At 61.7% G+C, this 52,047-nt stretch carries 49 protein-coding genes and 1 pseudogene; 17 read left to right on the top strand and 33 right to left on the bottom strand.

Going from position 1 to position 52,047, the window contains the following annotated elements; translation table 11 throughout:
* Positions 1 to 137: 137 nt before the first annotated feature.
* A complete protein-coding gene (locus FJ039_05175; protein ID MBM4405564.1) occupies positions 138 to 1,688 on the top strand; it encodes a recombinase family protein in 1,551 nt (516 codons plus the stop codon).
* Here FJ039_05175 and FJ039_05170 read toward each other — a convergent pair.
* The 4 genes from FJ039_05170 to FJ039_05155 all read right to left on the bottom strand — a co-directional run bounded on the left by FJ039_05170 (position 1,657) and on the right by FJ039_05155 (position 4,482).
* A complete protein-coding gene (locus FJ039_05170) occupies positions 1,657 to 1,899 on the bottom strand; it encodes a hypothetical protein (GenBank protein ID MBM4405563.1) in 243 nt (80 codons plus the stop codon). The two genes, FJ039_05175 and FJ039_05170, sit on opposite strands and share 32 nt — an antisense overlap.
* Before the next feature lie 143 nt (positions 1,900 to 2,042).
* Complete coding sequence (locus FJ039_05165; protein MBM4405562.1) at positions 2,043 to 2,978, bottom strand: TIGR03560 family F420-dependent LLM class oxidoreductase; 936 nt, start codon at positions 2,976 to 2,978, stop codon at positions 2,043 to 2,045.
* A gap of 121 nt (positions 2,979 to 3,099) precedes the next feature.
* Positions 3,100 to 4,113: an acyl-CoA desaturase gene (locus FJ039_05160; protein ID MBM4405561.1), complete on the bottom strand. Its 1,014-nt coding sequence runs from the start codon at positions 4,111 to 4,113 to the stop codon at positions 3,100 to 3,102.
* Between the two features lie 75 nt (positions 4,114 to 4,188).
* Positions 4,189 to 4,482, bottom strand: a complete 294-nt coding sequence (locus FJ039_05155; GenBank protein MBM4405560.1) for an RNA-binding protein — start codon at positions 4,480 to 4,482, stop codon at positions 4,189 to 4,191.
* A 249-nt stretch (positions 4,483 to 4,731) separates the two neighbouring features.
* On the opposite strand from FJ039_05155, the gene FJ039_05150 reads away from it, so the two are divergent.
* Complete coding sequence (locus tag FJ039_05150; protein ID MBM4405559.1) at positions 4,732 to 5,247, top strand: Hsp20/alpha crystallin family protein; 516 nt, start codon at positions 4,732 to 4,734, stop codon at positions 5,245 to 5,247.
* Positions 5,244 to 6,941, top strand: a complete 1,698-nt coding sequence (locus FJ039_05145; GenBank protein MBM4405558.1) for an AarF/ABC1/UbiB kinase family protein — start codon at positions 5,244 to 5,246, stop codon at positions 6,939 to 6,941. The genes FJ039_05150 and FJ039_05145 overlap by 4 nt, the downstream gene beginning before the upstream one ends.
* Here the strand turns inward: FJ039_05145 and FJ039_05140 are convergent.
* Positions 6,938 to 7,834 (bottom strand): sulfurtransferase FdhD, encoded by an 897-nt coding sequence (locus FJ039_05140; protein MBM4405557.1) that lies wholly within the window; start codon positions 7,832 to 7,834, stop codon positions 6,938 to 6,940. The genes FJ039_05145 and FJ039_05140 overlap by 4 nt on opposite strands.
* 567 nt (positions 7,835 to 8,401) lie before the next feature.
* Positions 8,402 to 10,618: an FdhF/YdeP family oxidoreductase gene (locus FJ039_05135; GenBank protein MBM4405556.1), complete on the bottom strand. Its 2,217-nt coding sequence runs from the start codon at positions 10,616 to 10,618 to the stop codon at positions 8,402 to 8,404.
* A 764-nt stretch (positions 10,619 to 11,382) separates the two neighbouring features.
* Here FJ039_05135 and FJ039_05130 point away from each other — a divergent pair.
* Entirely contained in the window at positions 11,383 to 12,060 is a 678-nt protein-coding gene (locus tag FJ039_05130) for a molybdenum cofactor guanylyltransferase (protein MBM4405555.1), read from the top strand.
* On the opposite strand, the gene FJ039_05125 is transcribed toward FJ039_05130, so the two are convergent.
* The gene (locus FJ039_05125) at positions 11,990 to 12,208 is read right to left on the bottom strand and encodes a response regulator (protein MBM4405554.1); all 219 of its coding nucleotides are present in this window, start codon (positions 12,206 to 12,208) and stop codon (positions 11,990 to 11,992) included. The two genes, FJ039_05130 and FJ039_05125, sit on opposite strands and share 71 nt — an antisense overlap.
* Positions 12,209 to 12,232: 24 nt before the next feature.
* Positions 12,233 to 14,047, bottom strand: coding sequence for a hypothetical protein (locus tag FJ039_05120; GenBank protein MBM4405553.1), 1,815 nt, complete (start codon positions 14,045 to 14,047; stop codon positions 12,233 to 12,235).
* Between the two features lie 265 nt (positions 14,048 to 14,312).
* Between FJ039_05120 and FJ039_05115 the strand changes: the two genes are divergently transcribed.
* Positions 14,313 to 14,507, top strand: coding sequence for a hypothetical protein (locus FJ039_05115; GenBank protein MBM4405552.1), 195 nt, complete (start codon positions 14,313 to 14,315; stop codon positions 14,505 to 14,507).
* A 6-nt stretch (positions 14,508 to 14,513) separates the two neighbouring features.
* Here FJ039_05115 and cobA read toward each other — a convergent pair whose 3' ends face one another.
* From cobA to FJ039_05060, 11 genes are all read right to left on the bottom strand, one after another.
* Positions 14,514 to 16,040, bottom strand: coding sequence for a uroporphyrinogen-III C-methyltransferase (gene cobA, locus FJ039_05110; GenBank protein ID MBM4405551.1), 1,527 nt, complete (start codon positions 16,038 to 16,040; stop codon positions 14,514 to 14,516).
* Positions 16,037 to 16,687, bottom strand: coding sequence for a bifunctional precorrin-2 dehydrogenase/sirohydrochlorin ferrochelatase (locus FJ039_05105; GenBank protein ID MBM4405550.1), 651 nt, complete (start codon positions 16,685 to 16,687; stop codon positions 16,037 to 16,039). The genes cobA and FJ039_05105 overlap by 4 nt, the downstream gene beginning before the upstream one ends.
* On the bottom strand, positions 16,687 to 17,037 hold the full coding sequence (locus tag FJ039_05100) for a hypothetical protein (protein MBM4405549.1): 351 nt from the start codon (positions 17,035 to 17,037) through the stop codon (positions 16,687 to 16,689). Before FJ039_05100 ends, FJ039_05105 begins: the two co-directional genes overlap by 1 nt.
* Complete coding sequence (locus tag FJ039_05095; protein ID MBM4405548.1) at positions 17,034 to 17,399, bottom strand: hypothetical protein; 366 nt, start codon at positions 17,397 to 17,399, stop codon at positions 17,034 to 17,036. The genes FJ039_05100 and FJ039_05095 overlap by 4 nt, the downstream gene beginning before the upstream one ends.
* A gap of 87 nt (positions 17,400 to 17,486) precedes the next feature.
* The gene (locus FJ039_05090) at positions 17,487 to 19,310 is read right to left on the bottom strand and encodes a nitrite/sulfite reductase (GenBank protein ID MBM4405547.1); all 1,824 of its coding nucleotides are present in this window, start codon (positions 19,308 to 19,310) and stop codon (positions 17,487 to 17,489) included.
* 45 nt (positions 19,311 to 19,355) lie between these two features.
* Positions 19,356 to 20,090 carry a phosphoadenylyl-sulfate reductase gene (locus FJ039_05085; GenBank protein ID MBM4405546.1) on the bottom strand — a complete coding sequence of 245 codons (735 nt, stop codon included), beginning with the start codon at positions 20,088 to 20,090 and terminating at the stop codon, positions 19,356 to 19,358.
* Positions 20,091 to 20,103: 13 nt separating this feature from the next.
* Positions 20,104 to 21,843, bottom strand: a complete 1,740-nt coding sequence (locus tag FJ039_05080; protein ID MBM4405545.1) for a bifunctional sulfate adenylyltransferase/adenylylsulfate kinase — start codon at positions 21,841 to 21,843, stop codon at positions 20,104 to 20,106.
* Between the two features lie 26 nt (positions 21,844 to 21,869).
* On the bottom strand, positions 21,870 to 22,691 hold the full coding sequence (locus FJ039_05075; GenBank protein ID MBM4405544.1) for an ABC transporter permease: 822 nt from the start codon (positions 22,689 to 22,691) through the stop codon (positions 21,870 to 21,872).
* 1 nt (position 22,692) lies between these two features.
* The gene (locus FJ039_05070) at positions 22,693 to 23,508 is read right to left on the bottom strand and encodes an ABC transporter ATP-binding protein (protein MBM4405543.1); all 816 of its coding nucleotides are present in this window, start codon (positions 23,506 to 23,508) and stop codon (positions 22,693 to 22,695) included.
* 2 nt (positions 23,509 to 23,510) lie between these two features.
* Positions 23,511 to 24,548 carry an ABC transporter substrate-binding protein gene (locus FJ039_05065; protein MBM4405542.1) on the bottom strand — a complete coding sequence of 346 codons (1,038 nt, stop codon included), beginning with the start codon at positions 24,546 to 24,548 and terminating at the stop codon, positions 23,511 to 23,513.
* A gap of 284 nt (positions 24,549 to 24,832) precedes the next feature.
* The gene (locus FJ039_05060; protein ID MBM4405541.1) at positions 24,833 to 25,582 is read right to left on the bottom strand and encodes a hypothetical protein; all 750 of its coding nucleotides are present in this window, start codon (positions 25,580 to 25,582) and stop codon (positions 24,833 to 24,835) included.
* Positions 25,583 to 25,672: 90 nt separating this feature from the next.
* Here FJ039_05060 and FJ039_05055 point away from each other — a divergent pair, with 90 nt between their 5' ends.
* Positions 25,673 to 26,404 carry an aquaporin gene (locus tag FJ039_05055; protein MBM4405540.1) on the top strand — a complete coding sequence of 244 codons (732 nt, stop codon included), beginning with the start codon at positions 25,673 to 25,675 and terminating at the stop codon, positions 26,402 to 26,404.
* A gap of 24 nt (positions 26,405 to 26,428) precedes the next feature.
* Here FJ039_05055 and FJ039_05050 read toward each other — a convergent pair whose 3' ends face one another.
* The 3 genes from FJ039_05050 to FJ039_05040 form a co-directional block, all read right to left on the bottom strand.
* On the bottom strand, positions 26,429 to 26,626 hold the full coding sequence (locus FJ039_05050) for a hypothetical protein (GenBank protein MBM4405539.1): 198 nt from the start codon (positions 26,624 to 26,626) through the stop codon (positions 26,429 to 26,431).
* Between the two features lie 72 nt (positions 26,627 to 26,698).
* On the bottom strand, positions 26,699 to 27,370 hold the full coding sequence (locus tag FJ039_05045) for an NAD-dependent epimerase/dehydratase family protein (GenBank protein ID MBM4405538.1): 672 nt from the start codon (positions 27,368 to 27,370) through the stop codon (positions 26,699 to 26,701).
* A gap of 42 nt (positions 27,371 to 27,412) precedes the next feature.
* Positions 27,413 to 27,748, bottom strand: a complete 336-nt coding sequence (locus tag FJ039_05040) for a carboxymuconolactone decarboxylase family protein (GenBank protein MBM4405537.1) — start codon at positions 27,746 to 27,748, stop codon at positions 27,413 to 27,415.
* A gap of 135 nt (positions 27,749 to 27,883) precedes the next feature.
* Between FJ039_05040 and FJ039_05035 the strand changes: the two genes are divergently transcribed.
* Positions 27,884 to 28,708, top strand: coding sequence for an SDR family oxidoreductase (locus FJ039_05035; protein ID MBM4405536.1), 825 nt, complete (start codon positions 27,884 to 27,886; stop codon positions 28,706 to 28,708).
* A 107-nt stretch (positions 28,709 to 28,815) separates the two neighbouring features.
* Here the strand turns inward: FJ039_05035 and FJ039_05030 are convergent.
* Together FJ039_05030 and FJ039_05025 are read right to left on the bottom strand one after the other, a co-directional pair.
* A pseudogene (locus FJ039_05030) lies at positions 28,816 to 28,974 on the bottom strand (NAD(P)/FAD-dependent oxidoreductase).
* Positions 28,975 to 29,137: 163 nt separating this feature from the next.
* Positions 29,138 to 29,986, bottom strand: coding sequence for an SDR family oxidoreductase (locus tag FJ039_05025; GenBank protein ID MBM4405535.1), 849 nt, complete (start codon positions 29,984 to 29,986; stop codon positions 29,138 to 29,140).
* A 27-nt stretch (positions 29,987 to 30,013) separates the two neighbouring features.
* On the opposite strand from FJ039_05025, the gene FJ039_05020 reads away from it, so the two are divergent.
* Both FJ039_05020 and FJ039_05015 read left to right on the top strand, forming a co-directional pair.
* A complete protein-coding gene (locus tag FJ039_05020) occupies positions 30,014 to 32,656 on the top strand; it encodes a CoA transferase (protein MBM4405534.1) in 2,643 nt (880 codons plus the stop codon).
* Between the two features lie 36 nt (positions 32,657 to 32,692).
* Positions 32,693 to 33,853 carry a hypothetical protein gene (locus tag FJ039_05015; protein ID MBM4405533.1) on the top strand — a complete coding sequence of 387 codons (1,161 nt, stop codon included), beginning with the start codon at positions 32,693 to 32,695 and terminating at the stop codon, positions 33,851 to 33,853.
* A gap of 17 nt (positions 33,854 to 33,870) precedes the next feature.
* Here the strand turns inward: FJ039_05015 and FJ039_05010 are convergent, their stop codons facing one another.
* The gene (locus FJ039_05010; protein ID MBM4405532.1) at positions 33,871 to 34,632 is read right to left on the bottom strand and encodes an SDR family oxidoreductase; all 762 of its coding nucleotides are present in this window, start codon (positions 34,630 to 34,632) and stop codon (positions 33,871 to 33,873) included.
* A 92-nt stretch (positions 34,633 to 34,724) separates the two neighbouring features.
* Between FJ039_05010 and FJ039_05005 the strand changes: the two genes are divergently transcribed.
* From FJ039_05005 to FJ039_04995, 3 genes are all read left to right on the top strand, one after another.
* Positions 34,725 to 35,522 (top strand): SDR family oxidoreductase, encoded by a 798-nt coding sequence (locus tag FJ039_05005; protein ID MBM4405531.1) that lies wholly within the window; start codon positions 34,725 to 34,727, stop codon positions 35,520 to 35,522.
* A gap of 205 nt (positions 35,523 to 35,727) precedes the next feature.
* On the top strand, positions 35,728 to 37,404 hold the full coding sequence (locus tag FJ039_05000; protein MBM4405530.1) for an ABC transporter substrate-binding protein: 1,677 nt from the start codon (positions 35,728 to 35,730) through the stop codon (positions 37,402 to 37,404).
* 225 nt (positions 37,405 to 37,629) lie between these two features.
* A complete protein-coding gene (locus FJ039_04995) occupies positions 37,630 to 38,370 on the top strand; it encodes a hypothetical protein (protein ID MBM4405529.1) in 741 nt (246 codons plus the stop codon).
* Between the two features lie 229 nt (positions 38,371 to 38,599).
* Here the strand turns inward: FJ039_04995 and FJ039_04990 are convergent, their stop codons facing one another.
* The gene (locus FJ039_04990; GenBank protein ID MBM4405528.1) at positions 38,600 to 39,433 is read right to left on the bottom strand and encodes a glucose 1-dehydrogenase; all 834 of its coding nucleotides are present in this window, start codon (positions 39,431 to 39,433) and stop codon (positions 38,600 to 38,602) included.
* A 415-nt stretch (positions 39,434 to 39,848) separates the two neighbouring features.
* Here FJ039_04990 and FJ039_04985 point away from each other — a divergent pair, with 415 nt between their 5' ends.
* From FJ039_04985 to FJ039_04975, 3 genes are all read left to right on the top strand, one after another.
* Positions 39,849 to 41,558 (top strand): ABC transporter substrate-binding protein, encoded by a 1,710-nt coding sequence (locus FJ039_04985; GenBank protein MBM4405527.1) that lies wholly within the window; start codon positions 39,849 to 39,851, stop codon positions 41,556 to 41,558.
* 84 nt (positions 41,559 to 41,642) lie between these two features.
* Complete coding sequence (locus tag FJ039_04980) at positions 41,643 to 41,951, top strand: hypothetical protein (GenBank protein MBM4405526.1); 309 nt, start codon at positions 41,643 to 41,645, stop codon at positions 41,949 to 41,951.
* Positions 41,952 to 41,981: 30 nt separating this feature from the next.
* On the top strand, positions 41,982 to 43,346 hold the full coding sequence (locus FJ039_04975) for a hypothetical protein (GenBank protein MBM4405525.1): 1,365 nt from the start codon (positions 41,982 to 41,984) through the stop codon (positions 43,344 to 43,346).
* Between the two features lie 89 nt (positions 43,347 to 43,435).
* Here the strand turns inward: FJ039_04975 and FJ039_04970 are convergent, their stop codons facing one another.
* The 3 genes from FJ039_04970 to FJ039_04960 are packed head-to-tail and all read right to left on the bottom strand — an operon-like array spanning position 43,436 to position 45,909.
* Positions 43,436 to 44,335 (bottom strand): SDR family NAD(P)-dependent oxidoreductase, encoded by a 900-nt coding sequence (locus tag FJ039_04970; GenBank protein MBM4405524.1) that lies wholly within the window; start codon positions 44,333 to 44,335, stop codon positions 43,436 to 43,438.
* Positions 44,336 to 44,383: 48 nt separating this feature from the next.
* The gene (locus tag FJ039_04965; protein ID MBM4405523.1) at positions 44,384 to 45,160 is read right to left on the bottom strand and encodes an SDR family oxidoreductase; all 777 of its coding nucleotides are present in this window, start codon (positions 45,158 to 45,160) and stop codon (positions 44,384 to 44,386) included.
* Positions 45,157 to 45,909 carry an SDR family oxidoreductase gene (locus tag FJ039_04960; GenBank protein ID MBM4405522.1) on the bottom strand — a complete coding sequence of 251 codons (753 nt, stop codon included), beginning with the start codon at positions 45,907 to 45,909 and terminating at the stop codon, positions 45,157 to 45,159. The genes FJ039_04965 and FJ039_04960 overlap by 4 nt, the downstream gene beginning before the upstream one ends.
* Before the next feature lie 431 nt (positions 45,910 to 46,340).
* On the opposite strand from FJ039_04960, the gene FJ039_04955 reads away from it, so the two are divergent.
* Positions 46,341 to 46,874, top strand: a complete 534-nt coding sequence (locus FJ039_04955; protein MBM4405521.1) for a cysteine hydrolase — start codon at positions 46,341 to 46,343, stop codon at positions 46,872 to 46,874.
* Between the two features lie 489 nt (positions 46,875 to 47,363).
* Here FJ039_04955 and FJ039_04950 read toward each other — a convergent pair whose 3' ends face one another.
* Entirely contained in the window at positions 47,364 to 49,196 is a 1,833-nt protein-coding gene (locus FJ039_04950; protein MBM4405520.1) for an NAD(P)/FAD-dependent oxidoreductase, read from the bottom strand.
* Between the two features lie 428 nt (positions 49,197 to 49,624).
* Between FJ039_04950 and FJ039_04945 the strand changes: the two genes are divergently transcribed.
* Entirely contained in the window at positions 49,625 to 50,059 is a 435-nt protein-coding gene (locus tag FJ039_04945; protein MBM4405519.1) for a hypothetical protein, read from the top strand.
* A 196-nt stretch (positions 50,060 to 50,255) separates the two neighbouring features.
* Here FJ039_04945 and FJ039_04940 read toward each other — a convergent pair whose 3' ends face one another.
* From FJ039_04940 to FJ039_04930, 3 genes are all read right to left on the bottom strand, one after another.
* A complete protein-coding gene (locus FJ039_04940) occupies positions 50,256 to 50,561 on the bottom strand; it encodes a HigA family addiction module antidote protein (GenBank protein ID MBM4405518.1) in 306 nt (101 codons plus the stop codon).
* 12 nt (positions 50,562 to 50,573) lie between these two features.
* On the bottom strand, positions 50,574 to 50,855 hold the full coding sequence (locus FJ039_04935; protein ID MBM4405517.1) for a type II toxin-antitoxin system RelE/ParE family toxin: 282 nt from the start codon (positions 50,853 to 50,855) through the stop codon (positions 50,574 to 50,576).
* A gap of 348 nt (positions 50,856 to 51,203) precedes the next feature.
* The gene (locus FJ039_04930; GenBank protein ID MBM4405516.1) at positions 51,204 to 51,980 is read right to left on the bottom strand and encodes a hypothetical protein; all 777 of its coding nucleotides are present in this window, start codon (positions 51,978 to 51,980) and stop codon (positions 51,204 to 51,206) included.
* Between the last annotated feature and the right edge of the window lie 67 nt (positions 51,981 to 52,047).

Below are 52,047 nucleotides of genomic sequence, written 5' to 3'. Positions count from 1 at the left end.
CAGAGCAACACAGCGCTATGCGCCCACCACGCCGGAGGGCGAGGCGCCTCTGACGACCGCAGTCGTCCAGTTCGCCACGCAGTTCGGACGCTATGGCTATCGGCGCGTGACTTCAACATCATCGACACCCAGAGGTAATGACCATGAAAGCAGTTGTCTACTGTCGGGTCTCGACTGACGCTCAAGAACGCGACGGGACCTCTTTGGAAACCCAAGAGAAGGCCTGCGTAGATTTTGCCCGTTCCAACGGCTGGCATGTAGTCGAGTGTGTGCGCGACTCAGCGAGTGGGTTCACTCTCGAAAGGCAAGGAATTGAGCGTGTTCGCAGCCTTCTGCGGCAAGGCGTCGGGAACGTCGTCATTGCTCATGCCGTGGACAGACTGTCTAGGAACCAAAATCACATTGGCGTTCTGTTCGACGAAGTCCAGCAGGCCGGAGCTCGCCTTGAATTCGTTACCGAGCGCTTTGAGGACACCGCCGTTGGCCGCTTCATCCTGGCTGCGCGTGCATTCGTCGCTGAGGTTGAGCGGGACAAGATCGTCGAACGCACGACTCGCGGAAGGCTTGAACGCGCCAGGAAGGGACGCATCCCGTCAGGATCGGGCAAGGGGTGCTACGGGTACAAATACAACAAGGCGACCGGCGTTCGAGAGGTAGACGACGCCCAAGCATCGGTCGTGGAGCGCATCTTCAAGAGGTTCGCTGAAACTCGAAGCCTGGTGACCGTCGCGACTGAGCTCAACGATGAAGGAATCCCGTCCTTCGCTGTCGGACGATGGGCCCCTATCGTCCTGCGGCGAATACTCTCCAACCAGTCTTACATCGGGCGCTACATGTTCCGGCGCACACAGCGCGTTCCTGCCCCGCCTTCCCAACGGCGACGGCGCAGGAGTCGCCTTGTCCAAAGGCCTGCCGAGGAATGGATGGAGGTTGCAGGAGCGTCGCCGCGCATCATCGACGATGCCACGTGGAATCGGGTGCAGGAGATACTCCACGACCCTGAACGCTCATTCGTCCGCAAAACAACCAACTCCTACCCTTTGCGCGGACGGGCGAGATGCAGCGTATGTGGCGGCTCACTCGTAGGCCAGATGCTGTATTCGTGCGGCAGACCGTACCGCTACTATCGTTGCCGCCACGCTTGGGCAAAGTGGCTAGGCTACACATGTGATTCACGATACGTTCCGGCTGATAAGCTGGAAACGGCCATGTGGGGCGAGATCAGAAAGATTCTCATGAACCCCATGGTCATACCAGGCGCGGTGAAGCTTCGCTCGCATAACAGCGGCCAGGCTGACCCGAAGGCTGAGCTAGAGAAGAAGCTACAGGGTCTAGCAGCACAAGAACACCGCCTTGTACGCCTGTACGCGACGGGTGAAGCCAGCGAAGAAATCATTCAGAAGGAGCTAGCCGAGGTCCGCCGTCAGAAATCGGCCTTGAACGACCGCCTTGCGAAACTCGCCAGCGCCTCAATGCCTGTCCCTGCGATAGACACCGGTCGCTTGACCAAGGCTTGCCAGGCCGTCGCCGCATGGCTGGACAAGGCGGACGCCAACCAGCGCCTAGCCGTCCTAGAGGGCCTCCAGATCAGCCTCCGGGCTGACAGAAACTCCGGCACCGTAAAGGGTGTCCTCCCCGTCGCCATCCCCGCTTTTATCACACTCGAACAATCATCCAGAAGTCCGTGAACATGACGCGCATAAGGTTGATGAACTTGCCGTTGGGCATGGCCGTCCGGTAGACACCCGCGACGGGGTTGCGCCGGGTATCGGCGGCCGCCCGAGGGCGCGTGGTGTAGGCGCCGCTCCCCGGCTCGGGCCCGCCGAGGATGTCATCGCCCGCCATCCCTCCCAAGTGCTGAAGCTTTTCATACCGATCCGGGGTGTGCTGAACGAGCATCTCCCACGTCCTTTCTAGAATGAGAACAGATGTTCTCATTCTAGAAAAGGGATGTCAAGGGGAAGGGCGGCCTGTCGCTGAAGTGAATGCCGGATCGGGCGGTAGGCGCTTTGGACTCGACCCGTTTCTGCGTGATGTGCCCTCTACAGAAGCATCTTCCCGAACGCCTTCATCGTCTCGATATTTCGCCCGTGCTCCTGCAGTTGGATGATGATAAGGCTCACTCCCTGCTTCGCGAAGCGGTCCATCCTATCCTGTATCTCGCGCTTGTCCCCCACCAGGAACCACTCACGCGCCGCCTCCAGCGAGGTCTTCGCCATCGTCGCCCGCTGCTCGATCCACTGCTTCACCTCGGGCGTCTCCTTCGGGTAAAAGGGGATCATCACCGAGCGCCGTATCGCCTTTGGGTCGCGCCCCACCGCCGCGCAATGCGCCTCCAGCGCCGCCGCCTTGGAGGCGTAGCGCTCCGGCGTCGCCGTCGAGTTCCAGTGGTCGGCATGCCTCGCCACGATCTTCAGCGCCACCTTCTCGCCGAATGCCCCGATCGTGATCGGCGGATGCGGCTTCTGTATCGGCTTCGGCATCGCCGGTGCCTTGGTCAGCTGGTAGTATGCACCTTGGAATGTCACCTCCCGTTGCGTCCAAAGCCCCTTGATGATCTGCACCGCCTCATCAAGCCGCTTCAGCCGCTCCCCCGGCGATGGGAACGCTATCCCCAGCGCGTCGTGCTCATACTTGAACCAGCTCGCGCCGATCCCGAACTCCAGCCGTCCATTGCTGATATGGTCCAGCGTCGCCCCCATCTTCGCCAGGATCGCCGGGTGGCGGAACGTGTTGCCGCTTACCAGGGGTCCAAGGCGTATCTTCTTCGTCGCCTGCGCGATTGCCCCCAGCGTCTGCCAGCCGTCCAGAAAGTCCGTCTGCGGGTCCGTCACCAGCGTGCTCGTCGTGCTCACATAGTGGTCCGCCGACCACCCGCTCTCGTACCCGAACTCCTCGCCCTTCTTCCACGTCTCCAAAAACTCCCGCCACTGCACGCCTTCCGAGGCCAGTTGAAAGCCGAACGTGAGTTTTGCCATCGGGACACTCCTCCTGCCAAGCTACGCGCAACTATGCAGAAGCCAAAGCGAGATGGCAAGATGTGAGACTCTGACGATTCCCCCTTCTTTTGGGGGAGAGGGTGGGAAAGCGGTCGGAGGCCTACGGCCGGAGCGGCGCGCTCGCCCGGTGCAGGTGCGCAAAGACCTCTTTGAAAGAGGTGAACGCCCCCGTCTCGTAATAGCTGATGCCCCGCTCTTTGCAGAAGGCCCGCACCGTGGGCTGGATCTTCTTCAGCTGGTAGCGCGGCATGTTCGGGAAAAGGTGATGCTCGATCTGGTAGTTCAGCCCGCCGTAGCAGAAATCCGTCACCGGGTGGCTCACCAGGTTCCGGGCCGTCACCACCTGCTCACGCACATAGTCCGAGCGCTCCTCGTTGCTGATGTGCGCCATCCCCACGTGATTCGGCGAAAAGATCATCCCGTTATACAGCCCCAGCGTCACATGATGGACGACCCCAAAGACCACCGCCATATGCCAGCTCGGCAGTTGCAGCATCAGGAACACGTAGAGCGCGAAGTGCACCGCGATTCCCGCCATCTCCGCCACCGGGTACTTCGCGAACCCCTTCCGGATATGCTTGATGCCGTAATACGTCATGTTCGGCACCTGCAGCATCAGCCAGAAGATGTAGATGTAGGCCTGGATCGCGATCAGCGGTCGTAACAGCTTCGGCCGCGTCTTCGCCTGCGGCGCGAAGAAGGCGATCATCCGGTAGTCCACGTCCGGGTCTTCCTGCAGGTGGTTTGGCGTTGCGTGGTGCTGGTTGTGCTTCTTCACCCACCAGCTGTAGCTGATGCCCAGGAACACGTTCCCCAGCAGCCACCGCGCCGGATGGACGATGCGCCCCTTGCGTAAGAGCTGGTTGTGGCCCGCGTCATGGCCGATCAGCTCGATCTGCCCGCACACCACTCCCATGAAAATGGCGTCCAGGATCAGGATCGCCGGATGGTTGAATGCGATGGCGAGAAAGATGGCAAGCCCAAAGGCCGCCAGCGTCGCCGTGATTTTCACTGGGTAGTAGAGCGGCTTGGGCTTCAGTCCGCTCTGGGAGATCAGGCGGCGCAGCTCCGCGTAGTCCGCGCCGCCGGGGGCTTGTGCCTGTGCCGTGGTCATGCTCGCAGGCCGATTGGGAGACCAGGCGATGGAGCCGCGTTCCGCTTCGTCCGTATTGCGGGCGAAGTGGGGCTGCTAACGGGAGAACCGTCCGCCGCCGCGTGGGGGGCCGCCGGGGCCGCGATCTTCTCGGGCCCGGGCCACATTCACGGTCACCGCGCGCCCTTTCAGCGCCTTCCCGTTCAGCCCTTGGATCGCCGCATTCCCTTCGGTGTCGGACGCCATCTCAACGAACGCGAACCCCTTCGAGCGTCCCGTCTCCCGGTCCATGATCAGCCGCACCGATGTCACCTGGCCGAAGGCCTCGAACGCCTGGCGCAGATCCGCCTCTGCCATCTCGTACGAAAGATTCCCAACGTAGATATTCAACCCGTCGCTCCTTAGTCGTTCTGCTCCCGTCTTCTCGGCTAGCCCGCCCCCGCTTTCGGCACCAGTGACTGGGAGCGTTAAGCCAGGGAGCTATCACTCAGATTCCAGGAGTTTCATTCAGTATATCAGATTCGGACAAATCCCGGCTGCGGCTTCACGCCTTCCTCACAACCGTGGATTGCTCCTTCACGTCCCGTTCACACGCCGTTCCTAGTGTATGAGAGAATCGAAACTTGGTGGAGGTGTGCCATGGCTGGTGAATCGTCCGGTTCTGCGAAAGAGGCTCGCCGCGATCCCTTCCGCATGCCGCGCAGGCTTGAAGAGCTCCTCGATGAGCCCCTTCCTCGTTTCCTGCGCCGCAAGCCCTCCGCCTTCCGCCACTGGGCCTTCTCTCCCTGGGCCCTCCGTGAATGGGCCTACGATGAAGGCGCCTGGCTTCCGCCCATAGACGTCATCGAAAAGAACGGCGTCATGACCATCCGCGCCGATCTTCCCGGCGTGAAGCTGGAAGAGGTCAAGGTCTCCGCCAAGGAGACCTCCCTTATCATCGAAGGCAAGCGCCAGGAAGACCCCGACGTGCATGACGAGGACTACCACGTCGCCGAGCGCATCTCCGGCGATTTCCGGCGCGCCGTCTCCATCCCCGGTGGGATAGATGCCAACGCCATCACCGCCTCTTATAAGGATGGCGTCCTGGAGGTACGCATCCCCCTCGGTCCCAAGCGCGCCTCCGGCGGCACCACCATCAAGGTGAACGCCCAGTGACCTCCGCGACCTCAAATAAGCCGACACCCTCGCCGCCTGCCGCAAAAGGTTCCCACCTTGGCCGCTATCGGGAGATCGCCACCGTTCTCTCCCGACGCGGCCTCGTGCATCTGCTGCACATGGTCACCAATAGATTCACGCCCGCCCGCTTCTTCCGGCGCGGCCGCCCTCCCCTGGCCGATACCAAACCCGAGGAGATCCGGAAAGCTCTCGAGGAGTTGGGAACCACCTTCATCAAGCTCGGCCAGATTCTCTCCACCCGTCCCGACCTGGTTACTCCTGCCTACCAGGCCGAGCTCACCAAGCTCCAGGACACCGCCCCGCCGGTGCCCGCCGCCGAGATTAGGCGAGTGATCGAAGGATCCCTCGGCAAGCCGGCCTCCCAGCTCTTCGCCACCTTCGATGATCGTCCCCTCGCAGCTGCCTCCATCGGCCAGGTCCATGCCGCTACCCTGCACGATGGCACGGAAGTCGTCGTGAAGGTGCGGAGGACCCACGTCGTGGAAAAGGTCGAGCTCGACCTGGAGATTCTCCAGTCCATCGCCCGCCGTGCCCAGCGCGCCTGGGACTGGGCCGAGCGCTACGACCTGGAAGCCCTCGTCCGCGAGTTTTCCGAGACCATGAAGCGCGAGTTGGACTACCGCTTGGAGGCCCGCAACGCCCAGCGCTTCGCCCTCATGTTCGGGCGCTCGAGCGATATCCATATCCCCAAGATCTTCCCCGAGTTTTGCACCGATGAAATCATCACCATGGAGCGCATCCGCGGCATCAAGATTGCCGACCGCGCCGCCCTCGAAAAGGCGGGCATAGACCCCCACAAAGTCGCCGATGCCGCCGTCAACGCCTTCCTGAAGATGGTCTTCGAAGAAGGCTTCTACCACGCCGACCCGCACCCGGGGAACTTCTTCGTCGAAGATGGCGGCCGCATCGGCATCGTGGACTTCGGCATGGTCGGTACCCTCGATCCCGGTACCCTCGAAGGCCTCATGGGCCTCCTCCAGGCCTACCTGGAAGATAACCCGGACCGCCTCGTGGACGCCCTGGAAGACCTCGGCGCCACCGCCACCGATTCCGATCGCGTCGCCCTTCGCGAAGATATCGCCTTCCTCACGGAGAAGGTTAAGACCCACGGATTCGACGAGATCAACATGGCCGAGCTCGTCAATGACCTCATGGCCGTCGCCCGTGAGCACTACCTCCGCGTCCCATCCCGTATCGCCATGCTCTTTAAGGCCCTCGCCATGGCGGAAGCCGTCGGCGCCCAGCTCGACCCCAAATTCAACCTCACCTCGCGCCTGCGCCCCTACGTCAAACGCTTCCTCTGGGGCGATAAGTCCTTCAAGCGTCAGGCCGGCAAGTTCTTCCAGGCCGGCCGCGATATGGTCGCCCTCACCACAGAGTTCCCCGTCCGCCTGCGTCGCATCCTGGGCGATATCGAGCGCGGCGGCATCGGCGTCAACGTCCGCCACGCCGGACTGGAGGATGCCGTGGCCCGTATCGAACGCTCCGTCAACCGCCTCATCGTCGGCGTCTTGGCCGCCGCCTTTGTGGTTGGCCTTGCTGTGGTCCTTGCGGCCACGAACCTGCCCGGCAAGCACCACTGGCTCGTCATATTCTTCGTGGTGGGTTTTGCTCTCGTCTTGGCTATGGGCCTCTACCTAGCCTGGCGACTCTCCCATCAGCGCCGCCGCTAGACCTTCACCGCGATCCGCTCCGCCCCGGCATAGATATTGAAGCTTTCGCCCCGCGCGAACCCAACCAGCGTCATCTTGAACTCCCGCGCCAGCTCGATCGCCAGGCTGGAGGGCGCGCCCACCGCCACAACCATCGCGATCCGCGCCGCCAGCGCCTTCTGCATCAGCTCCCAGCTCGCGCGTCCGCTTAGAACGGCGATGGACCCCTCCGGCAGCGCCGTCCCCTTCAGCACATACGAGCCGATCAGCTTGTCCATCGCATTGTGCCGCCCCACGTCTTCACGGAGGGCCAACAGCCTGCCCTTGGCATCAAAGAGCGCCGCCGCGTGCAGTCCCCCCGTCCTCCGGAAGACCGACTGCGCCTTTACCAACCTCTCGCCAAGCCCGGAGATGACCGAAGCTCCCACGATCGGCCCCTTGCCCGCAATCGGTTGCACTCCCCGTACCCGCAGCGCATCGAGCGATGCCTTCCCGCACACCCCGCAGCTGGACGTCATATAGAAATTGCGCGTCAGCAAGCGCGGATCGAACGGCACCCCAGCCTTCAGGCACACGTGGATGACGTTGTCATCCTCAAAAGGGAGCGGCTCACTCCGCATCCGCAGCACCGGAAGTTTCGCATCGCCCGGCAGCGCCTCCGTCACCTCTTCGATGGCTCCCCCTCCGCCGATGATCCCCTCCGTGAGCAGAAATCCTGCGGCAAGCTCGGCATCATGCCCTGGCGTCCGCATCGTCACCGCCACGCTATGCGCCTGCCGCCCTCCCTTCCCTCGCGTCACCACCCGGATCTCCAGCGGCTCCTCCGTCGTCGCCGCATCCTTGGCCGCGCGCAGCCGCCCGCCCGTCACGCGGCCTATCGCCACCGTCTTCGTCATCATGGCCCTCTTACGCATAGTAGTCCGCTGCAATCCTATCTATCTTATCCCGCTTATACGCCTCCTTCCCGCATCCCCTCTCCCCCAGGTTGCACCCTCAACCCACCCTCCGCCTCCGGTAGGGGCTGGCCTTCCCGCAGGGCTCCGATACGTCGGAGAGGCCAGCCCTCCCCCTCTGCTGCCCTAAGGAGCGGCGATGCTTCTCATCGCCACGACGAACGGGCCTACGCCAACTGGGTTGCCTCGCAACCCAAATCCCCATCTGGCGTAGGGGCGGCCCGATACCATCGGGCGAACGCGGCGCGTGTCCTCACTCCGTGTGTCGCACCGGAGCGCCCCTCTCCAACCCCACCCCCCAGGTTGCACCCGCAACCCTCGCACCGTCTTCCGGTAGGGGCTGGCCTTCCCGCAGGGCTCCGATACATCGGAGAGGCCAGCCCTCCCCCTCTGCTGCCCTAAGGAGCGGCGATGCTTCTCATCGCCACGACGAACTGGCTACGCTGTCCGGGTTGCTCCCGCAACCCCTACCCCTTCCTTCGCGTGCTCGTCTTCGAGCTACGGAAGGGGCCAGGGGTTAGGTCGCCCCTACCCCCGCACCACCCGCACCGTCGTGTTGTAATCCGGTATCCCGCACACGGGGTCCGTCGCTCCTCGGCGCAGCAGCACATTCCCCTCCGGCCAATGCACCTGGATGTTGCGTTCCTTCACCGGCGCAATCTTGCACCGCCCCGCCATCTCCCCCACATCGGAAATAAGCCGTAGCGCATCCCCCTCCTTCAGCCCGAGCGACTCCGCATCCGCCTTGCTCATCAGCACGTCATCCCGTTTTGCCCCCGTTAGCGGGTCCCGCTCCGCCTGCACCATACTGTTGAACTGCCTCCCCCGCCGCGTGCTGAGGAGGAACCACCCCTCGGGTATCACCATCTCCGGCGGCCTCAGCGATGCAAAGTGCGCCTTTCCATCCTTTGTCGGGAACAAAGCTCCTTCGCACAATCGAGCACCGCCCCACTGGAAGGCATCCCCCTGCTTTTTCAGGTGCTGGATGCCCTCATAGAACGGCACCGCTTTGGGGATCTCGTCTCGTATCGCCTGGCAGTCCTTAAAGTCAATCAGATGCCCCATCTCCGGCCGCACGCCCTTGGCGATTTCCATAAAGATGTCGAACTCCGCCTTCGCCTCGCCGATCCGTCTGCCCTGTATCTCCGGGCTGAAATAAACCCGACGCTCCGTAGACGTCTCCGTCCCTCCTCCGCGCTGCTCATACCGCGTCTGCGCCGGCAGCAGCACCACCGTCTCCGCTGGGTCCGTCAGCATCTGCGTCGTCACCACGATGTCCTGGTGCACGCGAAGCGGCACTCGCGCCAGCGCCTCCTCCACGAACTGCGGCTCCGGCAGCGTCTCCAGAAAATTCCCGCCTACGGAGTAGAGCACGTCCAGCTTCCCCGCGTGCGCCGCGTCAATGGACTCCACGGCGGAAAGCCCCCGCCACGTTGGGACCGGGAAACCCCACAGCCGCTCCAGCGCCCAGGCATTCTCTTCGTTCATCGCCATGCCGCCGGGGTAGTCCCACGGCACCGCGCCCATCTCCGCGCCCCCCTGGACGCCGCTGTGCCCCCGGATCGCCATCAGCCCGCACTTCTCTCTCCCCACGAACCCCTTCGCCAGCATCAGGTTCACCAGCGACTTCACATTCTCCACGCCGAAGCGATGCTGCGTGATCCCCATGCTCCATACGATCACCGCGCTCTTCGCCGAGGCGAACTCCTTCGCGAAGGCCAGCATCTCCTCCCGCGACGACCCTGAGAACCGCTCCAGCATCTCCCACGATTGCCCCTCCACCGCCGCCTTCGCCTGTCCATAGTCCGCCGTGTGCTTCGCGATGAACTCGGCCTCCACCCACCCCTGCTCGATCAGGTGCTTCAGCACGCCGTTGAAAAAGGCGATGTCTCCGCCTGTGTGGATCAGGAAAAACCGGTCCGTCAGCTTCGTGCCGAAGACCGCGCTCTCCATCACGGAGGGCACCCAGTACCGCTCCAGCCCGGGCTCCTTATACGTGTTCACCACCAGCACCTTGGAGCCCTGCTGCTTTGCATAAAAGAGATACTTCGTCGTCACCGGCTGGTTGTTCGGCACGTCGCTCCCCACAAAGATCAGCAGGTCAGACCCCATCCAGTCGTTGTACGAACACGTCGTCGCGCCGACCCCGATCGTCTCCTTCAGCGCCGTCGTGCTGGGCGCGTGGCAGATCCGCGATGAGTTGTCTACGTTGTTGCTCCCCATGAACCGCCATGCCTTCTGCGCCGCGTAGTAGGCCTCGTTTGTGATCCCTCTCGAAGTCAGGTAGAGCGAGATGCGGCGCGGGTCCGTCGCCCGGATGCGCTCTGCGATCAGCGTCAGCGCCTCATCCCACGTCACCCGGGAAAAGCCCGCCTCGCCCCTTCGACGTGCCATCGGGTACGGCAGTCTCCCCAGGTCGCGTAGCTCCTTGGAGCTCATGCCCCTCAGCGCCGCCGCGTCCTTCAGCTTGCCGATGTCCATCGCCCCCATCGTGTTCAGGCGCAGGAGATTCAAGCGCACCGTGCACAGGTGGAGCCCCTTCATCGTGAAGTCGTGGAGGCCCGTCGTCCCCAGCGCGCACCCGTCGCATACCCCCTTGGAGAGCACGCGCCAGGCGTACGGCAGCGAATCCCGGTTCGCCCATGCCGCCTTCACCATGTCCTTATAGTGGTTCGGCTTCACCTGGCCCGCGCCGTTGGGCATCAGTCCCGCCCACCGCGAAGGCCGCCACATCGTGAACTTCATCGCTTATGCTCGTTCGGAGAACGAACGCTCCTCAATGCTGTCGTAGCTCCGTCCCGCTCGTCTTCGCTATCCGTCCCTGCCCTACTTCACCATCCCTCTTCCCAGGGGAAATCGCCTAGATTCTACACCACCGCATCCGCCTGCACCCTCTATCCCCCTGCCTCCCCCTCGTTCCTGCGTTCCTCAGTTTCCATGTTCCCTTCCCATCTCTGTGCTCTCCGTGCCTTCGGCGGATTATCTTTCCTTTCCTCCCAATCTTCTTCATCTGTGTAATCTGTGGATAAACATCCTGACCTCCCGCTCTTGACGCTGATGCTTATACTGAAAGTGAAGGGTATAGGCGGCAATGGCGCGTAGCCCTTCCCCTGGCCAGGGAAGCCGCGACGCGCCATGAAACGGCGGAGGCAAAGGAGGATCGATCCGGATGTGGCACGTGGGTTCATCGGCTGCCCAGCGGTCTCCCGGTGAACGGCCGCCGCCCATAAGGCGCTTGCGCCGATGGGCTGTGCGTCTCTTCGAACTACCGCAGGCTCACAAGCGGGATTGGCTGGCAGACAACTGTCGCCATGGGAACGTAGGCTGCTCTTGCCTCGGCAAGATTCCCAGTCCGCCTCCGGCGGACGCTCCATTCTCGCACCCGCGCCTCACTCGTCCCGTCATGAAGGGACCGCCGTCCGCCGCCTGCGCCCTCTCCCACCGCGAATCTCCAAGAAAGGAACCCCGCTCGATAAGCAAACCCGAGATGATGCGCGTACCATAGGCGCATGCCGAAATCACAGCTGAGCCTGGTCATCCTGGCCGGCGGCCAAGGGCGCCGCATGGGCCGCCCCAAGGCCGCTCTCCCATTCCAGGGCCGGCCCATGCTCACCCATATCCTCGCTCGCCTCTCCGGCCTGACCGACGATTGCATCGTCGTCACCAGGGATGGCCGCGCGCCCGTGCCTCTCCCCAAAGGGGTGCGACTCGTCAAGGACCTCTTCCCCGGCCAAGGGCCCCTCTCTGCCGCCGTCGCCGGTCTGCGAAAGGCGCGCTACCCTGTCGCCGCTATCCTCTCCTGCGATCTCCCCCTCGTCTCGCCCCAGGTGCTGGACGCTCTCACCGGGCTGCTCACCCCTCTCCATGAGGCCGCCGTTCCCGTCATCTCGCGCCGTCCCCAGCCGCTCCATGCCATCTACCGCGCAACCCCCGCCGCCAAAGCCGGCCTCCAGGCGCTTACCTCAGGGACACGTAGTATGCAGAGCCTGCTGGCGCTCCTAGATGTCCGGTGGGTTCGCGAAGCCGACCTGTCCCGTCTTCCCCGGTGGCGCGACTCATTCGCCAACGTCAACACCCCTGGAGACCTCTCCCGTGCCTGGGGAAAAGCCCGCGGCGCTACCCGGCCACCGGCGCCAACTTCCTCTTTGTCACCTTCTCCACCGCTTCGCGCAAAGCGGCCATCGTAACCGGCTTGCCCAGCACCATATCCACGTTCGTAGGCTTCTCCCCAGAGGCGTTCAGGATGTCCCCAAATCCCGTGAGTAAGAAGACCGGCGTCTTTGGGGAGACCTTTTTCACCCGGGCGGCGAGCTCGTCCCCGTTCATCCCCGGCATGGCCCGGTCGGTGATTACCAGGTCTTACGCCCGGCTCCGGAAGAGGTCGAACCCCTCGCGCCCGTCCTTCGCCGTCACCGCCGTATGCCCGTCCCTCGAGATGAACTGCGAAAGCATGAACCTGATGTCCTCTTCGTCCTCCACCACAAGGAGCGAGAGTGGTCGTGCGGAGGTTCCTAGGGACTTCATAACGTTCTCCTCGGCGCTCCTCTGGTATGTGGGCAGGCGGATTGTGAACGTCGTCCCCTCGTCTGGCGCGCTTGCCACGTCAATCTTCCCCTTGTGGCGCTTGATGATGCCGTAGGTCACCGCTAGGCCCAGGCCGCGCCCGCGACCCTCCTTCGTCGAGAAGAAGGGCTCGAAGCAGCGCATCCGCGTCTCCTCGGACATGCCTTTCCCGGTGTCCGCAACCTCAAGCACAACCCAGGATCCTTCAGGCCGCAGGGAGACTGTAATTGAGCCGCTTTTGGGCATGGCGTCTGTGGCGTTTAGGATAAGATTCACCAGGACTTCCCGCAGCTCCGATGGGTCTCCGAACGCCGGCGGCGTCTCTTCCACCGCCTGCGTGACCTGTATCTCGATCCCTGCGGCCAGCGCCTGGTCCTTCCACCTGGGTTGTGTCGTCAGGATCGCCTCGTCAATCAGGCTCTTCATCTCCACCGCGTCGAAGTCATCCTCGGACTCTGTGTTGACATAGAAGCCCCGGAGCCTGCGCACCATGGCCGCGATATCCTTGGCGTTGGTGTTGATGGACTTCAGGTAGCGGAGCGCCATCTCCTGATCCTGAAGGTCCTCCGGGTTGCTCATCATCAGGTCGCTGAAGCCCAGCACCGGGGAGAGGGCGTTGTTGATGTCATGGGCGATCCCGCTGGCAATCTGGCCCAACGCGGTCAAGCGCTCCTGCTTGACCACCTGGCGGTGAGCGCGTCGCTCGTCTTCGTACAGCTGGGTATTGCGCACCACCAGCGCCATCTGACCGGCCGCAGAGCGCAGAAAGTCCAGGTCCGTCCGGGGCGGCGCTCCTTGCGGCAGCCCGGCGATAAGCAGGCCGATGAACTCATCATGCGCGTTCATCGGCATAGTGACGATCCGCTTCGTTCCCGCTGGGAAGGCGGCGCGCAGGTCGGCGAGTGGCTCCGGGAGCGCCTCAAGGGGCGGCGACTGCTCATTTCGGAGGGTGCGCACACCGGCGGCGTCAATCTTGAGCGAAGGGGCGCCGCGCTCCCACGTGCCGCTGCCCCCCGCGATGCCGGCGGGCGTCAGCCTATCCGGTGATTGCTGGCTGAAAAGATAGGCCAGAATGGCTGACTTGGGCAGTGTCTGCTGGATCACCGCCACGGCATGGCCCACTGCCACTTTGGTCTCCGGCGATTCGGCGCTGGCTCGTGACACCGCCGCCAGCGAAGTCAGGCGGCGGGCATGGGCGGCTACCCGCTCTCTATCTCGTTGGGCCGTCTCGATGAAGAGGACCATCAGCGTCGCCATGCCCAGGATAAAGGCCACTTGGATGGAGTTATCACGCAGCTCATCCGGGCGCGGGTCCCGACCGAAGATATATGGGGCGAGGATGAAAGGGATAGAGGTCAGCCCAGTGACGATGGTGACTACCGCGCCGCCCTTCCACCGGAGCGTCAGCGCGGCATAGACGATGATCAGGAGGAACTCGGCCTCATGCAGGATGTGGAGGCGGAAATACGGCAGGCTGCCGATCACCTGACGGAAATCAGGGATATACGTAAGATAGTGCAGCATCCCGTGGACGACTACCGCCGTCGTCACGATGACGGCATGGATGAGCCGGTACTTCCGGTCAAAGAGGAAGTTGGGTAGCCAGCGCAACCTCTGCCCCTTCCAACAGACCTGCGGTTATGTCCTATCTGAGAAGCTGCCCTCGTTGCAAGTGAACGTTAGCCTAACGCCTCCGGTATTGTGACACATCGGTGAAAGCCCCCAAAACTAGATGCCCCACGGAACTCTTACGTTCGTGCTGTCCAGGAGGAGCGATAGGTGTCCCCACCCATGCACGCTGAAGCACGAGGTGAGAGGCTAAGGGTGCGAAGTTTCTATCCTCGGAACGGCGGGGAGTGAGGCCAAGGAGGACGCCATGAGACATGAGGTTCGCAGGGGTGGCTTTACGGATAGCGACGCGGAGGTCGCGACGCTCTTTCGTCTGGCGCTGGACAAGGTGGGCAACCCGCCGATGTCTGCCGCGACGTCTGAAACCATCGAGATGACGGTGCCGATAGGGCAGATCACGATGGGCACGCCCCACTGGACAGTCGTCTACGCGCCGATCTAAACCCGGCTAGTCCCGGTTCTTGAAGCGGGCCGAAAGCGCCTCAACTAGGGCCTGGGTCGTGTGGCGTTCCGGAAGGACGTCCACCTGGAGCCCCTGCTGTTTCGCGCTCTGCGCCGTGGCCGGGCCGAGGCATGCAAGGAGCGACTTCCCTAGGGAGAGGCCTCCGCTGCCCGCGAGCGATGTGAGACTGTAGACGGCCGCCGAACTTGTAAGCGTCACGGCGTCTACCCCGTTCGCCAATGCTGCTTTCAGGTCAGCCTCAACCCCCGGCGGAATCTTGGTGGCGTACAGATCCACTTCCCGTACCCGCGCGCCCATCTGGGCAAAGGCCTCGCCTAGGCTCTTGCCTCCCTCTTCCGCCCGGTGCAGCAGGACCTGTTCCCCTGCTGTAGCGTGCTCTTGAACGGCGGCCGTCACCGCTGCGATGCTGAAATCGGCGGGCACGGCGTCAGGCTCGATGCCTCGGGCGTTCAGCGCCGCAACCGTCGCTGAGCCGATGGCGCAGACCTTTGCTCCCGCCAAGGCGCGGCTATCTTTGCCAAGGGCCTTAAGCCTGGCGAAGAAGAACTCCACGCCGACGGGGCTGGAGAAGACGAGCCAGCCGTAGCGGGAGAGCTCGGCGATGGCGCGATCGAGGATGGGATTCTTCTCAAGAAGCGTGAACTCCAGCAGAGGCACGTCCACCGCCATCGCGCCCGCCTCTTCCAGGCGCTGGATGAGGCCGCTCGCCTGTTGCCGCGATGACGTGACCAGGATGCGCCTGCCGAACAGCGGTCGCTCTTCGAACCAGGCGAGGCGCTTGCGAAGGCGGACGACTTCCCCGACGACGAGGACGACGGGCGCGGTCAGATTCGCCTCCAGCCCGCGCTGTCGGATGTCCCCCAGGGTGGCCGTCACAACACGCTGGTGCGGCTCCGTGCCCCACTGGACCAGGGCCGCCGGTGTCTCAGGGCTGCGGCCCTCGCGCAGCAGCGCCGCTGTAAGCTCTTCCAGCCCTTCCCAGGCCATAAGGGCCACGATGGTGCCATCGGCTGTGGTGAAGCGCCTGCGAGCGTCTGTGGCGTTGGGCAGGCCGGTGCCGCTGACGACGGTAAAGGAGGATGACGCCTCCCGGTGCGTGACGGGGATCCCGGCATAGGCGGGAGCCGCGATGGCCGAGCTGATGCCGGGGACGATGGCGAAGCGGATGCCCGCCTGGGCCAGCGCCTCCGCCTCCTCACCGCCTCTTCCGAAGACGAAAGGGTCGCCGCCTTTGAGCCGGACGACAACCTTCCCTTCCTTGGCCTTCCGGACCAGGAGGTCGTTGATGCTTTCCTGAGTCGCCGAGTGTGCGCCGCGGGCCTTGCCGACGCTGATGCGCTCGGCGCCGGGCTTGGCATAACGCAGGAGCCTGGAGTCCACCAGGCGGTCATAGATAACCACGTCGGCCTGCTGGAGGAGCTGCCGGCCGCGCACGGTGATAAGCCCGGGATCGCCGGGGCCTGCGCCGACGAGATAGACGGTGCCGGGAGAGGCGGGATGTGTGGCCGTCATCGCGCCGCCTCCTTGACCGTCTCTTTGGTCAGCGCATGGAGCACCTTGGCAAGGGCCTTTTGGGATTCGCCTGATCGAACCAGGGCGAGCAGGTCAGGCGTGATGGCCTCCTGCCAGCGCTTGGGGATGGCCTTGAGTTTGCGCTTGCGCAGCTCGAGGCGTGCGGCGGAGAGGACGTCGGACAGGTCTGCCCACTGGAGGGCGTTCGCCGTGGCAAGCTCCTCCCGGAGCTTGCGGGCCAGGGCCGGGCTTGCCCCGCTGGTGGAGATAGCGATAGTCACCTGGCCGCGCTGGACTACGGCAGGGGTGAAGAAATCCCCGAGATCTTGCACGTCAACGATGTTCAAGAGCACGCGCCGCGATTCCGCCTCTTTCGCGATGTCCCGGTTCACATCGGCGGCGCTCGTCGCCGCGATGGCAAGGTAGGCGCCCTTCAGGTCGCCGGGGAGATAGGGGCGCTGGATAAGGGTTATCGCGCCGCTTTTCGCCAGGTCGCGCAGGGCAGGCGTGGCGGAGGGGCTGATGACGGTCACGTTCGCATCGCACTCCAGCAGGCCGAGCGCCTTATGGGTCGCCACTTCGCCGCCGCCGATGACAAGGCACTTGCGCCCCCGAAGGGTGAGGAAGACGGGGTAGTTCCTGGGCATCAGCGCACCTCCGTCCCATGGGGAAGAAGGAGGCACGGCTCGCCCCACTGCTCTCTGGTACCCAGGCTCCAGGCCGTCGGCTCGCCCTCGGGCTTCAGGCGGATGCCGTCGTTGCCGCCGAAGACGAGGAGGGCGGTGCCATCGCCGGAGTCTTCCACGGTGGCGGCGTAGGCCTGGCACACCCCTTCGCGTGACCAGCCCACCACTTCGCACCAGGCGTCCTTGCCCGTGGGGAGGGAGGTCCAGACGGCGCGCACGGGGCGCGGCTGTTCGGCCACGCTGAACATCCGGTTCACCGTCATGGGGCTATTCGCCCCTTCCTCCACGTTCACTTCGATGTACCGGCTCACAGCTCCACACTTTCGCTGGTGCGCATGGCTTCGGCCTCTTCCAGGAGGCGCTCCGCCAGCGGGTACGACTCTTCTTTCCGATAGTCCAGGGCCGAGAGGGAGATGGCCCTCCAGACGATGCCTGTGGAGACCTGGGCATCCACGGACTTGCCCAAGGGAGGCACTTTCACGCCAAGGGCCCGGGCCATCAGCGTCGCTGCCCGGAGGCCGGAGGGCGTGAGATAGCAGCGGGTCACCGCCTTCCCATTATGCAGAAGCGTGACGCCATTTTTCGTCTGGCGCAGGGTGACAGGCAGGCGCGCCCTCGGATGAGCGATGAGGCGCTCGCCGTATTCCAGAGCCTTTTTTCTGCTGGGGGCCATAGCTGCCTCGGTCCAGGGTTCAGGAAGCGTGGAGCAGGGCCTTGTTCTCACCCTCACCCTTGCTCCTGGAACCCTGATCCTTTTCCTCTAGACCGCGCACTCGCCTTCGCCGCGCTCCACCTTGTAGAGGATGGTCTTGTCCCAATCCATGTACATGGTGATGCTCTGGGGGCCAAGGGCGGGAATCTCGTTGTGCTTGGCGGCAAGGGCTTCAAAGGGCTTGAGGCCCACGCGCGCTACGAAGGGATTGAACTCTTCGCCAGGGTTCCGGTTCTCCTTGTAGTAGGTGAGGACGTCTTTCACGAAGTCCGGCGTGCGCTTGGAGGGAACCTTCACGCCGGAGAGGCGCTTGCCGAAGGTGAGGCCGTCCACGTGGGTCTCCATGCCGTAGTTGCCGCCGAGGAAGACTTCGTACGAGGGGACCTGCTGGCCGCCGGGACCCTTCATGGCCGCGCCGTGGAAGCCGATGTTGGCGATGTGGTGCTGGCCGCAGCCGTTGGGGCAGCCGCTCCCCTTGATGTGAACCTTCTGGATCAGGGGATCGTTCAGGAGATCGCCCCAGGACTTCATCGCATCCATGAGGGCGCGCCCGAGCCCCATGGTTGACGTGATGCCGAGCTTGCAGCTATCCGTTCCAGGGCAGGTGATCACGTCCGTGACGGCGTTGACGCCCGGATTCGCGAAGCCGAGGGCCTTGAGGCCCTTCCAGACATCGTAGAGGTTCGCTTCCGGGATCCAGCGCAGGAGGATGTTCTGCTCCGGCGTGACGATGCCGCGCCCGCCTGTGTATCTGCGAAGGAGCTCGGCGAGGGGCTTGTACTGGTGGGTGTGGATATCGCCGGAGGGGATGTTGGCGTAGACGGCGTAGTAGCCCTTCTGCTTCTGGGCGACGACGTTGGTCTTTCTCCAGGCGGCGAAGTCCGGCTCGTGGTGCTGGTGGCCGTTCTTGGAGACCGCTGGGGGCGTCTCCTTGTAGATATCGTCCACGCCCATGTAGGGAGTGGGGTCAATGGGGCCGATGCTCTTGAGCTCTTCATCCACTTGAGCGCGCACGGCCTCGATGCCGATCTTGTCCACCAAGACTTTGATGCGGGCCATCATGCGGTTCTTGCGCAGCATGTCCGCCTTGTTGAAGACGGTCCAGGAGGCCAGGGAGACGCGCAGGATATCCTCCGCCGGGATGAACTCATAGAGCGTCTTGGCCAGGCGGGGCATGATGGAGGTGCCGCCGCCGATGTAGACCTTGAAGCCCTTCTTGCCGTCCTTGATCTTGGCGACGAAGGAGAAGTCGTTGATCAGGGTGACGACTTCATCGTGCTTCCCGCACCCGGAGAAGGAGGTCTTCCACTTGCGGGGGAAGCTCTGGGTGACGGGGTGGCGTAGGCCGAAGCGCACATAGGCCGCCAGGTAAGGTGTGGGGTCGAAGGTCTCATCCGGGCAGATGCCCGCGAGGGGCGAGCCGGTGACGTTACGGACGGTATTGCCGCATCCTTCGCGGCTGCTGAGGCCTGCCTCGGCGATGACGCGCATGAAGCCGGAGCAGTCCTCCAGCTTCATGTGATGGACCTGAAGATTCTCCCTGGTGGTCAGGTGGCCCTTCTTGAGGGGCGCGTACTGTTCGATGGCTTCGCCAAAGGCCTCCAATGCCTCCGGTGTGATGATGCCGCCGGGGAGCTTCACGCGGATCATCTGGCGGTCCGGCTGGCGCTGGCCGTAGGTGCCCTGGCGCAGGCGCAGGGGGATAAAGACCTTCTCCTCATATTCCCCGGCGCGGAACTTGGCGATGTTGGACTCCAGGGTCTGGATCTCATCCTCCATGTAGGGGATGATGCCGTTCTTCATCTTTTTCGCCAGGGTGAGGCTTTCGCGGTGGATGTCTGCCTGGTGCCTGGGTTGCGCTGTTTCTGCCATGGGACTCTTGCCTCTTCTAGCCGTGAGAGACGGCGGTGATATGGTCTAGTTCGCCTTCGGCGCTTTTGCTTTTGGGGCCACGTGCAGGCCGCATTCGTCCTTCTCGAACCCTTCCCAGCGCCCGGCGCGGGCATCTTCGCCCGGCTTGGTGATTCGGGTGCAGTAGGTGCAGCCGATGCTCTTAAAGCCCCGGCCAAGAAGCGGGTTCACGATGATTTTGTGGTCGCGAACGTAGTGCCAGGCTTGGTCTTCCGTCCAGGAGGCCAGGGGGTTCACCTTCACCACGTCAAAGCCTTCATCCCACTGGAGGACGGGCGTGGCCTCGCGCGATTTAGACTGGTCTTTCCGGAGGCCGGTGATCCAGGCGTCCACCGTGGCCATGGCCTTGCGGTTGGGCTCCACCTTGCGCAGGTCGCAGCACTTGTCCGGGTCGCGCTTCCACAGCTCCGGACCGAACTTGGCCGCCTGCTGGTCCGGCGTGTACTCGGACTTATAGGCCTCCACCTTGATGCCGTACTTGGCCTCCACCTTGCGGAGCGTCTCGTACGTCTCAGGAAAGAGGAAGTCTGTGTCCAGGTAGAAGACGCGGACATCGTGCTTGAGCTTCACCGCCATATCCAGTAGCACCATGCCTGATGCGCCGCCGAAGGAGCAGGCGAGGAGCAGCCGGGGATGGAACCGGTTGATAGCCCAGGAGAGCAGCTCCTGAGGCTCCGCCTTCTCCATGCGCTTGGCGTATCCGCCGATGTTCTCTTGCGTGATCTTTTCCACAGTCGCCATCGTCGCGTCCTTCCTAGGCCTCCAACAAGCCCTGGGCCTTCAGGTAATCAACGACCTTCTGGACGGAATCCTTCACATGCAGTTTAGACGTATCGAGGGTGATTTCGGGTTTCTCCGGCACTTCGTAGGGGTCGTCCACGCCGGTGAAGCCCTTCATGAGACCCGCGCGGGCCTTGGCGTAGAGCCCCTTGCGGTCCCGGGTCTCGCAGACTTCAACGGGGGTGGAGACGTAGACCTCCACAAAGGCGCCGTACTGGGCGATCATCTCCCGCACCTCGCGGCGGATGGAGGCGTAGGGCGCGATGGGGGCGCAGATGGCTATGCCGCGATGCTTGGTTATCTCGCTCGCCACATAGCCGATGCGGCGGATATTCAGGTCGCGGTGCTCCTTGGAGAAGCCCAGCTCGCTGGAGAGCATCTTGCGGACGTGGTCGCCGTCCAGCAGGGTGACGGGCCTGCCGCTGCGCTCCATGAGCTTGGCCAGCAAGGCGTTGGCGACTGTGGACTTGCCGGAGCTGGGCAGGCCGGTGAAGAAGACGGTGAAGCCTTGGGCGGCCTTCGGCGGGTAGGTGCGCCGCAGCTCCTGGACTACTTCCTTGTAGGAGAACCACTCCGGGATATCGCCGCCGCTGTTGAGGAGGTTGCGCAGCTCCGTGCCGGAGACGTTGCCGATCTTGGCGCCCGTAGGCACTTCCGAGCGGGGGACGTAAGTCTTCTGGTTCTCCAAGTAGACCATCTCTTCAAACATGTGGATGGTCATGCCGAGCTCGGCCTGATGCTTCTGGGTGAGCGTCTGGGCGTCATAGGGGCCGTAGAAGGGCTTGCCTGTAGAGTCGTTGCCCGGGCCTGCATGGTCCCGCCCCACGATGAAATGGTTGGCGCCGTAGTTCTTCCGGATGATGGCGTGCCAGAGAGCCTCGCGGGGGCCGCCCATGCGCATGGCGAGGGGCAGGAGGCTGAGGGCGCGCCTCTGCTCCGGGTAGTAGGGCATGATGGCCTGATAGCAGCGCACGCGGGAGAAGTAGTCCACATCGCCCGGCTTGGTCATGCCGACGACGGGATGCAAGAGCAGGGCATCGGCCTTGGAGACTTCCAGCGCGCGCTGGGTGAGGGTCACGTGGGCGCGGTGCATGGGGTTGCGCGTCTGGAAGGCGACGATATTGCGCCAGCCGCGCTTCTGGAAGAGGGCGCGCAGCTCCGTCGGGGTGTGGCGCAGTTCATTGAAGGTGTACTGCGGCGGCAGCTCGATGCCTTCGATGGGCCCGCCGAGGTAGACGGGGTTGCTCTGCTTGAGCAGGGTGAAGACGCCGGGGTGCAGGGTGTCTTTGGTGCCGAAGACCCGGAGGGCCTCTTGCTCGCGATCCGGCTTCCACATATCGCCGACGGTCATAACGGCCAGGACCATGCCTTCCGGATGGCGCAGGGCGATCTTTTGCCCTTTGGTGAGTTTGCTCGAGAACTCCTCCGTCACATCCAGCGTGATGGGCATAGGCCACAGGGCGCCGGAGGCGAGGCGCATCTCTTTGCAGACCCGCAGGTAGGACTGCTCCCCAAGGAAGCCTGCAAGGGGGGAGAAGGCGCCGTTGAGGAGCATCTCGATATCGCAGACCTGCCTTGCCGTCAGGTCCCAGCTTGGGAGGGCCAAAGCCTCTTTCTTCAGCGCCGCGGCCTTGGAGGCATCCGCCACCAGGTTCCTGAGGGCGCCGCCGTGTGGGGCCACCAGCCCGTCAGCCGTTGTTGCTTTGCCAGACATTAGGTACTCCTTCAATCAATCTCATATTAGGCCTGGAGGCCCGTGAGGCCCCAGCGCTTGCGAACGACTTTTTCAGCAGGCGAGAAGACGAGGCGATCCACGACGATGCCGAGGAAGACGATGACCGCCATGACGGCGATAACCCGGGCGGTATCGTTGAATTCCCGGCCCACTTCCAACAGATGGCCCAACCCGGGGGTGATGAAGAGCAGTTCAGCGGCCATCAGGGCCCGCCAGGCAAAGGCCCAGCCGAGCTTCATGCCTGTAATCAAACTCGGAAGCGAGGCAGGAAAGATAACCCGTATGAATAACGTGGGGCCGCTTGCGCCCAAGTTGCGGGCTGTCCTGAGGTAGAGCGGGGGGATGTTGCGGACGCCATCGGCGGCGGCCTGGCTTACCGCCAGAAGGGAGCCCATGATGACGACAAAGATGATGGCGCGGTCGTTTAGGCCGAACCAGATAAGCGCCAGAGGGAGCCAGGTGATGCTGGGGAGCGACTGCAGGCCGGAGACCACAAGGCCGATGGTGCGTTCCGCCAGCTCATAGCGGGCGATCACCATGCCCAGGACGATGCCGATAACAACGGCGATGGCATAGCCGACAATCATCCGCTTCATGCTGCTGCCGATGGCGATGGGGATGGTATTGTTCTTGATTCCGACCCAGAGGCGGTCAAGCACGGTGGCGGGGGAAGGAAGCGAATAGGAGGGCCAGATGCCCGCGCGGACGATGCCCTCCCACACGAGCCCCAGAGCGGCGAGGAACGCGAGGGAGATGAAGACGCCACGCCAACCGCGCCAATGGGAGCGAGGCTTGGCCGGCAGGGTCTCTTTGGGCTCTTGGACCATGCTACCCATGAAGCGATTCCTCCGCAGCGCCGGGCTCGGCTTTCAAGACGGCCATCGTCTTGGAGATCAGATCGCTCACACCGGGCGATTCGAAGCTGCGCGGGCGCGGGAGGTCTACCGTGAAATCGCTGCGTATCCTGCCGGGTTGCGCGCCGCCCATGACCACTACGCGATCGCCCAGGATGACGGCCTCGCGGATGTTATGCGTGATGAAGAGGACGGTCTGTTTGGTCTGGGCCAGGATGCGCTGGATCTCGTCGTAGAGCTCATCGCGAGTGAGGGCGTCCAGCGCGGCAAAGGGCTCGTCCATCAGGTAGACGGCGGGCGCCAGAGCCAAAGAGCGTGCGATCTGGACGCGCTGCTTCATGCCGCCGGAGAGCTCGTGGATGTAGCTATCGGCAAAGGCGTCCAGGTGAACGAGCTTCAGGTAAAAGTTCGTCACGATGGTTCGCTCCGTCTTCGGCTTCTTGATCATCTCCAGGGCGAACTCCAGATTCTTCCGCACGGTCATCCATGGAAAGAGGGCATGCTCTTGAAAGACCATGGCGCGATCGGGACCGGGCCGTTCGATGGGCTTGCCGTCCAAAAGCACATGGCCGCTATCCGGCCGGATGAAGCCTGCGGCGAGGTTGAGGGCTGTGGTCTTGCCGCAGCCGGATGGCCCCACAAGGCAGACGAACTCGCTGGGATAAACATCCAGATCGAAGCCGGAGAGGGCGAGGGTGTTCTGCCGTTCCCCCTCAAAGGACTTCACGACGTTGCGGAAGCTGAGTTTCGGCGTACCGTTGCCGTTGCTGCCGTTGCGCTGGGTTGCCATAGCTAGCGCACCTCCGGCAGAGCTTGCTCGCGTAAGACGGCGTTGAGGGGGTTGAGATCGGTTATCCCGGCGACCGTTGGCTTTGACGTGAAAAAGCCAAGGGTGTGGTTGCGCTCGGCCACCTGGGAGATGCTGGCGGCGATGGGGTCGTGGGTGAAGGTGAGGCGGTCGAAGCTATCGGCGACGATAGCGGGATTCAAGCTGACACCTGTGAGGCGATGGATCACGCGGATGACGAGGGACTGCGCCTCTTGCGGGTGGCCGTTGAGCCAAGTGGTGACTTCCACATGGGCGGCGAGCCAGCGCTTCACTAGATTTGGGTTCCGCTTCAGGAATCCCGAGCGGGCAATAAGGATGGTGTTAGCGAACTCGCCCTCAGGCCATAGCTCGCGCTCGTCCAGAAAGAGCTCACCCCCGGCCTCAGCGATGAGGCGCGATGCCCAGGGCTCAGGCACCCAAGCGCCGTCAATGCGCCTATCGCGGAAGAGGGTGAAGATATCCGGGTTCTTGGCCGGGAGGACCGTCACACTGCCGCCCCGGTCCTTTGTCTTGAAACCTTCCTGCTTCAGGTACCAGCGCAGGGCCACATCCTGTGAGTTGCCGAGCTGTGGAGAGGCGATGCGCTTTCCCTTCAGGTCGCTCGCGCTATGGATGCCCGCATCCTTGCGCACCACGAGCGCCGCGCCGCCGCTCGCAGAGCCTGCGATGATGCGAAGGGCCTCTCCACCTGAGTTGACGTACCCGTTGATGGCGGGGCTTGGCCCAACATAGGCCAGATCAAGCTCCCCCGCGAACAGCGCTTCGATGACGGCGGGGCCGGCATTGAAGCGCTTCTCTAAAGTCTTGACTCCCGGTCCAAGAGCCTGTTGAAAGTCTCCCCGGCTCAGTCCAATCAGCGCCTGGGCGTGCGTCACGTTGGGGAAATAGCCGACGCGAACTCGTGTGGCCTCTGTTGAGGCGTCCGCTGAGGCGCAGCCAAAGAGGAGGGTGACGAGGGCCAGCAGAGCGGCGCCTGCCACTCCAACGGTCACCCATCTGATGTTTCCACTACGCCTCACCCTGGTTCCCCTTCTTCCTTTGCCTGGTCACAAAAAAAGCCCCCCATTTTCACCGGGGGGCTTCGCGACGTTTGTCTCTTCGAGCCGACTACTGCGCGCGTATCCCTCCCGGGCCGGGGTTGTCACAGCACATGCAGCAGGCGGTGGAGTGGATGCTCATTGAAGTCTGAGTACAGTATCGATCAAGAGAGGAATCGTCAAGGGGGGGATGCTCTTTCCCTGAGGCGCAAAGGAGACGGGTTTACGTAACAGCCTCGCTGGATGGCTTAGGCGGTGAGGGCAGCGATGACCTTAGAGGCATCGCCTGACTCTCGGAGGCGAATGGCGAAGGTGATGCTATCGCCGAAGAGGCCGGGGTTGCTGATCAGACGGGCGAATCGGGCCACTTCCTGGTCGCGGGCGGCGATAGCGGCGGCCTGAGCGCCCTCATCCAATGGAGCGAGCTTCCGGGCGAACGCCCAGGCGGCGTCTCGAGCGTTCTTCATACTGAAGTTCACGATTGCGTCGTCAGCCCTGTTCCCAACGCGGTCGGCCCATCCCAGTAGCGGCGATACCCTGTTCAAGCCAGCCTTTACCGAATCTGTCATTTCTGCCAGCACCATGTTGATTTCTTTGAAGTCGCGCTCTAGTCCCGGCAGGGCGCTGCCTGGCACCGTTTGCGCCGCGGCGATGCCGAGATCGAGGTTGATGTGGGCGTTCATGCCCAAGAGGAGATGCTGGAGGATGATAGGCCGCCAGCGGGATGATTGGTGGAAGGCGACGCGCCACGATTGCGAGCAGGCCCGGCCCTCTTGGTACTGGGCATAGGCCTCTAGATAGCGATTTGCGAAAATGACGTCCAACCGCTCCATCCGAGGGCCGTCTTGGAAGCGCCCGGCGGCGATGCCTTCTTTCACCGCGATGGTGACGCGCCGGTAGAGGGCGGCGAAATACCCCTGGCGGCTCGTGGTTTCTCTGGAGCGCTCAACGATAGCCGTGAGCTGGTGGATGACGTCGTCAATCGTCGTGGCGTGCATGATTCCCCCCATCTGTTGTAGGGAGGTGTATGATACGCGAAATTTTCGCCGGCTTGATCGGAGAAAGGCCGGCAGGAGGGATAGGCGCAGATGGAGGAGTTGAAGAAACCGGAGACGATGCGCGCGATCTGTGCGGAAGCCGTTGGGACGTTCATCTTCATCTTCCTTGTGCTGGGAACGGCTGTTGCCTCGGCCAACGTAACGGGCGGCGGGATGGATGCGGCGCGTCTGCTGACGATTTCCCTGGCCTTCGGCATCTCAATCGCGGCCGTCGTCGCGGCGACGGCGCGGATCTCCGGAGGGCATATCAACCCGGCCGTGACTTTTGCGGCGCTTCTCACAGGGAAGATCGGCAAAGAGAAGGCGGTCGCCTATGTCCTGGCGCAGCTGGTGGGCGCAGTCATCGCCGCAGGTCTTGTCCGGATACTGATTCCTGCGGTGATGGAGTATGAGCTTGGGGCGAATTCCATCGGCCAAGCGGCGCGGGCGGAGGGCTTCACAGAGCTTCGCGGCTTTGGGATGGAAGTCGTCCTCACCTTCATGTTCGTTTGGGTCATCTTCGCCGTAGCTGTGGACAAGCGCGGCCCGGGTTTTCCCATAGCGCCCATCGCCATCGGCCTTACTCTGGCCGTGGTGCACCTGGTGGGCATCCCGTTCACAACAGTCTCGGTGAACCCTGCGCGCACCTTCGGCCCGGCGCTTATCGGAGGCGAATGGAACGCGCACTGGATCTACTGGCTCGGCCCGCTCATCGGCGCCGCGATCGCGGGAGTGACGTACCAGTACATGTTCGGGGAACGGGGGAAGGCGCCCGGCGGTTAAGCTGCGAGGTGTCCCTCTTGTGAGTTAGGGCTTTCTTGTGCCGCCGCGAACAGCCTGAACATACTCAGCGATGGCGCGTTCGGTGCTGTACTTTGGGTGAAAGCCTAAATCGGCCACGATGCGGGTGTTGTTGAGGGGACGCCCGGCCTCTGCAGGATCGGAGTGAATGGCGATCTCAGCCTCCGGCATGGCCTTCTTGATGGCAGCATGCCATTCTGCCACCCGGATGTTCCCCGCGCTCAAATTGAAGAGGCGGTGGGTAGGCTCTGCTACTTCGAGCGCTAGGGCGAAAGCCTATGCAGCGTCTTCAACATGCACCCAGTCCACAAGCTGGTTCAGAGGCGGCAGCTCAGCCGGCCGGCCCAGCGCAACCATCCCGGGAACATCGCCCCACATAGAGGCGGAGCCGAGGTTCCGCGAAAGGCGCTCGTGGCCGAAGACCCTCGGCAGTCGGATGCCGATGGTGTCCAGGCCGAACTGCGTACGGTAGACCTCCGCCGTTACTTCATTAAGCACCTTGCATGCGCCGTAGATCGTGTTCGGCTTCGGGAATTCATCTTCTAAGGCTGCCTTCGATTCCACTGCGTTGCTTGTGGGATAGACGCCCAGGGAGCTGGCATAGACAACGCGCTTGACCCCATGGATGCGCGCCGCCTCAAAGACGTTAGTGGTGCCTACGGCGTCAATACTCACAAAGCGCGGCGGGTTGGCATTTGCAAGGGAACCGATGGCGTAGGCCAGATGGGCAACGCGCTCAACATCGTGGGCGCGCATGGTTTGCAACAGATCCATCGGCTCCTGCAGGTCGCCATGGACGATGACGACGTTCTTTTCGATGTCCGCAACCCTGGGATGGTTAGGATTCGCATCAAAGAGAACGACCTTTGCTGCGCCGCGCCTTTTCACAAGATGCCTGGCGATGTGGGAGCCGATGAATCCCGTCCTGCCTGTGATTATCACGGTCATCTGGGGTTTCCTAAGGCTCTTGGCATACGATGCGGGTGTGGGTTATGCCGGGCGCTTGGCCTGCGGGGCGTCAAGGGCTTCTTTGGCTGCGTCAAAAGCGTTGATGGCGGCGGGCCAGCCACAATAGACGGCGAGATGCATGAAGACCTCTCCGATCTCCTCCTTCTTCACGCCGTTAGCTTGGGCCCCCTGGACGTGGCCGTAGATCTGCGGGGTTTTGCCCATCGCCATCAGCGCCGCTAGGGTATTGAGGCTCCGCTCACGCTTGGTGAGCTGAGGGCGCTCCCAGATATCGCCAAAAGGGACATTGCGGGTGAACTCGCCGAAGTGCGGGGCGAGCGATTCGTAGGAGGAGGGCTTCAGCGGTTCATAACGCATGGATGGAGGCTCCTTTGTGTGGTTTCCCTGCTCTCGCGGCGACTATTGCGCCACGCATAGACAAAAGGTGTACGACGTGGAGTTGCGCTGGCGTACAATGCCGGGAGCGCAGTTGTGAAAAGAAGGTGAAGTACCATGCCGACGTTTGCTCCAGACGCCCTGGCCGGGAAGGTGGCCATCGTCACCGGCGGCGGCACCGGCATCGGGCGCGCCATTGCTTTGGAGTTCGCCAAAGTTGGGGCCGACATTGTCCTTGCCAGTCGCAAAGTGGAGAACCTGGAGAAGGTAGCCGCAGAAGTGCGGGGCCTAGGACAAAAGGCTCTTGTGGCCCAGTGCGACGTTCGGGAGCGCGCACAGGTGGAGGCGATGACGGCGGCGGCGGTGAAGGAGTTCAAGCGCATAGACGTCTTGGTGAATAATGCCGCCGGGAACTTCAACGTTCCGGCGGAGGGCCTCTCCCAGAACGGGTGGAACGCCGTGGTGCGCATCGTCCTTGACGGCACGTGGAACTGCTCCCAGGCCGTCGGCAAGGAGATGATCGCTGCCAAAAAGGGAGGCGTCATCATTAATATCACCTCCAACACGCCCCTCACCGGCTCGCCTGGGAACGTTCATTCGGCCTCTGCCAAAGGCGGCGTGGTGGCCATGGCGCACACCCTGGCGCTGGAGTGGGCCAGGCACGGCATCCGCGTGATGTGCGTGGCGCCGGGGCAGACGGAGACGGAGGGCGTCCGGCAGCAATTGTGGCAGAACCCGGATTCGGACAGGAAGTACCTGCAGGCGATCCCGGCGGGTCGTTACGCCAAGCCGGAAGAGGTTGCCTACGCCTGCATCTTTGTGGCTTCCGCCGCGGGCGCCTACCTGACGGGCAGCACGATCTATGTTGACGGCGGCTCAACTCTTGTGAGCGTGCCCGCCTCCGTGCGCATCCATGAGGCGCGCGGGGATGCAAACGGGTAAGGAACAGGTCACAGGCAATCGCCCGCTTCTGCCGCCTCTTCACTCAACGTTCGTCCCACATTCCTGCCTGCCCGCTTGATCCGGCGGGCAGATCAGCCCTGCTGCCGCTTCCCGAGCATCATATCGAGCTTTGAGAAGCCGAAGACGAAGGCATCAGCCTTGTCTATGAGGACAAGATCAAGCTGATCGCCTAGATGTTCTGATAGGAGTGCTGTCAGCTCTAGGCCGCCGAAGCCTGCTCCAAGAGCCACTACTCGTGTTGGCATTGGGGCAGTATAACAACCCTATGCTCAAGAGACAGCCACTCGAAGCGCGTCAACCGCATGAGACCCGCGGCCGAACCCTGGCCAGCTACCTAACGTGGCGTATGACGAATGACGCGTGCAGGATAGCCCCCATCGCTGGGAAAGGTATGCCCGACCCCTTAGGCTACTTGGGCGTGTAGTGGAGGTTAAAGCCGGAATCTATCCATAGGGATTGCCCGGTGATGTGCCGCGATTCGTCCGAGGCTAGGAAGACGGCGGCGTAGGCCACATCGTCCGGGTCGTTTATCCCCAGCAGGCCTTTGGACTGGTAGACCGGGCCGAAGCCTCCTTGAGCGGCGTACCGCTGTTGGAGTCGCGGCGTTGCTGTGCCTCCTGGTACCAGGAGATTCACCCGGACCTTGTCGGGCAGGTATTGCATCGCGATGGTGCGCATCAGCGGCACTAGGCCGCCTTTGCCCACGGCATAGGCGTTCTGATTGACGTTGCCGTCCACGGCGACGGAGGCCGTGTACATGATGGAGCCGCCGCCATTCTTGATCAGGTGCGGCAGGGCGTACTTGGTGCAGTAGAAGGAACCGTTCAGGTTCACGTCAATCGTCTCATGCCAAACGTCCAGAGGCACATCGGCGGCGCCGACCCGTTCCACGATGGAATACCCGGCGTTGTTATAGAGGATGTCCAGCTTCCCGAAGGCGGCGACGGCCTGGGCAACCATCTTCTCCACCTGTTGCGGGTTGCGGACGTCCGTCACAATGGACTTGACCGCACCCAGGGTTTGCAGCTCTTTCATCGCCGTCTCGCTCGCCTCAGCATTCTTGTCAGCGATGACGACATGCGCCCCTTCACGCAGGAACATCCTTGCCCCTGCAAGGCCGATGCCCTGCGCCCCCCCGGTGATAATCGCGACTTTGCCCGCCAAACGCCCTGCCATAGTCGTCTCCTTTGCCCTTTGGGCCAAACAGCCCGCAGCTTCGCTCGTGTGCTGCTTACTAAGCAGATGGATGGGGTGCATTCTATAGGAGGCTGTCTACCGTAGGGTATGCCTGTATCTGCTTTGATGCGCAGGCTTGCGCGCATCAGGCCGAAGCTGGGGGAATCGGCAGCCGATCCTGAAGTGGTTCTTGGCTGCCGACTCTGCCGAAGTGAAACGGAAGGTGGTACACACAGCACCGTTCGGCTATCCTTCCCCAAAGGCCGGACTGGGGTTCCTATGACCCAAAGGGGAGGCTTCAACACGATGGCACCCACTCCTCAGCAGCGCCCCTTAGCGGGCAAACGAGTCCTGGAGCTTGGCGACTTCATTTCCGTTCCGTTCGCCGCTCGCCTATTGGCGGATGCGGGCGCCGACGTGCTGAAGATCGAGCCTGCAACGGGCGATACAGCCCGGCGGCTTGGGCCGTTTGCCGGGACTCCCGGCTTGGATACCAGCGCCATGTTCGCCTATCTGAACCGAGGGAAGAGGGCGATTGCCACTGACCTGACGGCTTCAGCATCGAAACAGCAAAGGATGCGGCTTCTGGGCCGTGCCGACGTTCTTATCCATGACTTTGCCGCTCTTGAACATTCGCCTCTCGGCATCTCCCAGGAAGATCTGCAGAAGGCATACCCAGGACTGGTTGTCATCTCCGTAACTCCGTTCGGACAGCACGGCCCCTATGCCTCATGGAAGGCGGACGACCTTGTCCTGATGGCGGTGAGCGGCATCGCGAACTGCACGCCCGGCTTTCCGGACTACGCCTCGGATCTCGATGCCGAGCCTCCCCTGCGCTCCAACGGCTATATCGGCGAGTTCATCGGTGGACTCTCAGCCGCAGTCGGGGCCATGCTGGGCCTGCTCGTCAAGGAAAACACCGGGAGAGGGTGCGCCGTTGACTTGGCGAAGCATGAGGCGCTGGCCAGCCTGATGGTGTGGTTCACGGGAGTCTCCGGCTATAGCGGGAATCTCGTGGGGCGCGCTCAACTCAAGGCACGGCAGGCGCCGAACCACTATTTGCCGTGCTCGGACGGCTGGTTTGTCCTTGTCGCCTTCATTGATAAGCATTGGAAGGAACTGGTCGAGATCATGGGAAACCCCGAATGGGCGTCCAGGCCGGAGTTCGCAACCGGCCCCAGCCGGGGCACCCACTGGGATGAGCTTGAGCCGCTTATCGTCTCCTGGCTTGTTGAGCAACGGAAAAACGAGCTCTTTCGGAAAACGCAGGAACGGGGTGTGCCGTCTGCGCCACTCCTTTCCATCCGAGAGGCCTTCTTCAATGAGCAGAGCGCCGACCGGGGCTTCCTGCAGGGCACCGGCGTCAAAGGCGATGCCTCCGGGAGGCTGCCCGGCTCTGCTGTGGTGCTGAACAGGGAGCGCCTGCACAATGCCGCGCCGCTTCCGCCGTTCATCAAGAGGCCTGCGCAAGAAGTTACGGATCATTGGCAAGAGAAAGCACCGGATACACGGGCGCTCCAGCCAAAGCAGGGGAGGGGGCGAACATCGGCTTCTTTGCCTTTTGAAGGCATCCGGGTGCTGGACCTTGGCCAGATGATCGCGGCTCCCCTAGCCGGCCAGTGGATGGCTCAATTGGGGGCGGAAGTCGTCCTATTGGAGAGCCGCCTGAACCCGAACTCTCGAGCCCTCGGTCCATTCTCCGGTGAACCGCCGAACAACTCTTCGATCTTCAACTCGGTCAATCGCGGCAAGCGCTCCTGCACCGTGAATCTCCGCACGCAGGAAGGACTAGCCCTAGCCAAGCAGCTCATCGCATCTACCGATGTCGTCATAGAGAACTTCTCCGCAGGCACCCTGGAGAAGATCGGGTTGGGGTACGAGACGCTCCGCTCGATCCGGCCGGACATCATCGTCGTCTCCATGAGCGCCTTCGGAAGCACCGGCCCGTGGAGCAGATATTCCGCCTTCCATACCGGCGTAATCGCCTCTAGCGGACTGGCGGCGATTACCGGTTACCGGGACTCCCACCCGCGCCTGGTGGGAAGCGTCCTGCCGGATCCTGTCTCTGCGCTCTTCGTTATGCTGAGCGTTAGCCAAGCGCTGTTCAAGAGACGGTTAACAGGGGAAGGCTCGAAGATTGACGTCTCCATGGTGGAGGCGATCCAAAGTCTCTTGCCTGATGCGATAGCCTCCCTCTCACTGACCGGGCAGGAGCCGAAGACGATCGGCAACTGGCACGCGCACAAAGCGCCCCATAACATGTTCCGGGCCGATGGCCCGGATTCCTGGGTTGCCATCTCCATCGGCTCCCAATCGGAATGGGCGGCCCTGTGCCGCGCCATGGGGAGACCGGAGCTGATGAACGCCCCAAGGTTCAAGACCGAAGCGTTGCGGCACAGAAATCAGGAGACGCTCGATGCAATCATCACAGCCTGGACAAAGCCGCAAAGCCGGTGGGCCATCGCGAAGCATCTGCAAAGCCAGGGGGTGCTCTGCGGCCCGGTCTTCAACGAGCACGACCTGATTTCGAACGAGCACTTAAAGGCTCGGGACTTCGCCATCGAAGACCATCACCCTGTCGCAGGGCTTCATTTCACCACAGGCCTCGCCTGGCACCTGTCATCCGGCCGACCGAAGACCGCAACTCCCGCCCCTCTTCTGGGGGCGGATAACGACTATGTGCTCATGTCCCTCCTTGGCTTAGGGAGTGAGCGTATCGAGCAACTGACGAAAAGTCAGGTTATCCATTAAGGCCCTTCCCGCCTAACAGTTCCAACGTAATCCCCCATGCGCTTTGGCTTCACCCCTGCGCAGAACGCCTTGAGGCAGGAGCTTCGCGGCTTCCTTGCACGCGAGATCCCTTCCGGCTGGCGTGGCCGCCACTTCATCTGGATGACGGAGGAGGAGTGGCGCACTGCCCGCCAGTTCGATAGGAAGCTGGGGAAGGCGGGCTGGCTCACGCTCACGTGGCCTAAGGAGTACGGCGGCCAGCAGCGCGGGCCCATGGAGCAGGCCATCTTCCTGGAGGAGATGGGCTACCACCGCGCTCCGAACGGCGGCGGCTGGGCCCACGGCCCCGTCTTCGTCGGGCCGACGATCATGCACTACGGCAGCGCCTCCATGAAGGCGCAGCACCTCCCCCCGATCTCCCGCGGCGACCTTATCTGGTGCCAGGGCTTCTCCGAGCCTATCGCCGGATCGGATCTCTCGGCCCTTGAGACAAGCGCCCAGCGGGATGGGGACGACTACCTGGTCAATGGCATGAAACACCTCATCGGCATGGGCCATCGTGCCGATTGGTGCATCCTCGCCGCCCGCACGGACCGGCAAGCCCCCAAGCACAAAGGTGTGAGCCTCTTCCTGGTGGATATGCACTCTCCCGGTATCCGGGTGGAGTTGATGCCGACCATCCCGAAATACGGCGCCCAGACGCGCATCTTCTTCGAGCAGGTCCGGGTTCCCAAGTCGTGCCTGATGGGCGAAGAGAACAAGGGCTTCTACCAGATGATGAGGACGATGGACTACGAGCGCAATCGCATCATGTTTGCCGCGGACGCCGCCCGCGCCGTTGACGACCTTACCGCCTACGTGAAGGGGCATAAGGCCACGGCGATGATGCGCCACCGGCTGGCCGATAGGCGGATCGAGGCCGGCGCCGCCGTCCTCCTCAACTACCGCATCGCGTGGATACAGGAACAGGGGCGCCTCCCAACGGCGGAGGCCTCGGTGGGCAAGCTTTTCACGGAGGAGCTGCGCAAACGAGTCTCCGCGACGGCGATCGAGATGCTGGGGATGCTGGGGCAGCTCTCCTTTGAAGAGCGGCGCGCGCCGAACAACGGGGCATGGAGCGACTACTACCTCGGGATGGTCTCTTCGACGATCGTCGGCGGCACGTCAGAGGTCCAGCGTGACATCATCGCCCAGCGCGGCTTGGGGCTGCCTAGGTAACCTCGCGCTCCCCAGGGCTACAATCGGCTGACGGTGTTGCCGCCGTCAACCACCATCATCAGGCCCGTAACGTAGTCGCTTTCGCTTGAGCAGAGGTAGACAAGCGCGCCGACGAGGTCAGAGGGATGGCCCATGCGCCTGAGCGGTTGCGACTCCAGCAGGTGGTCAATGAAATGCTTCGGCACCGTGACCATCGTCGCCTCCGTATCAATCGGCCCCGGGGCGATGCCGTTGACATTGATATTGTGCTTGCCGAGCTGGAAGGCGAAGCCGCGCATCATCCCCACGATCCCCAGCTTTGCGATCGCGTAAGGCGTGCTGGAGGCGGAATAGGCGACGGCGGAGGCCTGGAAGACGATCTTGCCCTTGCCCCGCTTGCGCATCGCGGGGACGGCCGCTCGGGTCATCAGCATCTGTCCCGTTAGATTCACCGCCATGAAGCGGTTGTAATAGTCCAGGGGCACGTTCATCAGGGTGTCCATCCGCATACTGTGGTAGATCGCCGCATTGTTCACCAGGATATCCACACCGCCGTAGAGCTGCTCAGCCTGCGCGACGAGCTCGGCGCAGCTCTTTTCATCGGCCACGTCAAGCTTGAGACAGGTTGCTTTCCCGCCCGTGCCTGCGCGATTGATGGAGTCGGCGACGCTCTTGCCCTTCGCCACATTGATATCGGCGACGACGACCGCCGCGCCTTCTCCCGCCAGTGCGTGTGCGTAGGCCTCACCTATGCCTTGCGCTGCGCCGGTGACGATGGCGACCTTGCCTTGGAGCTTCATTTCGGGACCTCTTTCGTTTTATGCTGCAGCCGTAGTATATGGTCGGGCTGTCAAGTGTTAGGATGTGACTCGCCAGGGCAAGGGGGTGCTACATGGATCTGGAGTTGCGAGGGAAGACGGCCATCGTCACTGGAGGAAGCTCCGGGATCGGCAAGGCCATCGCGCTGGGCCTTGCGCAGGAGGGCGTTGACGTTGCCATCTGCGCGCGCGGCAAGGAGGCGCTAACCGCGGCGGCTGAAGAGATCAGCAAAGCGACCGGCCGGAAAGTGGTGCCGCTCACCTGCGACGTAGGCCGCCAGGCTGACGTGGAAGCCATGGTGCGCGCCGCGGCTTCCGCGCTGGGGCACATTGATATCTTGATCAATAACGCCGGTAAGCCCGGAGGCCTTGCCAACGGCCCGCTTCAGGATGTCACGGATGAAGCCATGTTGGGCGACCTGAACGTGAAGTACATGGGCTATCTCCGCTGCGCGCGAGCCGTAGCGCCCTTGATGAAGGAGCGTCAGTGGGGACGAATGATCCATATCGGTGGCAATTCCGCGCGGAGGTCCGGGACCTATAGCACCGGGGCGCGCAACATCGCCATCGTCCACCTCAGCAAGACGCTGGCGGACGAGCTCGGCCCATACGGCATCACCTCCAACGTAGTGCACCCCGGCATAACCCGTACGCCGCACATTGACCGCTCTGCTGAGCAGCGGGCCAAGGCGTCCGGCGCCACTCCTGGCGAAATCATGAAGCAGATGGCGATGGATAACGCGACGCGCCGCCTGGTGGATGCCTCCGAGGTTGCCCACGTCGTCGTCTTTCTTGCCTCTCCAAAAAGCATCGCGGTCACGGGCGAGGTGATCGGAGCCACGGGAGGGAAGGGGCAAGCCGTCTTCCCATAGCGGGCGTTCTCCGGCTGGCCGGGATGTGCAGTCCTTCTAGCGATGTGAGGGAATTCCAGGGGGAAAGCCTGTCCCTTGACGTGAATTCACCAGCGTTGACATTTGTGGATGCATTGGCTAATGTCTAGCACTCCATAAGGGGCGATTTCAGACATTCGGAATGCGAATATCGTGCAAATGTCGTTAAGCTAGGGGGAGGAGATGTATGAAAATCGTCAATCGCTATGTAAGACTCTTCGCGCTCGTTGTGGTGCTGGCGTTTATCGTCACCGCGTGCGGCGGGGACGATTCAGAACCAGCGGCAACGAAGGCTCCCGCTCAACCCCCTGCGGCGCCCACTGTCGCAGCAACCCCCACACCCGTTCCTCCCACTCCAACGCCTCAGCCGCGTGTCGGCGGCACGTTCAATACGCGCCTGCCTACCGATCCGGTGAACTGGGACCCCCATATCCGGCGCTCCAATGACACGCTGACCCGCTCCCAACCTCTGATCAGCAATCTGGTCCGGTTTGGAGCATATAACGAGAAATCCATCGAGCCGGATATCGCAGAGAGCTACCAGACAAGCAGCGACGGCACGACCTGGACGTTCAAGATCCGCCAGGGAGTGAAGTGGCACGATGGAACGGCGCTCACGGCGGACGACGTGGTGCACAGCCTGCTGCGCATGTCGAAGAGGTCTTCGTTCACGCCGCTGCTAGTCGGCGTCTTCGCAAGCGTTGATACAGTGACGGCCCCTGACAGCTCGACGGTTGTGGTGAAGCTCAGCAAGCCGACGCTGGTTTTCTTCAACGGTTTACTCAGCACTCATGCCGTGGTGCTGCCGAAGCATCTGGGGGACAACTTCGATAAGACGCCGATAGGGTCGGGGCCGTTCAAGTTGGGATCAATAAAGCCCTCGAACGTCACCTCCCTGGTGAAGCATACGGAGTATTACGCCAAGGGCATGCCCTACCTGGACCAGATTGACTACTATACGATCGCCGATAATGCGGCAACGGTGGCAGCGTTCATCACGGGAAGACTCCACTGGCCGGGCGTCGCGCCTGCGGTCGTCAACCCCTCGAACGAAAAGCAGGTGAGGGACGCGATCCCTGGGGTCACCCTCAACAAGGCGCCGAGCGGCACCTACTATTCCTTGCTTAAGCAGACCGCACCGTTCACTGATGCCAGAGTGAGGCGCGCGATACGGCTGGTGTACGACCGGCCCGAATTCGTGCAGGTGGCTCTGGCCGGCGATGGCAACCCCTACAACGTGGACATTTTGCCCAGCAGCTCCATCTGGGCCATGCCCGCTGAGGAGGCGAAGCTTCTCCCCGGCTGGAGGCTGCCGAAGGATCAAGACCTAGCGGAAGCGCGTTCCCTCATGCAGCAGGCAGGGTACAGCGATTCCAACAAGCTCGTGACCAGGATGCACACCCTCGCTCCGAACTTCGATCAGCAGGCTGCGGTGGCGGCAACCCAGCTGCGGAAGATATTCATTGATGCGCGGGTGGAAGCATTGGACGGCGCCACCTCCGCGGCAAGGAGAGCCTCCGGCGACTTCGAGATCATCTTCCTCTCCGCCGCCGGCACCATTGATGACCCGGCCGGGACCTACGCTCGGTTCTATCTTCCCGGCGTGACTGACAATTGGTCTAAGTTTGACCTGCCGGACATCAACCGCTTGTACGATGAGCAAGACAGGATCATAGATGTCAATGCGCGTGTAAGGAAAGTGAGAGAGTTGCAGCTCGCGGCCATCGAGCTGGGGTGGTGGACCATGCTGGGAGAGACACAGCGGGTCAGCCCCGTACCACCACAGGTGCGGCAGTTCCCGCCTGGACTCCTGGGCGTGAACGCGAACCTCTTCCGCTTTGAGCAGGTTTGGCTGGCCTCCTAGAAGCCGTTGCTCCAAGGGTCAGAGCGACCTGGCCGACCATAGCGTTGAATTGGGCACGGGCCTCCGGTTTCTCCGGAGGCCCGTGCAGCGTTTTACGGCAACGCGAGCGGGCTGGGAATCCATATTTGGCAGATGCTGCCTATAGCCCACGCCTTGCGACAGCGTGCCTGGCATGTCTCACTTCAGTAGAATTCGGATGCCCGGCAGTACCAACGGAGGAAGTGCATGGAAGATAGGACACCCACAGGCGTGCTGATCGAGATGGCCAACTGCACCGACCCGAAGGCCGAAGTGGCCTTCAACGAATGGTACGAGAAGGTGCATATCCCAAAGATGATTGGGACAGGAGCGCTCTATAACGGCATCCGGTTCAGGAACACCGCCCCGAACCGCCCTGAGTACGAGCGACGTGTCCCCGAGGCCATCTATTGCACGATCTACGAAACGAATTGGCCGGATACCCGCAAAGCCTATGATGCGATGCAACGCCGTTGGCAGGAGTGGGAGAAGACAGGGGAGCTCCACCCGGCCTTCCAGTGCACCTTCCAAACGATGTTCTGGCGCAGGCCGGAACCGGCCCAGGGCCACACGTCCGAGAAGCCGATCAACGGCATATCGCTAGTCATGATTCGCGGCGATAAGGACTTCACCCGGTGGGCGGAGCATATCCATATCCGCTACATCGTCCAGGCAATGCCCAAGGGCTTCACCATGATCACGCGCTATGAGAACGCCCTCTCCCAAACGGAAGGACCCCTTTGGCTGCACCTTTACGAGCTTGATAGCGAGGACCCCGATAGCGACGTTCGCCAGATGGTGGCGACGGTAAGGCGGTTGCTGGGTGAGGAGACCCCGATGTTCAAGGAATGGGCGAAACACCCCTCCAGGGAGATGTGGTACGTCAACACCTTCAAGCGAGTCAGCCCCGTCGGTGCCGTTCGGCCCATGCACAAGATGGGCTCATAACGGCAGGGGGAAAGCAATGCTCGATTGCCTGTATACCGCCCCCAATTGATTCCCGGACACCGATGAAACATCCATCGGTGATGAAGACTCCTACGCGCTCTTCACCCACTGGTCGCCATCAATGGGCCCTGTTGACCGTGGGTGGTTGCCGCTTCTTACCTCGAAGAAATAGGTGACCTACCGAGGGATGAAGTTGGTCAGACAAGGATTACCGTCAAGTAATCACTGCTTATGCGAGAGGGGGACGACTGGTCCACCCGCCGCTTGGTTGGCGGTAAAAGCCTCCCGCAGCATAGGCGCCGCCATCAAGGTTCACGGTGATGCCCGTCACCCATCGGGAGAGGTCCGATGCCAGGAAGACAGCCACCCCTGCGAGGTCGTCCGGATCGCCGTAGCGGCCCAGGGGTATCCAGTAGGGGATCAACGACCGTTGCTCCGGGGGAACACGCTCGACAGCCTGCACCTGCAGGGTTTCGGTTGTCTCCGGCGCGATCGCGTTGACGCGGATCTGGTATTTCGCCAGCTCCAACGCAATGCTCTTTGTGAACTGAGTGATGCCCCCCTTAAACGTGGCATAGATAGAGCCGCCCGGGATGCCGCGAAAGGCCTCTATGGTGGAGACGTTGATGATGCTGCCGCCTTTTCCTTGCTCGATCATGAGCGGCGCGATGGCATGGGTGCAGTAGAAGACTTGCTTCAGGTTGATACGGTAGAGCGCCTCCCAGTCCTCTTCTGACGTTCTGATGAAGTTCTTTTTGATGCCCAGAAAGTCGCCGACGTTATTCACGAGGATATCAACCTTTCCGAACTCTTTGACCGCGGCAGCCTTCATCTGGGCCACCTGTTCTTTTTCCTGGACATCCACTACTGAGGCCAAGGCTTGCCCGCCTCGTTTTGCAATGGCGGCGACGGTCTCGTGCGCGCGACCGGCATCCCGTTCGGCGACGACCACCTTCGCCCCATAGGCAGCGAACGTTTCAGAGACACTCCGTCCTATGCCTCCGCCTCCTCCGGTCACGATCGCAACTTTGCCCTTGAGTGAAACCGCAGTGAGATCCAACATGGCCGCTCCCTTCTCTATGAGGCACACCGTCTACAGGAACGTTGGTCATAATACTATCGCCCTGGGATGCCTGGATACCGCTGTGACTAGCCCGCATTTCTGACGATTACCCCCTGCTTAAGGAAGGACCTCGAATCACCTGGCGGGATGTCCCAGATATGACGGAGCATGCCGGATGCCCCATCGCGATGGATCCCGGGTGCTAAGCCAGCGACAATTCTGGCATTGCTGCCAGCGTCGTAGGTAGAGATTGCATCGGATGCATATCGTGCCATGTATGGCCTCCTCCTGATTCAGAGGCTGTGGTCACACTCGGAGCCATAGACAGCAGGTGAGAGAATTGGGGCCAGGCGCGAATCTGGGCACTCGATTCACCGATCGGCGAAGGATTCTGTTGGGGAAAGCGAGGACAAGGATGAAGTTCTTGAATCGCCCAATAGTAACGATTTTCGCGTGCTTTCTGGTGATGGCTCTGGTACTGAGTGGCTGTGGTGGCGACGATGAGACGCCTCCGACTGCCACGAGCAGACCTGCTCCTACTAACACACCGGCCCCAACGGCGACCCCCCTACAGCCTACTCCGACAGCAACCCCTATCCCTCCGACGCCGACGCCCTCGCCACGCCTGGGCGGAACATTCGCCACCCGGGTAAGTTCGGACCCCAATCCAAACAACGACTTTCACAAGGCGCGTTCGGCGGACTCCTTTATTCTGCCGCTCCAACCCCTTGTGAACAACCTGATCCGATACGGCGCCTATAACGAGACAGCCATCGAGCCGGACCTCGCCGAGAGCTATACGCAGAGCGCCGACGGCACAACGTGGACCTTTAAGATTCGCCAGGGCGTGAAGTGGCACGACGGCGCACCCTTAACCGTTGACGACGTCGTCTACAGCCTGCTGCGCATGTCCAAGCGCCAACCTGCCTTTTCCCCTCTCCTGGGTTCGCTCTTAGCCACTGTTGATACCGTCACAGCGCCCGACTCTTCAACCGTTGTGGTGAAGCTCACAAGGCCGAACCTGGTCTTTCTCAGCGGCCTTCTCAGCACTCATGCAGTCGTGTTGCCCAAGCACATAGGCGAGGAGTGGGGGTCTAAGCGCATCGGCTCAGGCTCCTTCAAATATGCCGTCGCGAGGCCCGGAAACGTTGTGACCTTGACAAAGAACCCCGACTTTTACCTTAAAGGGGCGCTCTATCTCGACCAGATAGACTCCTACGTCATTGCCGATAACGCGGCCGCCCTTGCCGCCTTCCAAACCGGGCGATTGCATTGGACCAACGTCTCCACCCAGATTGTGAATGCGTTGAACGCGCCGCAACTCAAATCTGCCGTTCCTGGAGTTCAAATCCTGGAATCGGCTGGCGGCATGGGGATTCTCTTTATCAATACCCAAGCGCCTTTCACTGACGCGAGGGTTAGGCAGGCCATACAACTCGCCTTCGACCGCCCCGCCTACGTGCAAGTCGCGCTCTTCGGTTCCGGCAATCCCTATGCCGTTGACGGCTTGCCCTCGGCCACTATCTGGGCGATGCCTGCGGACGAAGTCAAGACATTGCCGGGGTGGAGGACTCCGAAGACTCAGGACCTTGCGCAAGCCAAGTCGTTAATGGAACAAGCCGGGTTCAGTGAAAGGAACCCGCTCAAGACCTCAGTAATGGTCAGCGCCGCTCAATACGGCGATCAGGCAACAGTCTTAGCGACCCAATTGAGAGCGATATACATAGACATGGCCGTCGAGGGTGTTGATATGGCGACCATCTTGCAGCGAAGGAACACGGGCGCCTTTGCGACGCACTTCAGCGGCATCGCGCCTGTCGTTGATGACCCGGCGGGCTACTATGGACGGTTCTACCTCCCTGGGGTTGCCGAGAATTACGCGAAATACGACCTGCCGGATATCAACCGCCTGTACAAAGAGCAGGACGAGACTGGTGATCGTGCAGTGCGTATAGCAAAGCTCCGGGAGCTTCAGCGAAAGTCTGTTGAGCTCGCATGGTGGATTACCGCCGCGGAGACAAAACGGTTTCAGGCCCTCTCGCGCGAGGTAAAGGACTTCCCTCTTCAAGCCGTGGGAGTCAATTCGAACGGGTACCGATTCGAGCGGGTCTGGCTTTCTGCCTAACACGGATTGTTCTAGAACCGAAGAGGGGTATCGGCGAAGCACTCGCCGATACCCCTCTTCTTCAGGTGGCACAGAGGAGTCATCATGGCTGAACTGCGCATCGTGAACCCAATCGCAGAGGCGAGGTCCACAACTGCGCGAGCAAACCGCTTCCCGCCCGCCGCGCGCCCAACAACCCTCGATGGAAAGACGGTCGGGTTCTTCTGGAACGCGAAAGCCGGCGGCGAGATCGGACTCGCGCGCACCAGGGAGCAGCTTCAGCGCCTCTTCCCGAAGGCGCAGTTTCGCGACTTCTTCGGCGAGTTAGGGGTGTCCTTCATTCGCAGAGCGTCGCCTGCCCAATTCAAGAGCATGGCCGAATGCGCTGCTGTGGTCGGCGCAACCGCCGACTGAGGCAGTTGCACGTCTGTGCTCATGCGTGACATGAGCGAATTGGAGAAGCGGGGCGTCGCGACGGTGGTTTGGACGGCCAAGGGCTTTGTCGAAGATGCCCACTGGAGCGCCAACGTCTTCGGCTGCCCTGAAATGCCCATAGCAGAGGTCCCGCTTCCCTTCACGAATCAGGATCCAGGGCACATCCATACCATGGTTGATGCGGCGATGCCGCAGGTCCTGGCCGCCCTGACGCAAAAGCGGCAGCCCATCACCGGGGCACTGGTCTTCAAGCATGTTACCCCTGCCACAAGCCCTGAACTCGTCTACACGGGCCGTGACTTGCTCGAATGCTTTGACGAGATGAACACCGCCTTCATCAAGGCTGGGTGGAGCGACGGGATGCCCCTTGTGCCACCGACCCGAGAGAAGGTGGATGCGATGGTCGCGGCTTCCGGACGCAAGGGCGACGAGATCGTTGGTACCTTCGATCCCGGCTTTGGCATCGGGACCGTTGAGAAGATCACTGTCAATGCGGTCATGGCCGGATGCAAGCCCCAGGTCATGCCCGTCATACTTGCCATGGCCGAATGCATCCTGGATCCCTTGATAGGGCTTCGCTCCTTTGCCATGTCCACCGGCCCCCAAGCGCCTGTAGTTATGGTCAGCGGGCCGATTACGGAGGAGATCGGGATGAACCATGGCGTATGCGCCTTGGGCCCCGGCTCCATATCAGCCGTTAATGTGAGCATCGGCCGGACGTTGAGGCTCATATTGATGAATATCGGCCATTCGTATCCTGGCGTGAGTGATATGGATACTATCGGAAGCGCAATGAAGTTCAGCGCCTGCGTCGCCGAGAACGAGGCTGCGAACCCTTGGGAGCCGTATCGCGTGGCGCGCGGGTATCCGCGGGACTCCTCCACCGTGACTGTCAACGTCCCTTACGGCGTGTGTGAGCTCTTCGACTTCCAGAACCACGACCCGAATCTTCTCATTGAATCTTTCTGTTCCGCGATCCGGAACGGCGCGCAAACAGGCTCAGCCAACTGGCTGCTCGGCACCTCGGATGAAGGTGGCCCTCTCCATGGTGAGCGCCAAAACCTTATCTTGCTCTGTCCCGACCACGCCACCGTCTTTCGTAACGCCGGTTGGAGCCTCCATGATGTGAAAGCGGCTTTGTACAAGCGTTCGCGCCTGCCCTTCCGCACCCTGATGCTCAACAAGCCAAAGCAGGCCTTTCAGGTTGCGCATCCGCATCTCCAGTGGCTCTGGGACCGTCCTGAGACGGAGATATCCATGTTCCGCAACCCTGATTATTTCGATATCTTCGTCGTTGGCGGCGATGCTGGGCGTAGTCTCTACCACTTCGGCGGCTCCCTCTCGATCACTCGTCAGATCAAGAGGCCCCGGTAAGTGAAAGGCCTCCGAACCTGGAGGCCCTTTGGAGTTCCGCCTGTGGCCCGCAACGGCGGGAGCCGGATGAGAGCACCCTGTTGCACCGCCTAGTAAGCCACAGGGAGATGAGGTATTCCCATCATATTCATTGCCTTTGCCAGGTCTTCTGGGGTCCACATGCCATCCTTGTAGATATGCTTTGTGATAGTTAGCGGCTGAAAGAGGCCCACAAGGCTTCCCTGGACAAGGAAATACTGGCCGCTGATGTGTGCGGCCTCCTGGGTGCAGAGAGCGGTCACAACAATCGCGATGTTGTCGGGGTCTTGCGGCACGGTCTTCATGCGTTTGGCTTCAGTGGGATTCGGGCCCGCCTGCTTCCAGCGTGCCCGGCTTTCGGTGACCATGCGCGTGTTTGCAGCATCCGGGTTGACGCCGTTCACGGTGATGCCGAAGGGGGCGAGATCCCGGCTTACGACGTTCGTGAAGCCGAATATCCCGCCTTTGCCGGCTCCATAGGCAGAGTTCCCCACACTGCCGATGAGACTCGCGCGGGAGACCATGTTGACGATGCGTCCCCACTTCTGGTTTTTCATGTAGACGCAAGCATGGCGGGTGCAGTTGTACGTCCCGGAGACGTGGACGCCAACGACGGTGGCGAACGTCTCTGGCGTGATTTCGTAGATGGGAGCGCTGATATTGACGCCGGCGTTGTTGATGAGGATATCAATCTTGCCGAAGGTCTTTACGGCAGTCCCGATGATTCGCCCTGCCGCTTCAAAATCGGCGACGCTATCGTAGCTCGCGACAGCTTGACCACCTTTTGCCCGTATCTCCCCGACAACCTGGTCGGCGGGAGAGGTATCCGCGCCCGTGCCGTCCGTTGATGTCCCAAGGTCATTAATGACGACGGCCGCGCCCATCTCCGAAAGCCTATGGGCAACCGCTCGACCGATGCCCCTGCCTGCACCCGTGACGACCGCTACTCTTCCTTCCAACAGGCTCTGCATCACGTGCTTCCAATGCCGTCGCTACGGGACGCTGCGGACGGCCTCAGGTCACATCCCCGATTGTCCGCCGTCCACAGTGAACGACCCGCCGGTCATGTATGAGGCATCTTCCGAGCAGAGAAATAGGACCAGGCTGGCTACTTCCTCGGGTTTCGCCCACCGGTTCTGCATGTTCCCCTTTGGCATCTTGCCGTCTGGCGGAAGGCCCATGGCGGCGCGCACGTCCGTCATGATGGGCGTATCCACAGGCCCGGGCAGGATCGCGTTCGCGCGCACGCCTTTAGCCGCATATTCGACGGCGATGGTGCGCATCAGCGCCAATACTCCCCCCTTGCTTGATGAATATGCCGTCGTTGACGCCGCGGCAAGCGCGCCGATGGAGGAAGTCATCACAACAGCCCCGCCTCCGCTTTTTACGATGTGGGGCAACGCATATTTCGCCGAGAGGAACATCCCTTTCAAGTTGACATCTATGACTCTGGCAAAGACATCGTCATCCAGATCCATGACCCTGGTGTCACTCTGCGCATAGATGCCGGCGTTGCTAAAGAGGATATGGACAGCGCCGAAGCTTTTCACTGCTTGGTTCACAAGGTTCTGCACATCGGCTGCCTTGGAGACGTCCGCCTTCACGAAGATCGCCTTGCCGCCTTCCCGTTCTATTGTCTGTGTCACCTCGGTCATGCCTGCTTCGGAAATGTCTCCTATCGCAACATTCCCTCCCTCGCGAGCGAATGCGAGCGCCGTCGCGCGCCCGATCCCTGAGCCCCCGCCGGTGATGATGACTCCTTTGCCTTCGAACCGCCTCCGCTGCGCTGCTGTCATAACGCCGTCAGCCCCCCGTCTACGAGGAATACGGCCGCGGTGATATACGAGGCCTCATCGGAGGCAAGGAAGGTCACGGCCGCTGCGATCTCCTCCGGCTGGGCCCTGCGCTTAATCATGGCCGGTATCTTTGCCGGGCCTTGACCGGCGGGAGGCACGCCTTGGCTGTGGGTTAGCGGCGTATCCGTGCCGCCGGGGCAAACCACGTTCGCGCGCACGTTGTCTTTGGCATGCTGGCGGGCAAGGGCGCGCGTCATCGGGATAACCGCGCTTTTCGAAGCGGCATATGCAGGGCGGTTAAAGGCGATCGCGCCTGCCGTTGAAGCGATCGTCACGACCGCGCCGCCTCCGGACGCGATGATCGCAGGAAGGGCGTACTTGGAGCAGTAGAAAACGCCCTTCAGATTGACGCCGATGACTGCGTCCCATATCTCTTCCGGCACTTCTTCCACCAATGCATCCTCCAGTTTGAGGATGCCGGCATCGTTCACCAGGATATGTAGCATGCCGAATCGAAGGGTGATGGCGGTGACGGCTTCTTTTACGTCCGCGGGCCGCGAGACATCGCATTTGATGAACTCCGCCTCCCCCCCGCGTTCGCGCACCAGGCGGACCGTCTCTTCACCGCCTGCCTGATTGACATCCAGGACAGCGACCTTAGCGCCCTCTTGAACAAAGCGTACCGCGATGGCGCGTCCTATTCCGGAGCCTGCGCCCGTCACCATCGCTACCTTGCCCTGCAATTGCATGGATGCTACCTACGATTGCTCAACGTAGTTCTCTCGCCCATTGGGAGAGGCTCTAAGGAGAGGCGGTCGCACGGCCAATGGTGACAAAGGGGCTGTCAGGAAATCATCTCGGACGGGAACTACGCGGGATGCCCGGTTGGAATCCTGATAATGAGGTCCGGCTCCCTGCAGCGCCTCATGGATTGTGCGCGAGTCTAGCACACTTGTAAACGGGCAACAACAATACACGCTTGGCTGGACCTACGGGCATCGTCTCTCAAGCCGCCTCCCGCCTAACCTATACTTAGCAGGCTCCAAGAAGTCGGATGAAGTTTGGGATGGAAGGCTCTAGCGGTTTCCCCTCTGGGATGCCCGCGTACGGATAAGTCGTTTGACTGGTTACGGGAGGCGTTCAGGTGAAGATAGATCTCGCAAAGGCCGTGCTACTTGTGATGGACGTTCAGAACGATATGGTGAGGCGGTTTCTGCCAAGCGACCCGCAATTTCTCGTTCGTCTGAGTGGGGTTATCCAGCACGCCAGGGCTGCTGCTATCCCGGTGCTCTACATTGTTGTTGAGTTTCGTCCCGGGTTGCCCGAAGTCGTTGACCGAGGCTACTTTGCCGACGTGAAAAAGTCCGGGAAGCTGATCTCGGGAACCCCCGAGGTCATGGTACACCCGGCGATAGCCCCAAAAACAAACGATATTATCGTCACAAAGAGGCGGATCAGCTCCTTCGCCGGTTCAGACCTCGAGGTGGTCCTGAGAGGGCTCAACCGCGATCTGCTGATCCTGACCGGCATCTCAACGAGCGGCGTTGTCCTGTCCACGTACCGAGAGGCGTTCGATAAGGACTACTCTCTCGTAGTGATAGCAGATGCCTGTGTGGACAATGATCAAGAGGTGCACCGGGTACTGGTGGAGAAGATTTTCCCGCGCCACGGCATAGTGTTGACTGCCGCGGAGTTTGCTCAGGCTATTCGGTAGGCCCTCTATCTATCAGGCGGGCATCCCGGCACTCTCTCCCAATTGCAGCTTGAGCTTGTCCCTAATACCGGAGGCCCCATGTGCAGCTAGATTTTCTCAGTGGGGATAATGCGATCCGCCTGTGAGGCTTACATAACAGATACGCCGGGATAGACGGCTCATGCAGCCCTGGTCGCTTGACGGGCATATAGACACGCCATAAGCACCCGGGGCAGCGGCAGAAGCGGCTAAAGGAGACAGCCATGGCGGTTGCGAAGACCAGCCCTTCGATGAAGGTCAAAAAGAAACTGGCGCATCCGATCATTGACTAGATGCGAAAAAGCATCGAAGGCTTGTCATAACCAGCCTGCAAAGATGTCTTTAGCATCTTCAGGCTGATTCCTCAATAGCTGGCTCGCCCCGCCTGCTTCCAGTCAAGCGAACGGGCGCTGGCGGCCTGGCAGTCATTGGCTGCGCGGAACAGCATAAATCCCCCTTCACCTGGGGTGCTCAGTCGCGAGGATCGAGCCTTTCCCCTTTGACGATCTCCCAGCCTGGGAAGTCGTCCCGCCGCCACTTGGCGAGCAGTTCTTGATACCCGAAGACGTCACCCCGGCCCCCGCCATAGGAGCCGTTTCTGGGGTTGGCCGCCTCCGGATGGCCCTCGTAGTTGAGGCGGGAGGGTGTGCAAGCGGCCATGAAGTCTCGGGTATCGCGGAAGCAGTTGACGATGGCCTCGGTCCATGCCCTCTCGGCCGCCTCGCTCACGTCGAACACGGCGATGCCGAGCTCATCGAGTTTCGCGATGGTGGCGGCGATGTGGTCGGCGCCGATAACTGTCAAGTGTGTGTAGTTGACTGTGGTGACCGACTGCTGGGACGGCGCAGGCATGATAAAGAGGTTCGGGAATCCCCGGGTTGTGAGGCCGTGGAGGCTAATCATGCCGTCCTTCCACTTCTCCTCTATCGTGATGCCGCCGCGCCCGATGATCGGGTGCCCGGCCCGGCGGGCGAACCGCGTGATCTCGGCCTCAAAGCCGGTGGCGTAGACGATGCAATCGAGGGGGTACTCGACGCCGTTAGCGACCGCGCCGCGCGGGGTGATCTGCTCGACGCCCGCCGGGCAGTCAACAAGAGTAACCTTCGGGTTGTTGAAGGCCGGCAGATACTCATCGTGGAAGCACGGGCGCTTGCAGAAGTAGCGGTAGTACGGCTTGAGCCCCTCGGCCACCCGAGGGTCGGCCACGATTGCCTCGATGCGCTTTCGGTGCTCCTCCATGACGCCGTAGTCGGACTGCTCCACCCGTGCCGCGATCTCCTCAGGGGTCATCTCCGGGCCGCTGGGAGGGATGAGCCTAGCCTGGTACTTGGTCCAGCCATCGTCCACCAGATCGCGCTTCACTGGAAGCCCCAGCATAGCGGCGCTGAAGTTCTCCATCCGCTCCTTCTGCCAGCCTGGGTGGAGGTGCTTCGAGAAGTCGGCGTCGGTAGGCCGGTTTCCGCGCTCGCTGATTGCCGAGGGGGTGCGCTGGAAGACATACACATGCTTCGCGGACTCTCCGAGCGGCGGCACGGCCTGGATGGCGCTGGCCCCGGCCCCGATGACGCCCACAACCTTATCTGTCAGTTTGGCGAGGTGAGGATCGTTGGGCCCGCCGCCCGTGTACTCGTAGTCCCAGCGGGCGGTGTGGAAGGCCCGGCCTTGGAAGTGCTCCATGCCCGGGATCGCAGGCAGCTTCATGAGGTTCAGGATGCCGGTGGCCATGATCAGTCGGCGCGCTCGCACCTCGTCGCCCCTGTCCGTGCGCACGATCCACCGCTGTCCGGCCTCAACCCATCTGCTCTCCTCGACGCCGGTGTGGAAGAGGGTGTCTTTGACTAGGCCGTACTTGATCGCGATGGACTCAAGGTGGCGGCGGATCTCATCCCCGGGCGCATATTTCGTCGTCGGGATGTAGTTCATCTCCTCGAGCATCGGCATGTAGATATACGACTCGACATCGCACATCACCCCGGGATAGCGGTTCCAGTACCAGGTGCCGCCGATGCCTCCCGCCTTGTCAATGAGGCGGATGCGGCGAACGCCGGCCTGCCGCAGCTTGGCTCCGACGACCACGGCAGCCAGGCCCGCGCCGACGATGGCGACGTCAACCTCGTCTCTCACGGGCTTGCGCTCGATGAATGGCGTGAATGGGTCCTTCAGGTACCCCGCGAACGCCTCCTCGCGCCTGAGGTCGTGGATGACGCCGCGCGAGGGGGTCATTCGCTTGGCTCGCTCTTGGGCGTACCTCCGGCGGACGCCGTCGCGGTCAAAGCCGGGCGCCGGATTATCGGACGGTGTCATGCAGTTCGCCTCGCTCTATGGTCAGGGTACGTCGCCGGAGGTGCTCTCGATTCGAATTATGGATTGCCACGGCAAGTGTCGCTTGCCTACGCGGCCATGTCAACGCTGGCGCTCGTAACCCGCGATGGCGTCGTCACCCGACCGGGGGAGGCGCATCCGTAGACCTTCGGCCTTCAGCATCCAGGCCGCCCCGTCGGCGCTCTCGCTCCAGATGGAGCGAGCATGTCAGAGGCCCTCCGCCTGTCGTCAGCGCCCTTTTCCGTCACTATCGCAACTCTTCCCCTAAGAAAGCCCCCTTGAGGTCCTGTATCTATTCCCCTCTGTAAGTACTGCAGTACCGAAATGGGCCCCTTGCGCCGGCAGCCGGCTTGGACCGATATGAAAACTATCTTTTTCGTCACGTAGTCTCGCATGCTCACGAACAACAGATGGCATGCCTGGAGATGCTCTGTGGCGGCGTTCTCGAGCGGCATCCAAAGCTTAGGGTCGCGTTTATGGAATCTGGCTGTGGCTGGATCGCTTCGTGGCTTGAACGCTTAGACAACCATGTGAAGAATTGGGGACATACAAGCGTGAAGCTGCCACACCTGCCCTCCGAGTACTTCAAACGGCAGTGTTGTATTTCCGCTGACCCAGACGAAGTCATGATTCCTGGAATCGTTCAGGTCATTGGTGATACAAATATCCTTTTCGCTTCTGACTATCCCCACCCAGATGGCATATTCCCCGGCGCTGTTGCCGAGATGGCCGAGCGAAAGGATATCTCTGAGGCGAGCAAGTCAAAAATTCTAGCCGAAAACGCCGCCCGCTTTTTCCGAACTAACCCCAAAACGAAGGCTCAGGCCAAAAAGTCCAAACGCTAGAAATCCTCTTGTCGGAGACTTCCGCACTGCCCCTAAATTCTTGGCGGAGAGAGGGGGCTCCGAACTCTGCCGCGAGCACGGGTGCTGGTAGCGGCGTGAAGCGTGTATGCGACTGAAGTGGATTGGGGGCGCTTTTCGCTCCGGTTGACGCGCCAAACTCCTCCAAAATCCGCTTGTCCCCGCTTCGCAAGACGAATCAACGGGCTTTGGCGAAGACCTTCACTTCTTGTTCTAATCGGGCGCCTAGCTTGTCCGCTTCAGCATCGAGGTCATGCTGAGCTTGGAGCCCAAGCCAAAACTCTGGAGACGTGTTGAAATAGCGGGCCAGGCGCAGCGCTGTATCGGCGGTCACCCCCCGCTTCCCCAAGACGATTTCATTAATCCGTCGCGGGTCAACCCTGATGTCCAGCGCCAGTCGATGCTGGCTGAGACCCAAGGGCTTTAAGAACTCCTCCTGGAGGACCTCTCCCGGGTGAAGGGGAGCCATTTTTCCTTCTACCATTGCTCGGGACTCCTAGTGATAATCTGTGATTTCGACCTCAAATGCGGCGCTTTCGCGCCAGACGAAGCAAATCCGCCATTGGTCGTTAACACGAATTGAATGCTGTCCCCTGCGATTCGCGAATAGCTTCTCCAAGCGATTGCCCGGAGGCGACCGAAGATCCTGTAGCGAGCGCGCATTGTTCAACATGCGGAGTTTCCGTAAGGCTGTCCGTTGGATGTCGGGTGGGAACCCCCTCGAATAGAGACGCCGGTAGATCCTCTCCGTGTCCTGATCCTTGAAGGACTTGATCACAACCAAACTCTATAGCGCTTCACGCTAGGCGTCAAGGGCTATGCCAATGGTTCCCGCAGCGCGAAGGCCACCTGCTCCGGACTGTTCAGAGAAATGGAGCCACCTCTTTCCGACTGCTGATGTTGGTGGCGACTACGAAGGTTAATTCGAGTATCGAGCTGATACAGGAAGGGGCCCCGGCGCTTTCCGGAAGGCCCCTGTGTTCCAGGTGGAGACGGGGGGGGAGTCGCTCTCTAGCGCGAACACGGATCTTGGTGGCGGCCTAGGCCTTCACGCCCTCACAGACATGGCCTGCCTTGGTGGCGGTTCGACGTAATCATGCGAGATGGTTTTGTCTGTTTGGGGTGCTCATGTGAGGTTCAATTTGGCCGCCGCGTCGTCTATAGCCAGAACCGTCGCTTCGAATTGTTTGAGATCCCAAGTCGCTGGTCTTCCCGCCACCCCAAGTTTCTCCATGAATCGGCTGATCGAAGCTCCCAACTCTCGAAAGAAGACAGTAACGCGTTCATGATGATTTAAGACAGCTTCCCGCGCGGGGCCCCGCACCTCCAAAAGACTAAGACTGACGACGCCTTGGAGCCGCTCGGCAGTCGCACGGATATTAGCTAATTCGGCCCGTAAGGCTTGCCTCAAAGACTCCAATTGGCCAAGGGTAGTCGCGGTGGTTGGTTGAGGCACGCCTCGCAGACGAGCAAGCCAACCAGGGAGATCGAGTTCTCGGATGGCAGCAAAATAAGAAGACGGATTCAATCTTCCTGACATAGGTTTTGACTGAGAATGGACTTGCGCGAAGGTCTCAAGAGCAACTCGACCTTGAACGGTGGCTTTGCACAGGGCTAGGTTCAAATACTTTACTTCGTACTGCATGCGCGCTGATTCTCCGGGTGCAAGTCGGTTATGGTCTACGCGAAAGGATTCTTCTTGATTGCCAGAAGAAAATGTGACTGTCACGTCCTCGAATTCGATTCGCGGCGAATCGATGTCTGGTACGGCCCTATTAGTCACTGTCACAGTAACTTTGGCACTCGTTTCCTGTGTGGAAGAAGGTCGTGTTACCTCCATCGTGAGTTCGAGCAGGTCGCGGAACTCCGCCCAGAGATATTTAAGCGGCTTCTCGTACCCCATTGAGCCTCCTTAATCCCTCGCAACTTCCAGGCAGTATGCGCCTGGTGCGCAATGCAAACCTTGTTTG

Source organism: Chloroflexota bacterium, from assembly GCA_016875535.1.
Taxonomy (GTDB): domain Bacteria; phylum Chloroflexota; class Dehalococcoidia; order SHYB01; family SHYB01; genus VGPF01.
This window is presented reverse-complemented; position numbering and strand designations above follow the sequence as displayed.

Coding starts and splice junctions, on each gene's coding strand:
- FJ039_05080 (MBM4405545.1), bottom strand. CDS start 21,843: ATGTCTGGCAAAGCAACAACGGCTGACGGGCTGGTGGCCCCACACGGC.
- FJ039_04990 (MBM4405528.1), bottom strand. CDS start 39,433: ATGTTGGATCTCACTGCGGTTTCACTCAAGGGCAAAGTTGCGATCGTG.
- FJ039_05045 (MBM4405538.1), bottom strand. CDS start 27,370: ATGACCGTGATAATCACAGGCAGGACGGGATTCATCGGCTCCCACATC.
- FJ039_05015 (MBM4405533.1), top strand. CDS start 32,693: ATGCGCTTTGGCTTCACCCCTGCGCAGAACGCCTTGAGGCAGGAGCTT.
- FJ039_05150 (MBM4405559.1), top strand. CDS start 4,732: ATGGCTGGTGAATCGTCCGGTTCTGCGAAAGAGGCTCGCCGCGATCCC.
- FJ039_04970 (MBM4405524.1), bottom strand. CDS start 44,335: ATGCAGAGCCTGTTGGAAGGAAGAGTAGCGGTCGTCACGGGTGCAGGC.
- FJ039_05095 (MBM4405548.1), bottom strand. CDS start 17,399: ATGGCCCCCAGCAGAAAAAAGGCTCTGGAATACGGCGAGCGCCTCATC.
- FJ039_04955 (MBM4405521.1), top strand. CDS start 46,341: ATGGACGTTCAGAACGATATGGTGAGGCGGTTTCTGCCAAGCGACCCG.
- FJ039_05085 (MBM4405546.1), bottom strand. CDS start 20,090: ATGGCGACTGTGGAAAAGATCACGCAAGAGAACATCGGCGGATACGCC.
- FJ039_05115 (MBM4405552.1), top strand. CDS start 14,313: ATGAGACATGAGGTTCGCAGGGGTGGCTTTACGGATAGCGACGCGGAG.
- FJ039_05005 (MBM4405531.1), top strand. CDS start 34,725: ATGGATCTGGAGTTGCGAGGGAAGACGGCCATCGTCACTGGAGGAAGC.
- FJ039_05165 (MBM4405562.1), bottom strand. CDS start 2,978: ATGGCAAAACTCACGTTCGGCTTTCAACTGGCCTCGGAAGGCGTGCAG.
- FJ039_05070 (MBM4405543.1), bottom strand. CDS start 23,508: ATGGCAACCCAGCGCAACGGCAGCAACGGCAACGGTACGCCGAAACTC.
- FJ039_05010 (MBM4405532.1), bottom strand. CDS start 34,632: ATGAAGCTCCAAGGCAAGGTCGCCATCGTCACCGGCGCAGCGCAAGGC.
- FJ039_05140 (MBM4405557.1), bottom strand. CDS start 7,834: ATGCGTAAGAGGGCCATGATGACGAAGACGGTGGCGATAGGCCGCGTG.
- FJ039_05000 (MBM4405530.1), top strand. CDS start 35,728: ATGAAAATCGTCAATCGCTATGTAAGACTCTTCGCGCTCGTTGTGGTG.
- FJ039_05170 (MBM4405563.1), bottom strand. CDS start 1,899: ATGCTCGTTCAGCACACCCCGGATCGGTATGAAAAGCTTCAGCACTTG.
- FJ039_05125 (MBM4405554.1), bottom strand. CDS start 12,208: ATGCCGGGGATGAACGGGGACGAGCTCGCCGCCCGGGTGAAAAAGGTC.
- FJ039_04960 (MBM4405522.1), bottom strand. CDS start 45,909: ATGCAATTGCAGGGCAAGGTAGCGATGGTGACGGGCGCAGGCTCCGGA.
- FJ039_05105 (MBM4405550.1), bottom strand. CDS start 16,687: ATGCCCAGGAACTACCCCGTCTTCCTCACCCTTCGGGGGCGCAAGTGC.
- FJ039_05025 (MBM4405535.1), bottom strand. CDS start 29,986: ATGCACCCCATCCATCTGCTTAGTAAGCAGCACACGAGCGAAGCTGCG.
- FJ039_05035 (MBM4405536.1), top strand. CDS start 27,884: ATGCCGACGTTTGCTCCAGACGCCCTGGCCGGGAAGGTGGCCATCGTC.
- FJ039_05020 (MBM4405534.1), top strand. CDS start 30,014: ATGCCTGTATCTGCTTTGATGCGCAGGCTTGCGCGCATCAGGCCGAAG.
- FJ039_05090 (MBM4405547.1), bottom strand. CDS start 19,310: ATGGCAGAAACAGCGCAACCCAGGCACCAGGCAGACATCCACCGCGAA.
- FJ039_05160 (MBM4405561.1), bottom strand. CDS start 4,113: ATGACCACGGCACAGGCACAAGCCCCCGGCGGCGCGGACTACGCGGAG.
- FJ039_04985 (MBM4405527.1), top strand. CDS start 39,849: ATGAAGTTCTTGAATCGCCCAATAGTAACGATTTTCGCGTGCTTTCTG.
- cobA (MBM4405551.1), bottom strand. CDS start 16,040: ATGACGGCCACACATCCCGCCTCTCCCGGCACCGTCTATCTCGTCGGC.
- FJ039_05055 (MBM4405540.1), top strand. CDS start 25,673: ATGGAGGAGTTGAAGAAACCGGAGACGATGCGCGCGATCTGTGCGGAA.
- FJ039_04980 (MBM4405526.1), top strand. CDS start 41,643: ATGGCTGAACTGCGCATCGTGAACCCAATCGCAGAGGCGAGGTCCACA.
- FJ039_04950 (MBM4405520.1), bottom strand. CDS start 49,196: ATGACACCGTCCGATAATCCGGCGCCCGGCTTTGACCGCGACGGCGTC.
- FJ039_05060 (MBM4405541.1), bottom strand. CDS start 25,582: ATGCACGCCACGACGATTGACGACGTCATCCACCAGCTCACGGCTATC.
- FJ039_04975 (MBM4405525.1), top strand. CDS start 41,982: ATGAGCGAATTGGAGAAGCGGGGCGTCGCGACGGTGGTTTGGACGGCC.
- FJ039_04940 (MBM4405518.1), bottom strand. CDS start 50,561: ATGGTAGAAGGAAAAATGGCTCCCCTTCACCCGGGAGAGGTCCTCCAG.
- FJ039_05040 (MBM4405537.1), bottom strand. CDS start 27,748: ATGCGTTATGAACCGCTGAAGCCCTCCTCCTACGAATCGCTCGCCCCG.
- FJ039_05075 (MBM4405544.1), bottom strand. CDS start 22,691: ATGGTCCAAGAGCCCAAAGAGACCCTGCCGGCCAAGCCTCGCTCCCAT.
- FJ039_05130 (MBM4405555.1), top strand. CDS start 11,383: ATGCCGAAATCACAGCTGAGCCTGGTCATCCTGGCCGGCGGCCAAGGG.
- FJ039_04945 (MBM4405519.1), top strand. CDS start 49,625: ATGGCATGCCTGGAGATGCTCTGTGGCGGCGTTCTCGAGCGGCATCCA.
- FJ039_04995 (MBM4405529.1), top strand. CDS start 37,630: ATGGAAGATAGGACACCCACAGGCGTGCTGATCGAGATGGCCAACTGC.
- FJ039_05175 (MBM4405564.1), top strand. CDS start 138: ATGACCATGAAAGCAGTTGTCTACTGTCGGGTCTCGACTGACGCTCAA.
- FJ039_04965 (MBM4405523.1), bottom strand. CDS start 45,160: ATGACAGCAGCGCAGCGGAGGCGGTTCGAAGGCAAAGGAGTCATCATC.
- FJ039_05135 (MBM4405556.1), bottom strand. CDS start 10,618: ATGAAGTTCACGATGTGGCGGCCTTCGCGGTGGGCGGGACTGATGCCC.
- FJ039_04930 (MBM4405516.1), bottom strand. CDS start 51,980: ATGGGGTACGAGAAGCCGCTTAAATATCTCTGGGCGGAGTTCCGCGAC.